Annotated in this window: 51 protein-coding genes and 1 tRNA gene (2 of these 52 running past the window's edge); 25 read left to right on the top strand and 27 right to left on the bottom strand. The window is 64.2% G+C overall.

The annotated features are described in order from the left end of the window. A protein-coding gene (locus FJ490_RS21105) for a 2-hydroxyacid dehydrogenase (RefSeq protein ID WP_140729535.1) crosses the window boundary here: on the top strand, positions 1-725 show its 3' portion. Its footprint begins 259 nt before the window's first position; only the last 725 of its 984 coding nucleotides appear in the window; its start codon lies off the left edge, out of view; its stop codon occupies positions 723-725. 86 nt (positions 726-811) lie between these two features. Further along, positions 812-1216, top strand: a complete 405-nt coding sequence (locus tag FJ490_RS21100) for a hypothetical protein (RefSeq protein WP_140729534.1) — start codon at positions 812-814, stop codon at positions 1214-1216. Here the strand turns inward: FJ490_RS21100 and FJ490_RS21095 are convergent, their stop codons facing one another. Then, positions 1217-2008 carry a gamma-glutamyl-gamma-aminobutyrate hydrolase family protein gene (locus FJ490_RS21095; protein WP_224647246.1) on the bottom strand — a complete coding sequence of 264 codons (792 nt, stop codon included), beginning with the start codon at positions 2006-2008 and terminating at the stop codon, positions 1217-1219. 243 nt (positions 2009-2251) lie between these two features. On the opposite strand from FJ490_RS21095, the gene FJ490_RS21090 reads away from it, so the two are divergent. After that, entirely contained in the window at positions 2252-3361 is a 1110-nt protein-coding gene (locus FJ490_RS21090) for a TRAP transporter substrate-binding protein (RefSeq protein WP_140525590.1), read from the top strand. A 146-nt stretch (positions 3362-3507) separates the two neighbouring features. Here FJ490_RS21090 and FJ490_RS21085 read toward each other — a convergent pair whose 3' ends face one another. The 4 genes from FJ490_RS21085 to FJ490_RS21070 form a co-directional block, all read right to left on the bottom strand. Continuing rightward, positions 3508-4536 (bottom strand): zinc-dependent alcohol dehydrogenase family protein, encoded by a 1029-nt coding sequence (locus tag FJ490_RS21085; protein WP_140729533.1) that lies wholly within the window; start codon positions 4534-4536, stop codon positions 3508-3510. A 19-nt stretch (positions 4537-4555) separates the two neighbouring features. Next, positions 4556-6352, bottom strand: a complete 1797-nt coding sequence (locus FJ490_RS21080; RefSeq protein WP_181165294.1) for a TRAP transporter large permease subunit — start codon at positions 6350-6352, stop codon at positions 4556-4558. Continuing rightward, complete coding sequence (locus FJ490_RS21075) at positions 6349-6933, bottom strand: TRAP transporter small permease subunit (protein WP_140729532.1); 585 nt, start codon at positions 6931-6933, stop codon at positions 6349-6351. The genes FJ490_RS21080 and FJ490_RS21075 overlap by 4 nt, the downstream gene beginning before the upstream one ends. Positions 6934-7224: 291 nt before the next feature. Continuing rightward, entirely contained in the window at positions 7225-8130 is a 906-nt protein-coding gene (locus tag FJ490_RS21070) for a branched-chain amino acid ABC transporter permease (protein ID WP_140501129.1), read from the bottom strand. A gap of 150 nt (positions 8131-8280) precedes the next feature. On the opposite strand from FJ490_RS21070, the gene FJ490_RS21065 reads away from it, so the two are divergent. From FJ490_RS21065 to FJ490_RS21020, 10 genes are all read left to right on the top strand, one after another. Next, on the top strand, positions 8281-8895 hold the full coding sequence (locus FJ490_RS21065) for a CGNR zinc finger domain-containing protein (protein ID WP_140501127.1): 615 nt from the start codon (positions 8281-8283) through the stop codon (positions 8893-8895). After that, a complete protein-coding gene (locus tag FJ490_RS21060; RefSeq protein WP_140501125.1) occupies positions 8870-9421 on the top strand; it encodes a hypothetical protein in 552 nt (183 codons plus the stop codon). Before FJ490_RS21065 ends, FJ490_RS21060 begins: the two co-directional genes overlap by 26 nt. A gap of 220 nt (positions 9422-9641) precedes the next feature. Continuing rightward, positions 9642-13118: an indolepyruvate ferredoxin oxidoreductase family protein gene (locus tag FJ490_RS21055; protein WP_140501123.1), complete on the top strand. Its 3477-nt coding sequence runs from the start codon at positions 9642-9644 to the stop codon at positions 13116-13118. Between the two features lie 136 nt (positions 13119-13254). Next, complete coding sequence (locus FJ490_RS21050) at positions 13255-15570, top strand: EAL domain-containing protein (protein WP_140525585.1); 2316 nt, start codon at positions 13255-13257, stop codon at positions 15568-15570. 339 nt (positions 15571-15909) lie between these two features. Further along, complete coding sequence (locus FJ490_RS21045) at positions 15910-16677, top strand: hypothetical protein (RefSeq protein ID WP_140501119.1); 768 nt, start codon at positions 15910-15912, stop codon at positions 16675-16677. Between the two features lie 114 nt (positions 16678-16791). Continuing rightward, complete coding sequence (locus tag FJ490_RS21040; protein ID WP_140501117.1) at positions 16792-16941, top strand: DUF3096 domain-containing protein; 150 nt, start codon at positions 16792-16794, stop codon at positions 16939-16941. A gap of 213 nt (positions 16942-17154) precedes the next feature. Beyond that, the gene (locus FJ490_RS21035) at positions 17155-17379 is read left to right on the top strand and encodes an aa3-type cytochrome c oxidase subunit IV (protein ID WP_140501115.1); all 225 of its coding nucleotides are present in this window, start codon (positions 17155-17157) and stop codon (positions 17377-17379) included. 87 nt (positions 17380-17466) lie between these two features. After that, positions 17467-18780, top strand: a complete 1314-nt coding sequence (locus tag FJ490_RS21030) for a Re/Si-specific NAD(P)(+) transhydrogenase subunit alpha (RefSeq protein ID WP_140736546.1) — start codon at positions 17467-17469, stop codon at positions 18778-18780. Further along, positions 18780-19205: an NAD(P) transhydrogenase subunit alpha gene (locus FJ490_RS21025; protein WP_140512858.1), complete on the top strand. Its 426-nt coding sequence runs from the start codon at positions 18780-18782 to the stop codon at positions 19203-19205. Before FJ490_RS21030 ends, FJ490_RS21025 begins: the two co-directional genes overlap by 1 nt. Position 19206: 1 nt before the next feature. Further along, a complete protein-coding gene (locus tag FJ490_RS21020) occupies positions 19207-20607 on the top strand; it encodes an NAD(P)(+) transhydrogenase (Re/Si-specific) subunit beta (RefSeq protein WP_140512860.1) in 1401 nt (466 codons plus the stop codon). 68 nt (positions 20608-20675) lie between these two features. On the opposite strand, the gene FJ490_RS21015 is transcribed toward FJ490_RS21020, so the two are convergent. The 3 genes from FJ490_RS21015 to FJ490_RS21005 all read right to left on the bottom strand — a co-directional run bounded on the left by FJ490_RS21015 (position 20676) and on the right by FJ490_RS21005 (position 25276). Then, positions 20676-21593: a hypothetical protein gene (locus tag FJ490_RS21015; protein WP_140497276.1), complete on the bottom strand. Its 918-nt coding sequence runs from the start codon at positions 21591-21593 to the stop codon at positions 20676-20678. A 227-nt stretch (positions 21594-21820) separates the two neighbouring features. Continuing rightward, the gene (gene gyrB / locus FJ490_RS21010) at positions 21821-24292 is read right to left on the bottom strand and encodes a DNA topoisomerase (ATP-hydrolyzing) subunit B (protein ID WP_140525837.1); all 2472 of its coding nucleotides are present in this window, start codon (positions 24290-24292) and stop codon (positions 21821-21823) included. Between the two features lie 414 nt (positions 24293-24706). Next, positions 24707-25276: an NADPH-dependent FMN reductase gene (locus FJ490_RS21005; protein WP_140497272.1), complete on the bottom strand. Its 570-nt coding sequence runs from the start codon at positions 25274-25276 to the stop codon at positions 24707-24709. A gap of 231 nt (positions 25277-25507) precedes the next feature. On the opposite strand from FJ490_RS21005, the gene FJ490_RS21000 reads away from it, so the two are divergent. Continuing rightward, positions 25508-26878 carry a cytochrome P450 gene (locus tag FJ490_RS21000; protein ID WP_140728808.1) on the top strand — a complete coding sequence of 457 codons (1371 nt, stop codon included), beginning with the start codon at positions 25508-25510 and terminating at the stop codon, positions 26876-26878. A 21-nt stretch (positions 26879-26899) separates the two neighbouring features. Here the strand turns inward: FJ490_RS21000 and FJ490_RS20995 are convergent, their stop codons facing one another. From FJ490_RS20995 to FJ490_RS20965, 7 genes are all read right to left on the bottom strand, one after another. Next, a complete protein-coding gene (locus FJ490_RS20995) occupies positions 26900-27874 on the bottom strand; it encodes a complex I NDUFA9 subunit family protein (RefSeq protein WP_140728809.1) in 975 nt (324 codons plus the stop codon). A gap of 244 nt (positions 27875-28118) precedes the next feature. Continuing rightward, positions 28119-28400, bottom strand: a complete 282-nt coding sequence (locus tag FJ490_RS20990; protein WP_140728810.1) for a hypothetical protein — start codon at positions 28398-28400, stop codon at positions 28119-28121. Between the two features lie 236 nt (positions 28401-28636). Then, positions 28637-29638: an Ldh family oxidoreductase gene (locus FJ490_RS20985; RefSeq protein WP_140728811.1), complete on the bottom strand. Its 1002-nt coding sequence runs from the start codon at positions 29636-29638 to the stop codon at positions 28637-28639. Positions 29639-29734: 96 nt separating this feature from the next. Next, positions 29735-30544 carry an ABC transporter permease gene (locus FJ490_RS20980; protein WP_140512871.1) on the bottom strand — a complete coding sequence of 270 codons (810 nt, stop codon included), beginning with the start codon at positions 30542-30544 and terminating at the stop codon, positions 29735-29737. Then, the gene (locus FJ490_RS20975) at positions 30544-31209 is read right to left on the bottom strand and encodes an ABC transporter permease (RefSeq protein ID WP_140728812.1); all 666 of its coding nucleotides are present in this window, start codon (positions 31207-31209) and stop codon (positions 30544-30546) included. The genes FJ490_RS20980 and FJ490_RS20975 overlap by 1 nt, the downstream gene beginning before the upstream one ends. Positions 31210-31469: 260 nt before the next feature. Further along, complete coding sequence (locus tag FJ490_RS20970) at positions 31470-32270, bottom strand: transporter substrate-binding domain-containing protein (RefSeq protein WP_140512875.1); 801 nt, start codon at positions 32268-32270, stop codon at positions 31470-31472. Positions 32271-32323: 53 nt separating this feature from the next. Next, entirely contained in the window at positions 32324-33139 is an 816-nt protein-coding gene (locus FJ490_RS20965) for an ABC transporter ATP-binding protein (protein ID WP_140497256.1), read from the bottom strand. Positions 33140-33350: 211 nt separating this feature from the next. On the opposite strand from FJ490_RS20965, the gene FJ490_RS20960 reads away from it, so the two are divergent. From FJ490_RS20960 to FJ490_RS20945, 4 genes are all read left to right on the top strand, one after another. Continuing rightward, entirely contained in the window at positions 33351-34223 is an 873-nt protein-coding gene (locus tag FJ490_RS20960) for a dimethylarginine dimethylaminohydrolase family protein (RefSeq protein WP_140525839.1), read from the top strand. After that, positions 34220-34864 (top strand): TetR family transcriptional regulator C-terminal domain-containing protein, encoded by a 645-nt coding sequence (locus FJ490_RS20955; RefSeq protein ID WP_246676718.1) that lies wholly within the window; start codon positions 34220-34222, stop codon positions 34862-34864. The genes FJ490_RS20960 and FJ490_RS20955 overlap by 4 nt, the downstream gene beginning before the upstream one ends. Further along, complete coding sequence (locus FJ490_RS20950; protein WP_140728814.1) at positions 34864-36444, top strand: 5-guanidino-2-oxopentanoate decarboxylase; 1581 nt, start codon at positions 34864-34866, stop codon at positions 36442-36444. The genes FJ490_RS20955 and FJ490_RS20950 overlap by 1 nt, the downstream gene beginning before the upstream one ends. Before the next feature lie 212 nt (positions 36445-36656). After that, on the top strand, positions 36657-37364 hold the full coding sequence (locus FJ490_RS20945; protein WP_140512879.1) for an SDR family NAD(P)-dependent oxidoreductase: 708 nt from the start codon (positions 36657-36659) through the stop codon (positions 37362-37364). Positions 37365-37475: 111 nt separating this feature from the next. Here the strand turns inward: FJ490_RS20945 and rpsA are convergent, their stop codons facing one another. The 3 genes from rpsA to aroA form a co-directional block, all read right to left on the bottom strand. Continuing rightward, a complete protein-coding gene (gene rpsA / locus FJ490_RS20940; protein ID WP_140497246.1) occupies positions 37476-39173 on the bottom strand; it encodes a 30S ribosomal protein S1 in 1698 nt (565 codons plus the stop codon). A gap of 205 nt (positions 39174-39378) precedes the next feature. Then, entirely contained in the window at positions 39379-40029 is a 651-nt protein-coding gene (gene cmk / locus FJ490_RS20935) for a (d)CMP kinase (protein WP_140512881.1), read from the bottom strand. 263 nt (positions 40030-40292) lie between these two features. Beyond that, positions 40293-41651 carry a 3-phosphoshikimate 1-carboxyvinyltransferase gene (aroA, locus tag FJ490_RS20930; RefSeq protein WP_140556906.1) on the bottom strand — a complete coding sequence of 453 codons (1359 nt, stop codon included), beginning with the start codon at positions 41649-41651 and terminating at the stop codon, positions 40293-40295. Between the two features lie 207 nt (positions 41652-41858). On the opposite strand from aroA, the gene FJ490_RS20925 reads away from it, so the two are divergent. From FJ490_RS20925 to FJ490_RS20915, 4 genes are all read left to right on the top strand, one after another. Next, positions 41859-42248 carry a TIGR02300 family protein gene (locus FJ490_RS20925; protein WP_140497238.1) on the top strand — a complete coding sequence of 130 codons (390 nt, stop codon included), beginning with the start codon at positions 41859-41861 and terminating at the stop codon, positions 42246-42248. 173 nt (positions 42249-42421) lie between these two features. Beyond that, a tRNA-Ala gene (locus FJ490_RS20920) sits at positions 42422-42497 on the top strand. 56 nt (positions 42498-42553) lie between these two features. Then, positions 42554-42709 (top strand): hypothetical protein, encoded by a 156-nt coding sequence (locus FJ490_RS32760; RefSeq protein ID WP_181165293.1) that lies wholly within the window; start codon positions 42554-42556, stop codon positions 42707-42709. Between the two features lie 37 nt (positions 42710-42746). Then, complete coding sequence (locus tag FJ490_RS20915; RefSeq protein ID WP_140523500.1) at positions 42747-43232, top strand: hypothetical protein; 486 nt, start codon at positions 42747-42749, stop codon at positions 43230-43232. Here FJ490_RS20915 and FJ490_RS20910 read toward each other — a convergent pair. From FJ490_RS20910 to FJ490_RS20890, 5 genes are all read right to left on the bottom strand, one after another. After that, on the bottom strand, positions 43222-43740 hold the full coding sequence (locus tag FJ490_RS20910; RefSeq protein ID WP_140523503.1) for a hypothetical protein: 519 nt from the start codon (positions 43738-43740) through the stop codon (positions 43222-43224). The genes FJ490_RS20915 and FJ490_RS20910 overlap by 11 nt on opposite strands. Beyond that, positions 43733-46612, bottom strand: a complete 2880-nt coding sequence (locus FJ490_RS20905; protein WP_140728815.1) for a sarcosine oxidase subunit alpha family protein — start codon at positions 46610-46612, stop codon at positions 43733-43735. Before FJ490_RS20905 ends, FJ490_RS20910 begins: the two co-directional genes overlap by 8 nt. Continuing rightward, on the bottom strand, positions 46609-46875 hold the full coding sequence (locus FJ490_RS20900; RefSeq protein ID WP_140564976.1) for a sarcosine oxidase subunit delta family protein: 267 nt from the start codon (positions 46873-46875) through the stop codon (positions 46609-46611). Before FJ490_RS20900 ends, FJ490_RS20905 begins: the two co-directional genes overlap by 4 nt. A gap of 71 nt (positions 46876-46946) precedes the next feature. Continuing rightward, on the bottom strand, positions 46947-48200 hold the full coding sequence (locus tag FJ490_RS20895) for a sarcosine oxidase subunit beta family protein (protein WP_140624908.1): 1254 nt from the start codon (positions 48198-48200) through the stop codon (positions 46947-46949). Positions 48201-48294: 94 nt separating this feature from the next. After that, positions 48295-48954, bottom strand: coding sequence for a TetR/AcrR family transcriptional regulator (locus tag FJ490_RS20890; protein WP_181165292.1), 660 nt, complete (start codon positions 48952-48954; stop codon positions 48295-48297). Between the two features lie 265 nt (positions 48955-49219). Here FJ490_RS20890 and FJ490_RS20885 point away from each other — a divergent pair, with 265 nt between their 5' ends. Both FJ490_RS20885 and FJ490_RS20880 read left to right on the top strand, forming a co-directional pair. After that, positions 49220-50659: an aldehyde dehydrogenase family protein gene (locus FJ490_RS20885; RefSeq protein ID WP_140556897.1), complete on the top strand. Its 1440-nt coding sequence runs from the start codon at positions 49220-49222 to the stop codon at positions 50657-50659. A 57-nt stretch (positions 50660-50716) separates the two neighbouring features. After that, the gene (locus tag FJ490_RS20880) at positions 50717-51298 is read left to right on the top strand and encodes a DUF1349 domain-containing protein (RefSeq protein WP_140556896.1); all 582 of its coding nucleotides are present in this window, start codon (positions 50717-50719) and stop codon (positions 51296-51298) included. Positions 51299-51329: 31 nt separating this feature from the next. Here FJ490_RS20880 and FJ490_RS20875 read toward each other — a convergent pair whose 3' ends face one another. The 4 genes from FJ490_RS20875 to FJ490_RS20860 all read right to left on the bottom strand — a co-directional run bounded on the left by FJ490_RS20875 (position 51330) and on the right by FJ490_RS20860 (position 56123). Next, the gene (locus FJ490_RS20875) at positions 51330-52859 is read right to left on the bottom strand and encodes a mercuric reductase (protein WP_140728816.1); all 1530 of its coding nucleotides are present in this window, start codon (positions 52857-52859) and stop codon (positions 51330-51332) included. Then, on the bottom strand, positions 52849-54192 hold the full coding sequence (locus tag FJ490_RS20870) for a glucoamylase family protein (protein WP_140728893.1): 1344 nt from the start codon (positions 54190-54192) through the stop codon (positions 52849-52851). Before FJ490_RS20870 ends, FJ490_RS20875 begins: the two co-directional genes overlap by 11 nt. 213 nt (positions 54193-54405) lie before the next feature. Beyond that, on the bottom strand, positions 54406-55158 hold the full coding sequence (locus tag FJ490_RS20865) for an SDR family NAD(P)-dependent oxidoreductase (RefSeq protein WP_140497219.1): 753 nt from the start codon (positions 55156-55158) through the stop codon (positions 54406-54408). 185 nt (positions 55159-55343) lie between these two features. Continuing rightward, positions 55344-56123, bottom strand: coding sequence for a helix-turn-helix transcriptional regulator (locus FJ490_RS20860; RefSeq protein ID WP_140728817.1), 780 nt, complete (start codon positions 56121-56123; stop codon positions 55344-55346). Between the two features lie 110 nt (positions 56124-56233). On the opposite strand from FJ490_RS20860, the gene FJ490_RS20855 reads away from it, so the two are divergent. After that, a protein-coding gene (locus FJ490_RS20855) for a hydantoinase/oxoprolinase family protein (protein ID WP_281405702.1) crosses the window boundary here: on the top strand, positions 56234-57671 show its 5' portion. 704 nt of this gene lie beyond the right edge of the window; only the first 1438 of its 2142 coding nucleotides appear in the window; it begins with the start codon at positions 56234-56236; its stop codon lies off the right edge, out of view.

Raw genomic sequence — 57671 nt, 5'->3', positions numbered from 1 at the left:
GCCACGCTGGCGATCACGGCATCATGGTCACCAACACGCCGGATGTGCTGACCGAGGAGGTCGCCGACACCGCCATCGGCCTGCTGATCAACACCGTGCGCGACCTGCCGCGCGCCGAAGCCTGGCTGCGCGACGGCAGCTGGCAGCGCAAGGGCAACTATCCCTTGAGCCGGCTTACCTTGCGCGGCCGCAGCGCCGGCATTTTCGGCATGGGCCGCATCGGGCTCGCCATTGCCCGCCGGCTGGAGGCGTTCGGATTGCCCGTCGCCTATCACAACCGGCGCCGGGTCGAGGGCCTGTCCTATCCCTATCATCCGACGCTGAAGGGCCTCGCCGAAGCAGTCGACACGCTGATTTCGGTGGTCCCGGGCGGCGCCTCGACGGAAAAGGCGGTCGATGCCGAGATACTGTCGGCGCTTGGCGCCAACGGCGTCTTCGTCAATATCGGGCGCGGCAGCACGGTCGACGAGGCGGCGCTTGCGACAGCCCTCGCCAAGGGCACTATCGCCGCCGCCGGGCTCGATGTCTTCGCCGACGAACCGAACGTGCCGCGGGCGCTGCTTGACGCGACCAATGCCAGTCTGTTGCCGCATGTCGGTTCGGCGTCGGAGCACACACGTCGCGCCATGGCGGATCTGTGCGCCGACAATCTGGTGTCCTGGTTCAGCGAGCGCCGGTCGATCACACCTGTGCCCGAGACCGCGCATGTGAAGGCGCGCTGCTGAGCGGTCGGGCTGCCATATTTATTAACGTCAGCTTAACCCTTTGAAATCATTCTTCATCCTGTCCGTACGCATGGATGAGGATCAGCATGAAAACGCTTTCCGTACTGATCGGAGCCGCCGCCCTGTTTGGCGGCGTTCAGCTGTTTCATGGCGGCAGTGGCGAAAGCGTCGCTGAAGAGGCCGCGCCGCCCGACACCTACAGGCTGGTCGCCAATGGTGATGAGGGGGTTTGCGCAATCAAACGCGGCGCCACCGTTTCGGACGGCCTGTCGCTTTTGACGGTGGCTCCGAACTGCCGCCGACTCATGCCAGGCATCGAGCGGGCGAAATTCTGGCGCGAGCAGGAGGACGGCACGGTCGCCTTCAGCGTCAACGGCGTCGATCCGATCGTCACCTTCGCGGTCGCCGATGGCGACGGATTCGAATCCTACGCTCCCGCACTGCCGCTGCTGTCGCTGGCGGCCGCCGGGGACCCGAGCACCGACGACTGATTACTCCGCCGCCGCGCGGGCGCCGGCTTTGGCAGCCGCATGCAGGCGAACCGCGTCGCCGAAGGCCCGGAAGATCTTGGCCGAGTTACTATCCGACTTGACCCAGTATTCGGGATGCCACTGGACGCCGACCGCGAAAGCGCGGGCATCCTTTACAGAGACCGCCTCGACGGTGCCGTCGTCGGCCACGGCTTCGATCTGCAGCTTCGAACCAAGCCGGCCGATTGCCTGGCGGTGCAACGAGTTGACCTTCATGTCGCCGGCCCCAAACACACCGGCCAGGCAACTGCCCGCCTTGATCGAAACGGTCTGGTGAATCGCGAAACGTTCGTCCTGATTGTCGCTCACCGGCGCGCGGTGGTCGAGCGAGCCTTCACGCTCCTGGATTTCGGTGCCCAGCGTGCCGCCCAGCGCCACGTTCATCTCCTGGATGCCGCGGCAGATGGCAAGCAGCGGCACGCCACGCTCGATCGCTTTGCGAATCAGCGGCAAGGTGGTGGCGTCGCGTGCCGGATCATACGGGCCGTTCGCCTCGCTGGCATCGCCGCCATAGAGCGAGGGGTCGACATTGGATTTCGAGCCGGTCAGCATGACGCCGTCGACCGACGACAGCAGCTCATCGAAATCGAGCCGCTCGCCGAACGAAGGCACCAGCACCGGAAACACGCCGGCGCCGGCTATCGCCGCCTCCAGATATTGCTGTGGGGCGGCATGCCAGGTGTAGTTGTCGAATTGACGGACGTCGGTCGATATGGCGACGAGCGGCTGCTGCATTTTGGCTTTGTTTTCCATCTGGGCCGGGGAATCCTGCCTTCAAAATAGGCGATCCCAGCACATTTTTCCATGACAAGTTTCGGTCCGTCGGATGGGCCACCAAACGGCCCGTTAGACTATAGTTGCAAGGCCCTGCGCACACGCCGTCAAATCAGGCCGCCACGCTGGACTCGACTCCTTGCCCGTGTATTGTTTCGCCCAGCCGTGCGGGCATCGAGCATGCGCCGCACGTCGGTTTGTTGATCCAAAAGGGAGGACTTCATGGATCGTCGTTCATTCATCCGCAAGGCCGGGACGACCGGCGTTGGCGCCGCTGTGGCCGCCGCCACGCTCGCCGCGCCGGCCATAGCCCAGTCCAATCCAAAGGTGACGTGGCGGCTGGCGTCGTCCTTTCCCAAATCGCTCGACACGATCTATGGCGGCGCCGAGGTCTTCTCAAAGATGCTTTCGGAAGCCACCGACGGCAACTTCCAGATACAGGTCTTCGCCGCTGGCGAACTGGTGCCCGGCCTTCAGGCGGCCGACGCCACGACCGCCGGCACGGTCGAGGCCTGCCACACGGTGGCATATTATTACTGGGGCAAGGATCCGACCTGGGCGCTGGGCGCGGCGGTTCCGTTCTCGCTCAACGCGCGCGGCATGAATGCCTGGCACTATCATGGCGGCGGCATCGACCTGTTCAACGAATTTCTCGCCACGCAAGGCTTGTTCGGCCTGCCTGGCGGCAATACCGGCGTGCAGATGGGCGGCTGGTTCCGCAAGGAGATCAACACGGTGGCCGACCTTTCCGGCCTCAAGATGCGCATCGGCGGCTTCGCCGGCAAGGTTGTGCAGAAGCTCGGCGTCGTGCCGCAGCAGATCGCCGGCGGCGACATCTACCCGGCGCTTGAAAAGGGCACCATTGACGCAGCCGAATGGGTCGGCCCCTATGACGACGAGAAGCTCGGCTTCTATAAGGTTGCGCCCTACTACTACTATCCAGGCTGGTGGGAAGGCGGCCCGACCGTCCACCTGATGTTCAACAAGGCGAAATACGAAGAACTTTCGCCGACTTACAAGTCGCTGCTGCATACCGCCGCGCAAGCCGCCGATGCCAACATGCTGCAGAAATACGACTATCTCAATCCTGCGGCGGTGAAGCGGCTGGTGGCCGGCGGCGCCAAACTGCGTCCGTTCAGCCAGGAGATCATGTCCGCCTGCTTCGAGAAGGCCAATGAGGTCTACGCCGAAATGGAAGCCTCGAACGCGCCGTTCAAGAAGATCTGGGACTCGATCAAGGGCTTCCGTAAGGAGCACTATCTCTGGGCGCAGGTGGCCGAGTACAATTACGACACCTTCATGATGGTCCAGCAGCGCAACGGCAAGCTGTAAGGTTTTCTGCCTCCTTTCGAAGACCCCGGACTCGGTAGTCCGGGGTTTATTCGTTGGGCGTCGGTGCTGGAAACATCGATAGTCGAAGGCGTCGAAACTTGCGCCGCAAGGCCGGGGGTCGAACGGGTTCGAAGCGACAGCGGCACTCAGCCTCGGTCCGGCACCACCACCACCTTGACCTCGCCGGCGGCAGGCGGGTTGGCGATTACCGCGGCGGCCTCTTCCAGCGGCACCTGCCTGGAGATCAGCCGGTCGATCTCGATCGCGCCCGAAGCGATCAGCTCGGCAGCGCGGCGGTGCGTGTAGGGATTGAGGAAGGAGCCGAGAACCTTCAACTCGCGAAACAGAAGATCGAAGGGCTCGAACGCCGCCTTCATGCCTTGCGGCACCACGCCGACAATGACGACCGTGCCGCCGGCCCTCGCCAGCCGCAGCGACTGCTCGACCGTTTCCTGGACACCGGCACATTCGAGCACCACGTCGACACCGCCGGGCACCAGTCCCGCTGGCCCGGAGATGGCGTCGATGACGTCGGCGGCGCTTGCGTCGACCGTTGCTGTCGCGCCGAGCTCTTCCGCCAGCGCGCGCCGCGAAGCCTGGCGCGTCGACAGGATGATGGTCGTCGCACCTGCAAGCCTCGCCAGTTGCACGGTGAGCAGGCCGATCACGCCGCCGCCAAGTATGGCGACCGAGGAGCCGGGCTTGATCTCGGCCAGATCCACGCCATGCAGGCAGCAGCCGAGAGGCTCGCAGAAGGCGCCGTGCGTCGGCTTCAAGTCCGCGGGCAGGATGAAGGCCTGTTTCTGCGGCAACACAACGTAGTCGGCGAAGCCGCCGTCGCGATGGATGCCGATGGCATTGAGATTGCTGCACAAATTGATGCGGCCGGCATGGCAATGGCGGCAGCGTCCGCAGGCGATGTTGGGATCGCCGGTGACGTGGTCGCCGATCGAGAAGCCGCTCACGGAATGTCCCATTGCCTCGACGATGCCGGAGAACTCATGTCCGGGTGTTACCGGCGGCCGGCAGGGAAACTCGCCGTGGAAGAGATGCCGGTCCGTGCCGCAGACGCCGCAGGCCTCGATGCGCACCAGCAGATCGTCAGGCCCGGGAACCGGCTCGGCGACCTCGCGCAGCGTGATGCTGCCAACCGCTTCCAGCCGTACCGCTTTCATGGTTTTGCGACCTCCGGCATCAGTTGAAATTCGGCGGCTGCGACAGATCCGGCTGTGGTGCCGCCGGTTTGGCGGGCGCCGTGTCGCCGAAGTTCGGCGGTTGCGACAGGTCGGGTGCGGCAGGCGCGGCGGGCGGCGCGGCGCCAGTGGCGGGTGCGGTTCCGGTACCGGCCGGCGGCGTGCCGAGCGGCGTCAGTCCCGGCACCTCCGGCACCGTATAGTCGATCGTGCCGGAATCGACCGCTGTGCCCTTGTAGTGCATCACCATTTGCGGGAAGGCGATGGTGAGCCCGATCATGGTCACCTGGATGCAGACGAACGGCACGGCGCCCCAATAGATCTGACCCGTGGTCACCGGCGCGATCTGCTTGCCGGTCAAGCGGTCGAGATAGGGCACCCGGGCGGCGACCGAGCGCAGGTAGAACAGCGCGAAGCCGAAGGGTGGATGCATGAAGCTGGTCTGCATGTTGACGCCCAGAAGCACGCCGAACCAGATCAGGTCGATGCCGAGCTTGTCGGCGGCCGGTGCCAGCAACGGTACGATGATGAAGGCCAGTTCGAAGAAATCGAGGAAGAAGGCAAGCACGAAGACCAGGATGTTGACGCCGATCAGGAAGCCGACCTCGCCGCCCGGCAGCGAGGTCAAGAGATGCTCGACCCAGATGTGGCCGTTGACGCCGTAGAAGGTGAGGGAGAAGACGCGCGCGCCGATCAGGATGAACAGCACGAAGGACGACAGCCTTGTCGTCGAAGCGAGCGCCTGCCTGACCACGTCGAGCGACAGCCGGCCTTTGATCGCCGCCATCGCCAGCGCGCCGACAGCGCCCATGGCGCCGCCCTCGGTTGGAGTGGCGATGCCAAGGAAAATGGTGCCCAGCACCAGGAAGATCAACGCCAATGGCGGGATCAGCACGATCACGACCTGCTGCGCCAGCCGCGACATCATGTTGATTTTCAGGCGCTGATCGGCGATCGCAACGATATAGATCACGGCCACGCCGATGCTGGCGCCGAGGATGTCGGCATTGTCGCCATGGGTCGGTGCGAGATAGCGGTAGGCCGCGTAGGAGATCGCCACCGCCGCCAGCAATGCCACCAGCAGCGACACGACGCCATGGCCGAGCGTGCGTGCTTCCAGCGGCAGCGCCGGCATCGAATTCGGCCGGACGATCGTCATGATCAGGATGTAGAGCATGTAGAGGCTGGTCAGCACGATGCCGGGGATCAGCGCGCCCGCATACATGTCGCCGACCGAGCGGCCGAGCTGGTCGGCGAGCACGATCAGCACCAACGACGGCGGGATGATCTGGGCGAGCGTTCCGGACGCGGCGATGACGCCGGACGCCAGCCGGCGGTCATAGCCGTAGCGCAGCATGATCGGCAGCGAGATCAGCCCCATGGCGATGACCGATGCCGCCACCACGCCGGTCGTCGCGGCCAGCAGCGCGCCGACGAAGATCACGGCATAGGCAAGCCCGCCGCGGATCGGCCCGAACAGCTGGCCGATCGTATCGAGCAGGTCTTCCGCCATCCCCGATCGCTCGAGCACGATGCCCATGAAGGTGAAGAAAGGGATCGCCAGCAGCGTGTCGTTCGACATCACCCGGCTGCCGTAGAAATTATCCGGCAACGCATGCAGCAGCGGCCAGGCGAGATTGATCGAGCCGCCCGAATAGGGTGAGACCAGCACGCCGATGAAAAAGAACAAAAGTCCGTTGGCGGCGAGCGAGAAGGCGACGGGATAGCCGATCAGCAGGAAGAGGACCAGCGAGGCGAACATGATCGGCGCCATGTTCTGGGCGATGAACTCGATCACGAGCGCACCTCGTCGGCCAGTGCCTTGGCTTCGAGTTCCGCCTGCTCGTGCGCCGATATGAACGGGGTCGGGTCGTCCATGTCGCCGCGCATGATGGCGATCTTCTTGATGATTTCGGAGAGGCCCTGCAGCGCCAGCAGGAAGAAGCCGACCAGCAGGATCGCCTTTGCCGGCCAGATGATCAGCCCGCCGGAATTGTTCGACATTTCACCGCTGCGGAACGAAAGCGACACGTAGGGGACGAAATAGATCACCATCAGCGTCACGAACGGCATCAGGAAAAAGACATGGCCGAAAAGGTCGATCCAGTGCTGCACGCGGCGCGGGAACAGGCCGTAGACGATGTCGATGCGGATATGGTCGTTCTGCTTCAGCGTATAGGCCGCCGCCAGCATGAAGGCGGCGCCGAACAGGTACCATTGCAGCTCCAGCCACGCATTCGACGAGGTGTCGAACACCTTGCGGATGGTCGCGTTAGCGGCGCTCACCAGGATTGCCAGCAGGATCAACCACGATATCCATTTGCCGATGAACTCGTTCACACGGTCGATCGTCCTGGATAGAGCGAGAAGCCCTGCCATGCATTCCTCCCTGTTGGCCGAGGCGCGACGGCTCCCCCTTGTTTTCCGCCGCGCCGCTGTGGCCTAACCGTATGCCGTGCGTGGCAGGACGGGTCAACACAGGAGCGGCGCTGTCAACGCGGTTGTGAGACGAGGAAGCCGACGAAGCGCAGGGCTGCGGCGCAGGGCTCGGAAAACCGGAACCGGCTTCCGGCAGGGTTCGTGGGCAAAATCAAAGCGTTAAGGAGATCGTTTCGTTGCCGAAACAGGCTCATCGGTGGCAGGCGTCATGCAACCAAAGTCTGATGCTGATCAAGCGATCTTGGTCTGGTCGCGGCCAGCGCCGATCAGCACCAGCATGGCGACGAGGAACAGGTACATCCATGCGTCGCGCCATTCCACCGGGAAATAGCCGGCCCACAGCGACTCGGCCATGCCGAAGGCGGCAGCGCCCAGGGCCGCCCGCGGCGGTGAGAGATAGCCGCCGACCGCCGTCACGAACAGGATCTTCAGCCCGTAGACGAGGCCGGAACCGAAACTGACATTGCCGTAATAGAGGCCGGCCATGACGCCGGCCAGCGCGGCGCAGAAACCGCCGAACAGCACTGCGTGGCGGAACACGGCGCGCACATCGACGCCGCACATGGCGGCCGCCTTGGGATCGTCGGAGACGGCGCGCCAGCGCCGGCCGAAATTCGAATGGGCAAAGGCCCATGCCGCAAGCGCCACCGCCGCCAGCACCACGGCGCAATCGAGCAGCTGGATCAGCGTCAATGTCGCCTTGAAGCGGGCATCCTGCGCGAAAACGACAGGCTGCGCCAGCATAGGCGGCAGCCACAGATCATGCGTGTCGGCGGCGATGCGGCTTGCTTCCGACAAAACCAGCAGGATGCCAAGCGTGGTCACCACGATCGCATTGGGCGAGCGGTCGGCCAGCGGTTCGAAGACGCTGCGCGACAGGACGCGGCTGATGAGCGCGGCGTAGAGGAAAGCCGCTGCGACGCCGAGCACCACCGCCGCCGTCAGCGTCAGCCACAGCACCTGGTAGCCGAAGGCGGCGGTCAGGATCATCGTCTGTCCGCAAAAGGCGAACAGCGCGCCATAGGCCAGGTTGGTGCGGTGCAGGATGCCGTTGGTCAGCACATAGCCGAACGCCAGCAGCGCATAGAGTGCGCCTGAATGCAGCCCGTTCAGGACCTGCTGGAACAGATACAGCATGCGAAAATCCTCGGGGCATGTCGCCCAAAGCGCATAGCGGTTTTGGGACGACGATACGCTCCAGACAGAGAGCGGCAATACCCGCTTCAGGGCAGACTTGCATCGTCGAATCTAACTTGTCAAATGCCATTTATCGGTTAGATTTCGGACATGACGGTATCCTGGACCCCGCACCGCTTCACCGGCGGCCTGCTCGCGCTCGACACGGCGAACACCGTCGTACTGCGTGCCGATCCCAAGAGGACCTTCGACCGTTTTGACGATCCGCGCGAGATCGCCCGCTTCGCGGACGCGGCGAGCGGCTTTCGCGCCGCCGAGCTTGGCGGCAGGCGGCTGGCGGTCTCCGCGCCGACTGCAATCGCGCCGGTCGTGCTGGCGATTCGCGAGGCGACGGACCGGTTGTTTCGCCACGCCGTGTTGAGGGGCGCCGTCGCCACCGATCATCTCTCAGGCTTGCTGGGGGCCTGCGCCGGCGGTCTTGCCGGCAGCCGGACCGAGATCGTAGCGCCCGGAAAGCCGTTCGGCGATCCGGCAACGCCGATCGCATTCGAAGCGGCACTGGCGGTTTCCGCCCTGTCGCTGCTGCGCAACGACACGGTCGCCAGGCTCAGGATCTGCCCCAACTGCACCTGGCTGTTCGTCGACCGCAGCCGCAATTCCAGCCGCCTGTGGTGCGACATGGCGGTCTGCGGCAACCGCCAGAAGGCAAGCCGCCACTATCGCCGCCGCAGGGCGGCCAATGAGGTCAACAATGTCCAGGATTAGCTCTCGTTCAGCCCTGCTCGGCATGGCGCTGATCGCGGCGATGGCGCTCGGCGCCTGCCGCGACACCGGCAAGGACGGTGAAGGCAAGTTGTTCGAGATTTCGGGCAAGATATTCGTCTTCAACTATCGTCTTGCCAGGGCGACCTATGTCGTGACGCTGCGGCCCCTGCGCCCGATGGGAGAGGGCCAGGTCGCGGTCGCCAGCTTCCAGGATCCGGCCGGCGGCGCGCCGTTGGTGGTCGAGCAGAAGGTCTGGCCCAAGCTCGACAAGGTGACGCTGGAGAGCCCGGCTTTGACCTGCGTCGTCAAGAACAAGCCTTATACGATCGCCATCGCCATCAAGGGCTCCGACGGCGCGGTCCTGCAGAAGATCGACACCACGCTGATGTCCACCGAAGACCAGTCCATCCTGCCCGATCGGCCGCTCGTCATTGACCAGCTCTACACCGCCAATCCCGATCTCGTCGGCCACCCCGACGGCAAGCTGCCGGGCGAGCCGAAGCCCGACTGCTCCAAGGGCACCTGACGCTCGCCGCCAAGCCGAAAGGCAAGCGAAATTTTCGTACGCCGGACATTGCTCGCGGGGCGATTTCATACCGGGCAAGGGATGACGGCGGATCGTTCGTTGCGCGTTGCCTGGCACGTCCGATTTCGTTTGACCTGTCTTGCAAGGGGAGAAAGGATGCGTCATCCGATCCCGACGCTGGCTGCCTGCCCCCGCGCGGCCTCCGCAGAGGAAATGCCTGATGACGCTGCACGACGTCGCGCTCGACGACAAGTTCGACCTGGGGAAGGAACGCATCTTCCTGTCCGGCGCCCAGGCGGTCATCCGCATGCTGCTGATGCAGCGCGAGCGCGACCGCCGCGCGGGCCTGGACACGGCCGGCTTCGTCTCCGGCTATCGCGGTTCGCCGCTGGGCGGCCTCGACATGCAGCTGTGGAAGGCAAAAAAACAGCTCGCCCAGGCCGACATCGTCTTCCAGCCCGGCCTTAACGAGGAACTCGCCGCTACCGCCTGCTGGGGATCGCAGCAGGCGGAACTGCTGGGCGAAGGCACCCATGACGGCGTTTTTTCGGTTTGGTACGGCAAGGGTCCGGGGGTCGACCGCTCCGGCGACGTCTTCCGCCACGCCAATCTGGCCGGCTCGTCGAAACATGGCGGTGCGCTCGCTTTGATGGGCGACGACCACATGGCCGAATCCTCGACCAACGCGCATGCCACCGAATTCCTGTTCGTCGACGCCATGGTGCCGATCCTCAACCCGGCCGGTGTCCAGGAGATAATCGATTACGGGCTCTACGGTTTTGCCATGTCGCGCTTCGCCGGCACATGGGCGGCCATCAAATGCGTCAAGGACAACATCGAATCGACGGCCTCGGTCGATGCCTCGATCGAGCGTCTGAACATCGTTAATCCCGAGTTCGACATGCCGCCCGGCGGCCTCAACATCCGCCACGAGATCGACATGCTCGGCCAGGAGGAGCGGCTGCATGAGTACAAGCGCGCCGCCGCGTCGGCCTTCATCCATGCCAACGGGCTGAACCGCGTCGTCTATTCGGGCGGCCGCAATCCCAGGATCGGCATCATCACCATCGGCAAAAGCTATCTCGACGTCCGCCAGGCGCTCGAGGATATCGGCATCGACGAGGCGGCCGCCGGCCGCATCGGCGTGCGGCTGTTCAAAGTCGGTTGCCCCTGGCCGCTCGATTTCCAGCACATTGCCGAGTTCGCGCGCGGCCTCGACACCATCGTCGTCGTCGAGGAGAAGCGTTCGCTGATCGAGGTGCAGCTTCGCGAGAGCCTCTACGGCACCGCCACGCAGCCCGTCATCGTCGGCAAGAGGGACGAGCGCGGCGACTGGCTGTTTCCGGCCAAGGGCGCGCTCGACCCAAACGAGATCGCCATTGCCCTTGGCGAAAGGATCGTGAAAACCATCGGTCCGTCGGAAGAGATTTCAGCGCGGGTGGCGAAGCTGCGCCAGTTCCAGGCCATGCTCGCAGACGCGTCGGACATCGGCTCCCGCACGCCCTTCTTCTGCTCCGGCTGCCCACACAATTCCTCGACCAAGGTGCCGGATGGCTCGATCGCCGCGGCCGGCATCGGCTGCCATTTCATGGCACTGTGGATGGACAGGAATACTGTCGGCTTCACCGCCATGGGTGGCGAGGGGGCGCAGTGGGTCGGCCAGGCGCCCTTTTCCAAGCGCGACCACATTTTCCAGAATCTCGGCGACGGCACCTACAACCACTCCGGCACGCTGGCGATCCGCTTCGCGCTGTCGTCGGGCGCCAACATCACCTACAAGATACTCTATAACGACGCGGTGGCCATGACCGGCGGCCAGCCGCATGAAGGCGGCCTGACGGTGGACATGATCGCCAGGCAGGTGCGAGCCGAAGGGATCGAGCGCATCGCCGTCGTCACCGACGAACCCGACAAATATGCCGGCAAGGTCGAGTTCCCGGCCGGCGCCACCATCCATCACCGCGACGATCTCGACCTCGTCCAGCGCGAGCTGCGCGGCGTCAGCGGGGTTTCGATCCTGCTCTACGACCAGACCTGTGCCGCCGAAAAGCGCCGCCGTCGCAAGCGCGGAACCTTTCCCGATCCCGACAAGCGGGTCTTCATCAACGAACTGGTCTGCGAGGGCTGCGGCGACTGCGGCGTCCAATCGAACTGCGTCTCCATCCAGCCGGTGGAGACCGAGTTCGGCCGCAAGCGCCGGATCGACCAGTCGAGCTGCAACAAGGATTTTTCCTGCGTCAATGGCTTCTGCCCGTCCTTCGTCACGGTGCATGGCGCCAAGATCCGCAAGGCCGAAGGCATCGCCGGCAAGACCGATCCGCTCGACGGCGTTCCAGCAGCCGCCGAATTCCCGCTCGGCGAACAGGGCTGGGCGGCGATCATCGACGGCGTCGGCGGCACCGGCGTCGTCACCGTCGGCGCCGTGCTCGGCATGGCGGCTCATCTCGAAGGCAAGGGCTGCGGCATGATCGACATGGCCGGGCTTGCCCAGAAGGGCGGTTCGGTGTTCACCCATGTCCGCATCGCCCGCACGCCCGATGACATCCATGCCATCCGTGTCTCGGCCGGCAAAGCCGATCTCGTGCTCGGCTGCGATCTCGTCGTGTCGGGCGCCAAGAAGGTGCTGGCCGCGGTGCGCGAGGGCCACACCATCTTCCTCGCCAACACTGCCGAGATCATGCCGGGCGAGTTTGCCCGCTCGGCCGATTTCTCGCTGCCCATCGAACGCTTGAAGAAGGCGATCCGCACTGCTGCCGGCGACGACAAGGCGCATTTCTTCGACGCCACCCGCACAGCCACCGCCCTGTTCGGCAATTCGCTGGGCGCCAACATGTTCATGCTCGGCTTCGCCTTCCAGCATGGCGGTCTGCCGCTGTCGGCGCAAGCCGTCGAAAAGGCGATCGAATTGAACGGCGAGGCGGTGGGGATGAACATCGCCGCCTTCCGCTGGGGCCGCCGCGCCGCGCATCAGCCGGATTTCGTGCGTGGCCTCGTCCAGCCGGGCAAGGACGGCCAACCCGCCACGATTGCCCAGACGCTGGACGAAATCATTGCCCGCCGGATCGCTTTCCTTTCCGCCTATCAGAACGCCGCCTATGGCAAGCGCTACGCCGGCAGGATCGCTGCCCTGCGCGCAGCCGAAGCCAAGGCCGCGCCCGGTTCGAGCGCCGTGACGGAAGCGGCGGCCAGGAACCTGTTCAAGCTGATGGCGATCAAGGACGAATACGAGGTGGCGCGGCTCTATACCGACGGCTCCTTCGCCGCCGAACTCGGCAAGCAGTTCCAGAGTTACGAAAAACTCGAATTCCACCTGGCGCCGCCGATCCTGGGCCGTCGCGGCAATGACGGCAAACCGAGGAAATCGAGCTTTGGTCCCTGGATGATGAAAGGGTTCCGCATGCTGGCGGCGCTGAAGGGCCTGCGCGGGACAGCATTCGACCTGTTCGGCTACACCGCCGAGCGGCGCATGGAGCGGCAATTGCTGGCGCAATATGAGGCCGACCTGCAACGCGTCGCCAACTCGCTGGCGCCGGACACCATCGAGGCCGCCACGGCCCTCGTCTCGGTGCCGGCACTCATCCGCGGTTACGGCCATGTTCGGCAAGCCAGCGCTCAAAAGGCGGCCGGCGAGCGCCAAAGACTGCTCGAGCGCCTGTCCGGCACGTCAGCGAGGGTGGAACTCCAGGCCGCCGAGTGATGGCCTTGTTTACCTAAAGCCCAATTCTCCCAGTCTGTCCTGCTTTGCGCGCCTTCGGCAAGCCGCCCAAAACCGCTGTTCTAAGCCTTTCTTAAGGCGGATGTGAGATGACGAGGCCTAGCGTTGGGCCGACGACATGGGCAGAACAAAGACCGAAAACATCCCAGCGGATGTTTATATCCAGTTTGTGCGGTCGTTGTTCGACAACGCCCACATGCTGGTGATCGGTGGCGTGTGCTACTGGATCCTCGGACTAATGATCTACTTGCGCACGAACAATCCGTTGTTCCTGGCTTTCTCTTTTGTTCTGCTGTCCATCTGCCTTTACCGCTATTTCGGCATTCGCGCCTTCCGGAAGGCAGGCGGTGTAATAGCCGACGTCCAGGAGGCGCATCGGTGGGAGCGCAACTACATCCTCAAGGGCAGCGTGCAGGGCCTCACGTTGGGCGCACTGTGCTTCATATCGATCTATGTCTATCCCGATCCCTTTGCCGAACTGGCCGCGACGTCGCTGGCCATCGCGACCTTGGTGACGGTTGTTGGCCGGAACTACGGCTCTCCCATTATGGTGCGGGTTTTTTCCGTGACCTTCATTGGTCCGGCAGCACTTGCACTTTTGCTGCGCATGGATGTGCCTTCGGTCATTCTCGGGCTGATGATCATCCCGTTGACTTTCGTCACGATCAACAGCGCCGACCACGTCCGCGATGTGCTTTTCTCGGCCGTCATCGGCCACAAGGAAGCGAGGAAGCTCGCGCTCAGATTCGATCGCGCGCTCAATACCATGTCGCATGGTCTCGTCATGCTTGGCCCGGACGGTCGGGTGGCGGTCGCCAATGCCGAGGCCGCGCATCTGATGTCGCTCAAATCGGCCGATGCGCTGCTTGGGCGGTCAATCCATGGTCTCTTGATGCGCGGCGTCGTGGGCGGCATGCTGGCCCCAAAGGACTGCCGCTACATCGAAGCCCAGCTGACGCGTGCATTGCGCGAGGGCCGCGACCGTAAGGTCCTGGTTTCGCTCGCCAATGGCCAACATTACGAATTCTCCGCCCGCGAAGGCAGCCAGGAACTCGGAGTCATCACCTTCGAGGACGTGACGGCGCGCGTCGAGGCGGAAGACAAGATCCGCTTCATGGCCCGCTATGACAATCTCACCGGCCTGCCCAATCGCGCCTATTTCCACGAACTGATCGGCGAGGCGATGGCGTCAGGCGACCGTGACCGCCTCTGCGGCCTTGCCGTGCTCGACCTCGACGATTTCAAGAGCGTCAACGACACGCTCGGGCATCCGATCGGCGATGGATTGATCTACGCGGTGGCCGAGCGTCTTGCCGCCATTGCGGGACAAGGCATCACCGTCAGCCGCTTCGGCGGCGACGAATTCATGGTTTTCTTCGACCGTATAGAGGATGAAAGCCATCTGACCCTTCAGATCGACGAGATCTTTGCAGCGTTGCAAGGGGAGGTGGACGTCGCCGGCCACGGGCTGCGCATCCAGGCCAGCGCCGGCGCCGTGCTGTCGCGGGTCAGGGATACCGACGTCGACGCCATGATCGTCAAGGCGGACCTGGCGCTCTATAAGGCCAAGGAGCTCGGCAAGAACGGCTGGCGGCTGTTCGAGGCCGCCATGGACGCTGCGTTCCGCAACCGCCAGCTGATGAAGGCGGATCTGCGCAGCGCGGTGGAAGGCAAGGCCCTGCGCGTCGTCTACCAGCCGATCGTGGCGATGAGCACGATGCGCATCGCCAGCTGCGAGGCGCTGTGCCGATGGGACCATCCCGACCTCGGGCCGATTTCGCCCGGCATCTTCATTCCGCTGGCGGAGGAAATGGGCATCATTTCCGAGATTAGCACCTTCGTGCTGCAGGCAGCCTGCACCGAATGCGCCAAATGGCCGGACCACACCAGCGTCTCGGTCAATCTCTCCGCCAAGGATTTCCGCAACCGGGACGTCATCCAGAAGGTTCGCGACGCTCTGGTCAGCTCCGGCCTTGCCGCCGGCCGGCTGGAGATCGAGGTCACCGAAACTGCGCTGCTCGATGACAAGTCGCTGACACGTCAATATATCGAGGAACTGAAGCAGATCGGTGTGCGCATCGCACTTGACGATTTCGGTACCGGCTATTCGAGCCTGAGCTATCTGCATAAGCTGCCGCTCGACAAGATCAAGATCGATCGCTCCTTCCTGATGGACGTCACCCAGAGCAAGCGTTCGCTGGAGCTACTGAAGGGCATTGTCAATCTGTCGCGGCCGCTTGGACTTTCGGTGACTGTCGAAGGCGTCGAGACCTTTGAGCAGCTCAAGATCCTGGCCTTGCAAGTGAAACCGGATCTCGTGCAGGGCTTCCTGTTCGGTGCCGCGCTCAGTGCGTCGGGTATCGAGACGATGTCGAATGTCACCTGGCCATTTGCCGCTGACCTGCGTCGCACCGGTAAACGGACGGTCCGTTAGCGCCGTAATTTTCGACTTCGCTCGATTGGATTCCCCGCGCGTTGCGAATCGCAGACGCTCTTTGATGTCGAACTCGTTCAGTGTCGGGATACGGTTCCGCCGCGATTTTGCCTTTGCGCAATGCAGCTGAAAGGGTCCTCCTCAGAGTATGCAGATGTATTCGGAGGCATGATCCACGTCCTCTCAGCGGCAATCGCTCGGACGATTGCTCAGTAAGATATTCTCGGGCGACTCCCGGCCATTAAGGTTAACGGAATGTAAATCAACAAGATCTAAATTTCGGCTTGTGTCTCATTTCAACTCGAATAGCCTATCCTAGGTCGAATTCGAGGACAGACGATGGATGCTGCAACAGCTACAAGGAATGCGTCTGGCGGGGTAAGCACAGCCGGGGATTCGGTGCTGAATCGATCGATGATGCAACTGCTTGAGCATGTCGATTATCGCCTCATTACCGGGGGCGAGGATTTGGAAGCGATTTACCGGCTTCGCTATAAGTCCTATCTGCGCTCCGGCATGTGCGGCCCGCTCGCCAGCGGCATGTTCGAGGATCGCTGGGACAATCTACCCAATTCCTACCGATTCGGTGTCTATTGCTACGGCGAATTGGTGAGCACAATCCGCTTCCATTACATTTCCATCGAGCACCCGAATTCGCCCTCCGTTGATGCCTATCCGGAAATACTGATCGAGCGGCTTGCCCGCGGAGAAACCTTCATCGACGGAACCCGCTTCGCAACCGATCCTGACGCCGCGCCGGCACCCGGAGTGCTGCCGTTTCTGACACTCAGGCTTGCCATGGTGGCCTCGCTCTATTTTGGCCAGAACTCTGTGCTGACGCCGGTCAAGGTCGAGCATTCCAATTTTTATTCTCGTTACTTCAATGCCGTGCAGAGGACCGAGGCTAAGGAGTTTCCGGGCGTTCTTACCCGGATCGCCCTGTTCGAAATCCCCGCCGGCGAAAATATGCGCCTGACGCTCGAACGTTTCCCATTCTTCAGGTCGACGCCCATGGAACAGCGGTTGATGTTCGCCAATCCGGCCATCAATCGGCTGACGCCCTTGTCTATCGTGCCGACGGCGAAATATTATCGTGAGGCCGCCTGAGGCCCCTGATTTTGCAAAGCTCCGGAGCTTTCCGGCCAGATCCGCGTTTTGATGACGGCGGCGCGTTGACGCTCCGCGTCTTCATTTCGACGTATCTGCCAAAAGGACGCCGACATGCATATTTCCCAGCTCGCGCTCACGCCGCTTATCTCGCTGATCGCCGGGGTGCTGATCCTGGTCATGCCACGGCTGCTGAACTACATCGTCGCGCTCTACCTGATCATAGCCGGCCTGCTTGGATTGTTTCCGCACCTCGCCGGCTAAAGACGGACAGCGCGGTTGACGCGCCAGCCGGCTTCGTCCGGGATTGCGCGAAAACAAGCAGCCGGAGCGGTTCGGCGATTCTGCCGAACGCAGGGGCGCTTTGCTTCAAATTTCCCTTGAGGCAGTTGTCGGCTGCGATGCGGCAATAGCGCCATTGCTCTCGGCGCGGCTTTTCGCTATGTGCCTGAAAGATGTCTTCGAAGGGGTATTCCTATGGCTGAGCACACGCCGACCGGTCCTGTCGAACTGGGCGCGAAGATGGACTATGCCGAGCACGACCGCACCTATGCGGGCTTCCTCATGCTGGCCAAATACGGATCACTCTTCTGCGGCGCCATACTTCTGGCGATGGCTTTCGGTTTCTTCGCGGGCGGCTTCTTCTCGGCGACTATCCTGTTCGTCCTGATCATGGCCGTCGGCGCCTTCATTCTGCGATAGTCTTTCCAAAACCCCATTGCCTTTGACGTCGCCGGACGCCCCGGCCGACACTTTGCGCAAACAGGTTCCAGCCGAAAGGATCATGCGGTGGGACAGACGGTTTTCATCCCTCGTGAGCTCGATGCGAACGAGCCGCGCGTCGCGGCTTCGCCCGATACGGTGAAACGGCTGGCCGGCCTGGGTCTTGAAGTGGTTGTGGAGGCCGGTGCCGGCACACGGTCGCGCATTCCCGATGAGGAGTTCGCCAAGGCGGGCGCTTCGATCGGCAAGGCCGGCGATGTGGCCAAGGCCGACGTGGTGCTGAAGGTGCGCCGGCCGACTGATGCGGAGCTGAAAAGCTACAAGTCAGGCGCTGCGGTCATCGCCATCATGGATCCCTATGGCAACGATGCCGCCGTCGCGGCACTGGCCAAGGCCGGGGTGACCGCCTTTGCGATGGAATTCATGCCGCGCATCACGCGCGCCCAGTCGATGGACGTCTTGTCCTCGCAGGCTAACCTTGCCGGCTACCAGGCGGTGATCGACGGCGCTGCCGAATATGACCGGGCGCTGCCGATGATGATGACGGCGGCCGGCACTGTTCCTGCCGCCAAGGTGTTCATCATGGGCGTCGGCGTTGCCGGCCTGCAGGCGATCGCCACAGCGCGCCGGCTCGGCGCAGTCGTCACCGCGACCGATGTGCGCCCCGCCGCCAAGGAACAGGTCGCCTCGCTTGGCGCAAAGTTCCTCGCCGTCGAGGACGAAGAGTTCAAGGCGGCCGAGACCGCCGGCGGCTACGCCAAGGAGATGTCCAGGGATTACCAGGCCAAGCAGGCGGCGCTGACCGCCGAGCACATCGCCAAGCAGGACATCGTCATCACCACGGCGCTGATCCCCGGCCGCCCGGCGCCGAGGCTGGTGTCGGCTGACATGGTCGCCTCGATGAAGCCCGGTTCGGTGATCGTCGATCTTGCTGTGGAGCGCGGCGGCAATGTCGAGGGCGCCGAGGCGGGCAAGATTGTGACGACGGCCAACGGCGTCAAGATCGTCGGCCATCTCAACGTGCCGGGCCGCGTCGCGGCCTCCGCTTCGCTGCTCTACGCCAGGAACCTTTTTGCTTTCCTCGAGACCCTGGTCGACAAGGCGACGAAGACGCTTGCCATCAACCGCGACGACGACCTGGTCAAGGCGACCATGCTGACCGACGGCGGCAAGATCGTCCATCCGGCCTTCGCCAAGGCCGACCAGCAGCCGCCAAAGGGCCAATATATCGAACCGCCGGCGATCCCGGCCAGCACAATGGTCGCCGATGCTTCGGCGCCCAAGAAAGCCGCGCCCAGGAAAGCTGCCGCATCCAAGCACTCGCCGCCAAAGTCGCCCTCGCCAAAGTCGCCCTCGCCCAAGCCGAAAGGGACCGCGTGATGGATCAGACCTTGCAGAAAGCCCTCGACCAGCTCGACCAGGCAAGTGCCGCCGTCCGGCTGGCGGTGCAGAACCTGGCAAATGCTCCCGGCGGCGCTGAGGCGGCCGGCGACGCCGCGCACGCGCTGTCGGGCGGCGCCATCGATCCCTTCGTCTTCCGCCTGGCCATCTTCGTGCTGGCGATCTTCGTCGGCTATTACGTCGTCTGGTCGGTGACGCCTGCGCTGCACACGCCGCTGATGGCCGTCACCAACGCCATCTCCTCGGTCATTGTCGTCGGCGCGCTGCTTGCCGTCGGCATCGCCGCCTCCGGCGTCGCCGCGGGCTTCGGCTTCGTCGCGCTGATGCTGGTGTCGGTCAACATCTTCGGCGGCTTCCTCGTCACCCAGCGCATGCTGGCAATGTACAAGAAGAAGGACAAGTGACGTGACCGTCAATCTCGCCTCCTTCCTCTATCTGGTTTCCGGCATCCTGTTCATCCTGGCGCTGCGCGGCCTGTCGCACCCGACCACCAGCCGGCAAGGCAATCTCTACGGCATGATCGGCATGGGCATCGCCATTGCCACCACGCTGGCGCTGGCCACGCCATCGGCCGGACGCTTCGGCCTGATCGTGCTCGGCCTTGCCATTGGCGGCGGCGTCGGCGCCGTCACGGCCAGGCGCATCGCCATGACCTCGATGCCGCAACTGGTCGCCGCCTTCCACTCGCTCGTCGGCCTTGCCGCCGTGATGGTGGCGGCGGCCGCCATCTATGCGCCGGAAAGCTTCGGCATCGGCACGGCGGGCGACATCCACGCACAGGCGCTGGTCGAAATGAGCCTGGGTGTGGCCATCGGCGCCATCACCTTCACCGGCTCGGTCATCGCCTTCCTGAAGCTTGACGGGCGCATGTCCGGCAAGCCGATCATGATCGGCGGCCGCCATTTCATCAACATCGCGCTTGGCATCGCCTTGGTCGTGCTGATCGTGCTTTTGGTCACCACCGAATCGAAGCTCGTCTTCTGGCTCATCGTTGCCGCATCGCTGGTGCTGGGCGTGCTGCTCATCATCCCCATCGGCGGCGCCGACATGCCGGTGGTGGTGTCGATGCTCAACTCCTATTCGGGTTGGGCGGCCGCGGCTCTGGGCTTCACGCTCGGCAATCTGGCGCTGATCATCACCGGCGCCCTGGTCGGCTCGTCGGGCGCCATCCTGTCCTACATCATGTGCAAGGGCATGAACCGCTCCTTCATCTCCGTCATCCTCGGCGGCTTCGGTGGTGAGACCGCAGCCGCGGGCGCTGATGATGGGATCGAGCGCACGGTCAAGCAGGGCTCGGCCGACGATGCCGCCTATCTGATGATGAACGCACAGAAGGTCATCATCGTGCCGGGCTACGGCATGGCGGTCGCGCAGGCGCAGCATGCGCTGCGCGAGATGGCCGACAAGCTCAAGGCCAATGGCGTCGACGTCAAATACGCCATCCACCCCGTGGCCGGCCGCATGCCGGGCCACATGAACGTGCTCTTGGCCGAAGCCAACGTGCCTTACGACGAAGTGTTCGAGCTCGAGGACATCAATTCCGAATTCGCGCAGGCCGACGTCGCCTATGTCATCGGCGCCAACGACGTCACCAACCCGTCCGCGCGGGACGACAAGTCCTCACCTATTTACGGTATGCCGATCCTCGACGTCGACAAGGCGCGCACCTGCCTGTTCGTCAAACGCTCGCTCGGCTCCGGCTATGCCGGCATCGACAACACGCTGTTCTACAAGGACGGCACCATGATGCTGCTCGGCGACGCCAAGAAGATGACCGAGGAAATCGTCAAGGCCATGGATCACTGACCCGGTCACATCGTCCGCATGAAGAAGCCCGGCTCGCCGGGCTTCTTCATGCGGATTTCAGACGATGTTCAACGGCTGGTCAGGAACACAGCCTCCTCGTCGTCGCGCTGCCTGCCGCCGAGGGCGGCCGCGGCGCTGGCGATGAAGGCGCCGATGACCAGCGACAGGGCGCCGAGGAGCGCAAATGTGGCGCTCGCCTTCCTGGCGGTATCGGCCGCCTGCTGGGCCTTGGCCTTGGCGTCCTGCGCCTTTGCCAGCAGCGTATCGACACGCGTCTTGGCGTCTGCTTCCGACAGGCCGGTGCGTGCCGCGACCAGCTGCGACAGGTATGTCTTGTCCTCGGGCGAAACCTCGCCAGCCGCAGCGCTGGCGACCAGGATGCGCGATGCCTGCGCCGCCGCCGCCGCGTCGTTTTGCGGATTGGCTGCCGCCAGTCTCGCCGCGTCCGCCGGCCTGAACAACGAGTCCACCAGATAGGATGTGGCATTGTCCGTCGATGCCCCGCCTGCATTGGCCGATGCACCGGCCGAAGCGCCCTGGGCGGCGCCGGCGGCCACGCTGGATACAGCCTGGACGCCGGAACCCACAGCCGCCGACAGCGCCGAGCCGAGTACGCCGACGACCAGCAGCGTCGCCAGCGCCCATGCCAGGAAGCCATGAGCCGTATCCCGGAAATAAACCTCGTCGGTATGCACGCCCACCCATTTGGTGCGCAGCCGGCCGGCAAGATAGCCACCGAGGCCGGATGACAGCCATTGCACGACGATCAGCCAGACCGCGGTCGAAACCGCGAAGCTGGTGATAGAGGCGCTTGAGCCCGACCATGGCGAGACCATGCTCAACCCCAGGCCGGAGCCGAGCAGCATCAGGATGAAGGTCAATGTCGAGGCGGCGAAGGCACCGGCGATGATCGGACCCCAGCTGATAGCGGTGGCGGACGATTCCACCGCGCCGGGATCATCCGTGATCGACAGGGTGGACTGCATGACAGCCCCCTATCGCGCGAAAAGCATGATGAGAAGGATGATCGGGATTGGAACCCCGAGTAACCAGAGCAAGATGCCGCGTCCCATGGGAGCCTCCTTCGCCAGGAATTGTGATCGATACTGTCACAATGCTGGAAAGAAGCTTCCGTTCCGGCGGTTCGAATGAATCTCGCAACGGAAACACTGGCGCGACCGACGCGCGCCAATGGTCCCGGGATGACTCCGGATTAAATGTCCAGATTGGCCACCGACAGCGCGTTGTCCTGGATGAACTCGCGCCGCGGCTCGACCTCGTCGCCCATCAGCCGCGAGAACAGGCTGTCGGCGTCGGTGGCGTCGTTTACCTTGACCTGCAGCAGCGAACGCACGTTCGGATCGAGCGTGGTTTCCCAAAGCTGCTCGGCGTTCATCTCGCCCAGGCCCTTGTAGCGCTGCATGGTCAGGCCCTTGCGGCCGGTCGCGAACACCGCGTTGAGCAGTGCCAACGGTCCCGAGATGGGTTCCGAGACATCCTTGCGGCGCAGCACGGGCGGCGCTCCATAGACGTCGCTGAGCCGCTGCGCGTAGCGGTCGAGCTGTCGCGCATCGGCTGAATTGATCAACGCCATATCGAGATGGGCGTATTCCTTGACGCTGCGCACCGTGCGTTCGAACACATAACCGCCGATACCCTCATTCGAAGTCGACATCCGGCCGGTCCAGCCGCGCTCGGTGTCCTCGGCAATGATGTCGAGACGTTGCGCGATCCGCTCCGCCATCGCATTGGCGCGGCCAAGATCGGCGACGACGTCGGCATTGAGCCCGCCGGCGATCGCCGCCTGCTCCACGACGCCTCTGTTGTAGCGCGTGTGCAGGCCGTTGATCAGCTGGCGCACCGCGAGCGCATCGTCGATCGCCGCCCGCAGGTCCTGTCCGGCGCGAACCTCGCCGGAGCCGAGCGTGAGCGAGGCTTCTTCCAGTCCCGAGCCGATCAGGAATTCCTCGAACGCGCTTTCGTTCTTGATGTATTGCGAGCTCTTGCCGCGCGTCACCTTATAAAGCGGCGGCTGGGCGATATAGAGATGGCCGCGTTCGATCAATTCCGGCATTTGCCGGAAGAAGAAGGTGAGCAGCAACGTCCTGATATGCGCGCCGTCGACATCGGCGTCGGTCATCAGGATGATCTTGTGGTAGCGCAGCTTGTCGGCGTTGAATTCGTCCTTGCCGATCGACGTGCCGAGCGCGGTGATCAGCGTGCCGATCATGTCGGAACTGAGCATGCGGTCGAAGCGGGCGCGCTCGACATTGAGGATCTTGCCGCGCAGCGGCAGGATGGCCTGGTTCTGGCGCGAGCGGCCGCCCTTGGCGGAGCCGCCGGCCGAGTCGCCCTCGACGATGAAGATCTCGGACTTCGCCGGATCGCGTTCCTGACAGTCGGCAAGCTTGCCGGGCAGCGAGGTGACGCCCAGCGAGGTCTTGCGGGTGATGTCGCGCGCCTTGCGCGCGGCCTCGCGCGCCGCCGCGGCTTGGATCACCTTCTCGACCACGACCTTGCCTTCGCTCGGATGTTCTTCGAGCCAGGTGCCGAGCGCCTCGTTGACCAGCCCTTCGACCACGGGCCGGACTTCCGAGGAGACCAGCTTGTCCTTGGTCTGCGAGGAGAATTTTGGGTCGGGAACCTTGACCGACAGTACTGCCGTCAGCCCCTCGCGGCAATCGTCGCCGATCAGCGAGACCTTTTCCTTCTTGGTCAGGCCCGAGGAATCGCCATAGCCGGTGATCTGACGCGTCAGGGCGCCGCGAAAACCGGCGAGATGGGTGCCGCCGTCGCGCTGCGGGATGTTGTTGGTGAAGGCCAGCACATTCTCGTGGTAGCTGTCGTTCCACCACATGGCCACTTCGACGGTGATGCCGTCGCGCTCGGCCCTGATGGCGATTGGTTTGTCGATCAGCGGTTTCTTGACCCGGTCGAGATATTTGACGAATTCCTCCAGGCCGCCATCATAGTGCAGCTCATGCCGCACGACGTCGGCGTGGCGGGCGTCGGTTAGCACGATGCGCACGCCCGAATTCAGGAACGCAAGCTCGCGCAGCCGATGCTCCAGCGTGCCGAAATCGAATTCGACCATCGTGAAGGTCTCGGACGACGGAAAGAAGGTGATCTCGCTGCCGCTGCGGCCTTCATAGGTGCCGGGCTGCTTGTCCTGTTCGTAGGTGCCGGTAACGCTCAGCGGCGCGTCGGCATTGCCGTGTGTGAAGCTCATCTCGAAGATCTTGCCATTGCGGCGGATCTTGAGCTTCAGCCAGGCCGACAGGGCGTTGACCACAGAGACGCCGACGCCGTGCAGGCCGCCGGACACTTTGTAGGAGTTCTGGTCGAACTTGCCGCCGGCATGCAGCTGCGTCATGATCACTTCGGCTGCCGAAATGCCTTCGCTGGGATGGATATCGGTGGGAATGCCGCGCCCATTGTCGATGACGGTGACCGAACCGTCGGGATTGAGCGTCACCGTGACGAGATCGGCATGACCGGCCAGTGCCTCGTCGATGGCGTTGTCGACGACCTCATAGACCATGTGATGCAGGCCCGAACCGTCATCGGTGTCGCCGATATACATGCCGGGCCGTTTGCGGACGGCATCCAAGCCCTTCAAAACCTTGATGGAATCTGCGCCGTATTCGGCTTCGGCGCCGTTGGCGTTCTCAGTCTGGTCGCTCATGAAAACCTGTTGTCTAGAGGCGGCTGGTGGAGCGCGAAAAATCGCCCCCGAATCGCGCTTTCAATATTGCCTAGATATAGGCGTTAAAGGTGGTTTTTCCAAGGTTTGCAGGCATTTCCGGGCGGAAAAGCGCACCGTTGGCCAGCTATTGGCGAGAGGCTTTGACCTTAGCCAGCCGGTCGCGCAGGAATTTTGATCGTGAACTTCTATCTTGGCGCCGGCTGCCCCTTCTGCCCGCTCGGCATTGGCAGGGTCGCCAGCCGCCAGAGCTTGCGCAAGTGCCTTCCGCCGCCGCGACGACGGCGATCAAAAAGCACCGGCAGCAAAGCGCATGGCAAACGCAGGCCGAACCGCCCACGGTTCGGTCGTTTGCCGACATTCCGCCTGTCTACGGCGCGGGCGAGCCGGCTTGCATCAGCCGGCGCGCATCGGCTTCAGCGCCTCGCTCCAGCGCAGCAGCTCCTCCAGCATGGTTCTTGCCCCGCCCTGCACCTGCTCGCTCGCTTCGAAGGAGCCGTCGGTCCCCAGCAGCTTCTGGTACAGCGGCAGCGCGATGCCTTCCGGAACCGGCATGACGCCGACGGAGGTCAGCAGCGGCTTGAGCGCCTGTGCTGCGCGCAGGCCACCGGAAACGCCGCCATAGCTGAAGATGGCGGCGGGCTTGTATTTCCATTCGCGCGAGAGATAGTCGATCGCGTTCACGATGGCCGGTGCGACGAAGTAATTATATTCCGGTGCCACGAAGACGAAAGCGTCGGCGGCATCGACGGCCTTCGACCAGGCCTTGGTATGATCGTTCAGGTAGTTGCCGAGCCTGGGATGGTGCGGCTCGTCCAGCACCGGCAGATCGAAGGCGGCGATGTCGGTCAGCACCGGTTCGAACTTGCCGTGCTCGCGCGCGAACCGCTCCAGCCAGTGGGCGAAAACCGGCCCGGCCCGGCCCGGCCGGGTGCTGCCGATGATGATGTTCAACTGGTGCTTCAAGGCGGGCTCCTTCGATTGACGGTATCTGTTGGTGACTGTGACCTACGGCAGAGCGCCGTCATGGACAAGACCGCGCCGTTTGGCGAGCGGTCACAATCGGATGATGGGAGCATCGCTCCGTCCCGTCCGGGCACGGGCTTTTACCGTCAGGCCACATGGACGCGCCGTGCGTCAGTCACTACATTGAACGGAGGCAAGGACTAGCGCGACGCGCTTGCCAGCGGAGCAGCCATGGACACTCAGCCCGCCCCCTTCGTTCCGCCGGCGCCGAGGCCGCGCACATCGCCGCCCTCGACGCTGGAGATGATGCGCATCGTCTACCGCAACCCGCTCGAGCTGTGGGGAGAGCCGACCTACAACGAGCCCTGGATCTCGGTGAACGGCGTCGGCGGACCGCTGGTCATCGCCAACGACCCGGGCCTCATTCGCCATGTCCTGGTCGACAATGCCAGGAACTACAAGATGGCGACGGTGCGCCAGCTCATCCTGCGGCCGATCCTGCGCGACGGCTTGCTGACGGCCGAAGGCGAGGTCTGGAAGCGTTCGCGCAAGGCGATGGCGCCGGTGTTCACGCCGCGTCACATCTTTGGTTTCGCGGGGCCGATGCTCAAGCGCACGCTTGAATTCGCCTCCCGTTACGAGGATGGCGGCACCTCCGACATTGCCCACGACATGACGCTGCTGACCTACGACATCCTGGCCGAGACGCTGTTCTCCGGGGAAATCGCGGGGGAGCCGGGCAGTTTCGCCAAGGAGATCGACCGGCTGTTCGAGACCATGGGCCGCGTCGATCCGCTAGACCTGCTGCGCGCGCCCGAATGGCTGCCGCGGCTTACCCGCATCCGCGGCCGCAAGACCATGGCCTATTTCCGCAAGATCGTCAGCAATACGGTCAAGATACGCGAACAGAAACTCAGGCGCGATGCCGATGCCGTGCCGCAGGATTTCCTGACCCTCCTGCTCAAGGCCGAGGGGCCGGACGGGCTGACACGCTCGGAAGTCGAGGACAACATCATCACCTTCATCGGTGCCGGCCATGAGACCACGGCGCGAGCCTTGGGCTGGACGCTCTATTGCCTGGCCGAGGCGCCATGGGAGCGGGAAAAGATCGAGCGCGAGATCGATGCCGTGCTGGCGCGCGAGCCCGATCCGACCAGATGGCTGGACGCCATGCCGCTCACCCGCGCCGCCTTCGACGAGGCGCTCAGGCTCTATCCGCCGGCGCCGTCGATCAACCGCGAGCCGATCGAGCCGGAGAACTGGAGGGATCTCCACATCCCGAGGCGCGCGGCCGTGCTGGTCATGCCTTGGGTCGTCCACCGTCACAGGAAGCTGTGGGACAGGCCGGATGCGTTCATGCCGCAGCGGTTCCATCCGGGAAACCGCGAAAAGATCGACCGCTTTCAGTATCTGCCGTTCGGCGCCGGGCCGCGCGTCTGCATCGGCGCCAGCTTCGCCATGCAGGAAGCGATCATCGGGCTCGCCGTCCTGCTGTCGCGTTTCCGCTTCGATTCCATCGCGCAAACCAGGCCGTGGCCGGTCCAGAAGCTGACCACCCAGCCGCAAGGCGGGCTGCCCATGCGGATCACTTCGCGCCTGTAATCGCCCGCCGTCGGCCTATGTTCAGACCGCCGGTTTGCGCTGGAACTGGCCGGCCGCGCGAAAACGCCAGAGATAGCTTGGCAGGATCGTGCCGAGCGCCTGCGGCTGGATGCCGAGGCCGGCAAGCGTGCGGTTGGCCCTGGCGGCCTCCTCCGACACGACATTGTGCTCGCGCAATTGCAGCACCTGGTCCTTGGTCAGCAGCGGGTTGGGCAAGAGGCCCAGGATCGACGCCTGCAGGTTCGCCACCCACCACGGCACCGGAACCAGTAGGCGCTTGCGCTCGATCACCGCGAGCATTTCCTGCATGCTTTCCTTGAAAGTAAGCACCTGCGGGCCGCCAAGCTCGTAGATCTGACCGCCCTTGATCTTGCCATCGACCGAGCGCGCCACCGCTTCGGCGACGTCGCCGACATAGACCAGCTGGAACTTGGTATGGCCGCCGCCGATCAGCGGCAGTGCCGGCGAATAACGCGCCATGTTGGCGAAGCGGTTGAAGAAACTATCTTCCGGTCCGAAATTGATCGACGGCCGCAGGATCACGGCGTCCTTGATCGTCTCCAGAACGGCCTTTTCACCAAGCGCCTTGGTGCGTGCATAGTTGGATGCGGCTTCCAGGTCGGCGCCCAGGGCCGAAATATGGGTCAGGCCGGCGCCCGCTGCGCGTGCCGCTTCGGCCACGGCGCGAGCGCCGAATTCGTGCACGGCCGTGAATTTCTGCCGCCCGCTCTCATGCAGAACGGCAACCAGGTTGACGACATGATCGGCGCCCTGCACGGCGCGATCGACCGACCAGCGCACGCGCACATTGGCCTGCACGGGCTGGATCTGGCCGACATTGCCGAGCGGCTGCAAATGGCCGGCGAGATCGGGCCGGCGGCAGGCGACCCTGATGCGATAGCCGCGCTTGGCCAAGGCCCGCACCACGTGGCGGCCGACAAAGCCCGACCCGCCGAAAATGACGACGAGCTTGGGGGTCTGCAGGATTTCGGTCATGGCTGGCTCCGGCGCTCGAAAGCTTGGCTGAAGCCGTTTCATAATCCGTTTCGCGTCAAACGCAAAGGGTGACGCGTCGTCGCTGTGAAGCGGCTTTCCCAGGAGAAACAGCTTGGGAATTGCGTCAGGACAAAAGCGCTTCAGAACGCCTTGCCTGACGCAGAAAACCCCGCCGAGGCGGGGTTTTCCGGATGACATCCATGCGAAGCCAGGGGCCAACGGAGCGGCCGGACCTGAGACGGTATCAGGAGGGCGTGAAGCAAGTACGCCCACCCCAGCCCTGGACATCCGACATGGTGCCACCGACCTTCTTGCAGGCCGCGACGAAATCGGCGCTGCAACTGGCGAATTTCGCGTGACCGTTCTTGCAATAGTGGTCCTCGGTAGCGCCGCCGCCCGGCGCGGCAATGACGCCTGGACTGGACGGCTTGACCGGCGCGGCCTTCAGGTTGGCCGCCTGGGTCGCGCCCATGAACGAGCCGAGGAGAAGGACGGCGGTCAGAATGGTGGTCTTGGTGCTGGTCATGATGGTTCCTTTTCACTGAGGTTGGTTTCTCCGGGACGCGAAGGCCATGCCTTGGCGTGGAGCAGATTTCGATGTGACGTGCTGTTCCCCGGTCTGGATCGGCAAGCTCATCCTGCCCTGGACAAGCATTGGTCGCCCCGACGCTCGAAAAGGTTCAGACCGCGCGCGAAAAAAACACGCATGGCCATGCCGCGGGCAGGCGCCGGCGGCTAATGAGCTGAAAAGAAGAATTTATTTCAGGCCGAATAGCGCTCGGCGAATTCGGAAATGCGCTGCACCACGGCCTTGGAGACCTTGATGCCCCGTGCCGCGGCCTTCTCCGCCGCCTCGGCCCGGGAGCGGCCCGGTATGTGCACGCCGTAGCGCCGGCGCAGCCGATCGAGTTGATCCTTCATCCGCTGCTCGAAATCCGGATCGAGCAGCTTGGGCTCGACGGCCAGCACGAACAGGCCAGTGCCGGGATTGTCCGGGCCGCCGGTGAACCAGGGCGCATCGAGCGACCAGTTTGCCCCCGATAGACCCGCCGCCAGCACCTCGACCATCAGCGCGATGTTGGCGCCGCGCTGGCCACCGAAGGCGAGCATGGCGCCCTTCATGGCTGCGGCCGGATCTGTAGTGGGATTGCCGCTGGCATCGAGCGCCCAGCCTTCGGGGATCTTCTTGCCGTCCTCGGCCGCCTTGCGGATATTGACGAAGGCGGTGGCGCTCGATGACTGGTCGATGACCAGCGGCGGGCCGTCGGCGGCGGGTGCGGCGAAGGACATCGGGTTGGTGCAATAGACCGGCTTGACCGAGCCCGAACCGGCAAGCACGGCGGGACCGTTGGTTGCGGCGAAGGAGACCAGCCCCTGCGCTGCCAGCCTTCCGGTAAAGTAGCCGAGGGCGCCGCATGTATAGGCATTCTTCTGCGAAAAGATGGCGACGCCGAACAGTCTTGCCGCCTTGGCGAGCTCGTCGAGCGTGCGGTCGAAGCCGGTATGCGCCAGCCCGCCTTGCGCATCGGAAAGATAGACTGCTAGCGCCGGCCGGGTGATCACGGGATCGGCATTGCCGTCGATGCGGCCGGCCTCCAGCGCTTCGAGATAGTCGATGAAATGCGACAATCCGACGGTCGAGAGTCCTTCCGCCTCGGCCGATATGATCGAGGCGGTGAGCGATTGCGCCGCTTCCTCGTTGGCGCCCGCACCCAGCGCCGCCATGCGGCACAGCCCGGTTGCCTGTTCGAGACTGAGTTGCATGGCGACTGCCTTTAGTGAGTGGTGAGTAGTGAGTAGTCAGCAATGGGTGGTGGCGACTAGCCACTTCCTACTCACCAATCCCTACTCACTAGGTCCCTAGCCGATCTTGTTCGGAATCCGCGCCTCGATCCTGCCGAAGGCGAAGACCAGAATGCCGGTGATCGCCATATAGATCAAGGCAAGCAGCAGCAAGGGCTCATAGGTGAGGTAAGTGTCCTGTCTGACCTTCGACGAAACGGCGAAGATGTCGATGACGCTGATGGTCGCCACCAGCGGCGTCGATTTCAGCTGCAGCACGGTTTCCCCCGTCAGCGTCGGCAGCGCCCGGTAGAAGGCCTGCGGCAGCCAGATACGCCGGAAGATCTTCCAGCGGCTCATGCCGAACGCACGTGCGGCTTCGAGCTGCCCCTTCGGCACGCCGGCAAAGGCGCCGCGCATCACTTCGCCCTCGTAACCCGCGAACGAGAGCGTCAGCGCCAGGACGGCGTAAGGCCATGCCTGCCTGAGATAGGGCCACATCCAGGATTCCCGGATCCACGGATATTGCGGAAACAACGAACCCAGCCCGTAGTAAAGCAGCCACAGCTGTAACAGCAGCGGCGTTCCCCTGATGATGGTGCAGAAGATCTTCGCCGGCGCCGCGAACCAGATCGGGCCGCCAGCCTGTGCCAATCCGACCGGCACGGCGATCAGGAAGCCCAACAGGCAGGTAACGGCCAGGATCCACAGCGCGCGCCAGATGCCGAGCAGGGCCAGGCCGTAATATTGCGGCAGCCAGTCCCAGCGCATGAAGAAGGCCGCGGACAGCACCAGCCCGAGCGCAATCAGGATCAGCACGATACGATGCGGCTGCAGCCAGAGCGAGGCGCGAGCCGCGCTGTTGATGATGGCCGCTTCGCTCGCCATCAGCGCGCCTCCTTGATCGACGGCATGCCGCGCCGCGCCCATTTCTCGACGCTACCAAGGACGAGGTTCGAAAACAGCGTCACGGCCAGATAGAGCATGCCGGCCGCGAGATAGAATATCAGGTAGGCCTTGGTGACGCCCGCCGCCTGCCGCGTCGCCAACGTCAGTTCGAAGAAACCGACCACGGCCAGCAGCGCCGTATCCTTGGTGGCGATCAGCCAGAGATTGGCGAGACCCGGAATGGCGAAGGGCAGCATTGCCGGCAACGTGATGCGCCGCAAGAGAAGGCCGGGAGACATGCCGTAAGCGCGGGCGGCTTCGATCTGGCCTTGCGGGACGGCAAGGATGGCGCCGCGTATGACCTCGGTCGAGTAGGCGCCCTGGACGAAACCGAGCACCGCGATGCCGGCCACCAGCCCGCTGATGTCGACCCGCTGATAGCCCATGGCGGTCAGCATCTGGTTTATCAGGTCGGTACCGGCGTAGTAGAGGAGCAGGATCAGCACCAGTTCCGGTACCGCGCGCACGATGGTCGTGTAGACCGCCAGCAGGTCGCGCACCACGGGGCCGCCATAAAGCTTGCCATAGGCACCGCCGGTTCCGATCAACAGTCCGACGATCGTGGCGCCGACGGCAATCTCAAGCGAATGCAGCAGCCCGAGCATGAGCGTCCCGCCCCAGCCGACGGGCGCGGGCGACAGGAGTTCGATGATGCCGGCCGCCGAGGCCGGAAGAAATGAATCGATCAGCTTCGCCCCCGGATTGCTGGCTCAATCCGCCGGCGCAAGCCGCCGGCGGCAAGGGTGCGTGGGAAAGGTCGGGTTGGAGGACTTGGCGTCAGCGCCTTGTCTTCCAGCCCATGCGAAGGTCGTCAGTCCGACTGCGTGGCATCGCCACGTCAGTTCGACTGCGTGGCATCGCCACGTCAGTTCGACTGGGCGCCGCTGCCGCCATATATGTCGAAATCGAAGTATTTCTTCGAGATCTCGTCATACTTGCCATTGGCGCGGATCGCCTTGATGCCGGCGTTGATTTTTTCCTTCAGCTCGGTGTCTTCCTTGCGCACGCCGGCGCCGACGCCCGGTCCGAGCACTTCGTCGTCCGGAGCCACCATGCCCTTCAGGTCGCAGCAGGCCTTACCCTGGTCGGTCTTGAGGAACTCGCCAAGCGCGATGGAATCGGCCTGCACCGCATCGAGGCGGCCGGCGGCGAGGTCGTTGTTGGCCTCGTCCTGCGTCTGGTATTCCTTGATCTCGGATGCCGTGGCGCCGAAATGCTTCTTGGCGTAGACGGCATGCACGGTCGACACCTGGACACCCAGGATCTTGCCCTTGAGGTCGTCCGGCGCGGAGCCGAATTTCTGGTCCTTCGGTCCGATGATCGCCGTCGGCGTGTTGTAGTACTTATCCGAGAAGTCGATCGTCTTCTTGCGTTCGTCGGTGATCGACATCGAAGAGACGATAAGGTCGATCTTCTTGGTGGTCAGCGCCGGGATGATGCCGTCCCAGGCGACGGGCGTGATGACGCAGTCGAGCTTCTCCTCGGCGCAGACGGCGTCGATGAACTCGATTTCCCAGCCGACCCATTTGCCCGAAGCATCCGGCGAGGTGAACGGCGGATACGGCTCGGCGGCGATGCCGATCTTGACCGGATCGGCCTTGGCTACGCCCATGGCGGCGACGCCGAGCAGCAGCGCTGCGGCGAACGTCTTCAGAACAGTCTTCATTTCACGACTCCCAGTTTGTTGTTGGTTCCCGGTTTTCTTCCGCCCTCGGTTTGCTAGCCGATGTTGCGAATGAATTGCTTGAGCCTTTCGGATCTGGGCGCGCCGAAGATCTGCTCCGGCGGGCCTTCCTCCTCGACCAGTCCATTGTAGAGATAGACGACATGCGTCGCGACCTCGCGCGCGAACTTCATCTCGTGGGTGACCAGCACCATGGTGCGGCCTTCGCGCGCCAGATCGCCGATCACTCTAAGCACCTCGCCGACCAGTTCGGGGTCGAGCGCCGAGGTCGGTTCGTCGAACAGCATGACGCGCGGATTGATCGCCAATGCGCGAGCGATCGCGGCGCGCTGCTGCTGGCCGCCCGACAGGTAGGCCGGATAGACATCCCGCTTTTCGGCGAGGCCGACGCGGACGAGCAGTTTTTCGGCCTGGGCGATCGCCGCGTCGCGCTTGACGCCCAGCACATGCACGGGAACCTCGATGACGTTCTCGATCAGCGTCATGTGGCTCCACAGATTGAAATTCTGGAACACCATGCCGAGCTTGGAGCGGATGCGTTCGATCTGCCTGCGGTCGGCCGGCACGGTATGGCCGTGGCTGTCCGCCTTCAGCTTGATCTCCTCGCCATTGACGCGAATGATGCCGCTGGTCGGATTCTCCAGGCAGTTGATGCAGCGCAACAGCGTCGATTTGCCTGAGCCCGAGCCGCCGATGATGGCGATGACCTCGCCGTCGCGCGCCGACAGCGAGACGCCCTTCAGCACATGCAGCTCACCGAATTTCTTGTGCAGGTTCTCGACGTGGATGGCTTCGGCGGCGCCATTTTGCGCCTCACCGGATGGGGCTGCGGCAACTCCCGCCGTGCTCAACAGGTGACCTCCGTGCAGTCGATGGCAGCTCGTCGAACGTCTACCCGGCTAATCAACATACGCTGTACTGCCCCGCTCCAGACTTCAGCATGGACCCAACAGCGCGAGCCCGTCAATCCCGCTCATTACGGCACTTGCGGCCTTGTTGTGCAAGTGTATAAATAGCCTTTCATGAAATTTTCTCGATTTTTTTCAGCTAAAAAGGGCACCGATGAGCGCTTTCGGATCACAGTCCATGGCGGCGACGCTGCGACGCGTGCTGATGCGGTCGGCGGCCAACGCCATGCGCGACGCCGACAGATCTGCCTGGCACTATGGCCCGGGGTTCAATCCGGCGAAAGCTGCCTCGCAGCACGCGGCCCTTGCTGAGTTGGTAGCGGCTTCCGGCGCTGAAATCGAATGGATCGAAGACAAGGCCGACGGACTTTCGGATTCGGTGTTCACGCACGACCCATCGCTGATGACCGGTCGCGGCGCGCTGATCCTGTCCATGGGTAAGCCACTACGCGCCAGGGAGCCCTCGCTGCATGAGGAAACCTACACAAGGCTGGGCATTCCGATCCTCGGCCGCGTCGAGGCTCCTGGTCAGGTCGAAGGCGGTGATTGTGTCTGGGTGGACGCCCGCACGCTGGCGATCGGGCGCGGTGTCCGCTCCAACCAGGAAGGCATCCAGCAGGTTTCCAACCTGCTGACGCCGCTGGGCGTTTCCGTCTACGGCTTTGATCTGCCGCTGTGGCAGGGCGAAGAGGCGTGTCTGCACCTGATGTCGGTGATCAGCCCGTTGGCCGACGACCTCGCGCTGGTTTATTCGCCGCTTTTGCCGGCCCCGTTCTATCAAATGCTGAAGGCACGCGGCATCCGGCTGGTCGAAGGCGATGCCGAGGAGTTCGCTGCTTCCAACGGCCTCAGCCTTAACGTACTGCCGACTAGCCCGCTCAAGGTCATTGCCGTTGCAGGCTTTCCCAAGACCAAGGCCGCGATGGAGGCCGCGGGCTGCATGGTTGAAGTCTTCGAGGCGGATGCGCTCTGCATCGCCTGCGAAGGTGGGCCGACATGCCTGACGCGGCCGATCCTGCGCCAATGAATGCGCCATCCCGCCGCAAGTTTCGTCGCGAGGGCGAGGAGCGGCGGCGGCAGGATCTGATCGAGGCGACTCTGGACAGCGTGGCCGAACATGGGCTGCAGGGCGCCACCTTGCGCACCATCGCATTGCGTGCCGGCGTCACCGCGGGGCTGATCCGGCACTATTTCCCCGGCAAGGAAGAACTGCTGCAGGAGGCCTATACGGCACTGGTCGGGCGCATTACCGAGCAGGCGAAAGCAGCATTGGTCATGGAAGATGCCTCGCCGCGGCAACGCCTTGCGGCTTTCGTCACCGCCAACCTCAACGCGCCGATCATCGACGCGCGGGTTTTTTCGCTCTGGGCAACCTTCATCGGCCGCGCCGGTGCGGATCCGACCCTGGCCCGTGCCCACCGCGAAGGCTATCTCGGCTTTCGCAACGAGGTGGAGGCGGTTGTGGCCGAAGTGCTCGCCGCCGAACAGTGCAAGCCGGACGCAAGCCAGTTGCGCCACCATGCCATCGCGATCAACGCGATCATCGACGGACTCTGGATCGAAGGCTGCCTGGCCGGCGAGATGTTCTCGCCCGGCGAATTGGCGGCGATTGGGATCAAGGCTGTCGAAGCCGAGCTCGGCCTCGAGCCGGAAAGGGGAGAACACTAATGACCACCATTGGCGAAGCGTTGATTTCACTGCTCGAGGCGCATGGCGTCGACACCGTGTTCGGTATTCCCGGCGTCCACACGGTCGAGCTTTATCGCGGGTTGGCGCGTTCGAGGATCCGCCATGTCACGCCGCGCCACGAGCAGGGCGCGGGCTTCATGGCCGACGGCTATGCGCGCGCCGGCGGCCGGCCGGGGGTCGCCTTCGTCATCACCGGCCCGGGGCTGACCAACACCATCACCGCCATGGGGCAGGCGCGCGCCGATTCGGTGCCGATGCTGGTGATCTCGGGCGTCAACGCCACGCCGACGCTAGGCAAGGGCCTGGGCTTCCTGCACGAACTGCCGGACCAGCGCGGCATGATGGAAAAGGTGGCGCTGTTTTCGCAACGCATCACCGAGGCCGGCGAACTGCCCGGCGCGCTCGCCCGTGCCTTCGCGCTGTTTTCCTCATCGCGACCGGGCCCGGTGCATATCGAGATTCCGACCGACGTCATGGTCAAGCCTGCCGATGGGATCGCGGCGGTGCTGAGCAACGCCGCGCCACCGGCTGCCGGGGCGACGGCCATCGCCGCGGCGGCCAACCTTTGTGCGGCGGCTAGGCTCCCGCTCATCCTGGCCGGCGGCGGCGCCAAGCGTGCCGAGGATGCGCTGCGGCGCCTGGCCGAAAGGCTGGACGCGCCGGTCGTCGAGACGACCAATGCGCGCGGCCTGCTCCACCGCCATCCGCTCTGCGTACCGGCCAGTCCCAGCCTGAAAGCCGTCCGCGCGCTGATGGGCGAGGCCGATCTGGTCATTGCCGCCGGCACCGAGTTCGGCCCGACCGATTATGACGGCTATGGCGATGGCGGATTTGTCCTGCCGGCCAATCTGATCCGCATCGACATCGGCGCCGATCAGCTGGCGCGCCGTACGGCGACGGTGGCCATCCAGGCCGACTGCGCCGAGGCGATCGAAGCCTTGCTTGCCGCGCTCGGCTGGGTCGACGCGGGCAGGCAGGACGGGAAGAACCGCGCCGCGGCGGCGCGAAAGGCGGCTCGCGCCGAACTGACCCCCGTCCATGCGGCGCAGGTCCATGCGGTGGAAGCCATCCGCGACGCCCTGCCGGGCGCGATCATCGTCGGCGACTCCACCCAGCCCGTCTACGCCGCCAACCTTTATTACGATCACGACCGGCCGGGCGGCTGGTTCAACGCCGCCACCGGCTTCGGCGCGCTGGGCTACGGCCCGCCGGCGGCGGTGGGCGCGGCGCTCGCCATGCCCGACGCGCCGATCGTCTGCCTCACCGGCGACGGTGGCTTCCAGTTCACCTTACCCGAGCTCGGCGCGGCGCTCGATGCCGCGGCACCCGTTATCTTCGTCGTCTGGAATAACAGGGGCTATCGCGAGATCGAGACTTCGATGCTCGACGTCGGCGTGGAACCCGTCGGCGTGTCCCCGGCACCGCCGGATTTCTGCAAACTGGCCGAGGCCTATGGCATCGGCGCCGAACGGATCGTCGATACCGGCGCCTTACCACTCGCGCTGAAGCGCGCCCGGGCAACGGGGTTGCCGCGCGTCATCGAAATCACGGTCGAGTGAAGCTTCACGCCGGCGTCGATTTTCCTACCTGCATCGTGGTCATTCGCCGGCTTGGCTTTTGCGCAGCAACAATCGCCGCTGCCCGACACATGCAAAGACGCGACGGCTGCCATGTCGAGATATCAATTGAGTGATCGCACGAAAGGCGCGACGCTTCGCGTCGGCGCGGCGAAACAAGCGACATAATCAAAAAAAGACAGGAGCGGTCCAGGATGACGGAAACACTTCAGGGCAGGCATATCGTTGTGACCGGTGGAACCGGTGCGCTCGGCGGCGCGGTCGTCGGCAAGCTGCTGGGCGAGGGCGCGGTCTGCCATGTGCCGAACGCCCATGCCGCGGCACCTTCGCATTTCCCTTTCACCACGCACGAGAACGTCAGGCTGGCGCACAATGTCGACCTCTCCGACTCCGCCAAGGTCGAAGCCTTCTATGCCCAGGTTCCCGCCTTGTGGGGATCGATCCATCTGGCAGGCGGCTTTGCCATGGCGCCGGTGGAGAAGATCGAATCCGCCTCCTTTGCCGAGATGATGGACACCAATGCCCGCACCGCGTTCCTGTGCAGCCGTGCGGCGGTGCGCTCCATGCTGGCGGCGGGCACCGCCGGCCGCGTCGTCAATGTCACGGCACGCGCCGGGCTTGATCCGCGCCGCGGCTCGGGCATGGTCGCCTATGCCGCCTCCAAAGCAGCGGTCGCGGCGATGACGGTGGCCATGGCGGAAGAGCTGAAGCACCAGGGCATCCTGGTCAATGCGGTGGCCCCCTCGACGCTCGACACGCCGGCCAACCGTGCCGACATGCCGGATGCCGATTTCAGCAAATGGGTCAGCCTCGAAGCGGCGGCCGAGGCCATCGCCTACCTTGCCTCGCCCGCCAACCAGGCGATGAGCGGCACGCTGGTGCCGCTCTACGGTCGCGCATAAGGCGCATAGTTGATTCTGACGACCCTCGGGCTGCGTCCGAGTTTCCGACAAAGAAAAACCCCGCCGGATCGCTCCGGCGGGGTTTTGTTTCGGGCGTGTGCGAAAGGGCGATTAGCTGCCCTGCTTCTTCAGCGCGGCGCCCAGGATGTCGCCCAGCGAGGCGCCGGAGTCGGTCGAGCCGTACTGGGCGACCGCTTCCTTCTCCTCGGCGATTTCCAGCGCCTTGATCGAGACCTGCAGCTTGCGGGTCTTCTTGTCGAAGGCGATGACGCGGGCGTCGACCTTCTGGCCGACGGTGAAGCGCTCGGGGCGCTGCTCGTCGCGGTCACGGGAAAGGTCGGAGCGCTTGATGAAGGTCTCGATGCCGCTTTCCACCAGCCGCACTTCCAGACCGCCATCCTTGACGCCGATGACCTCACAGGTGACGACGGCGTTCTTGCGCAGTTCGCCTGAAGTCGCCGCTTCGCCAACCGTGTCGCGGGCCAGCTGCTTGATGCCGAGCGAGATGCGCTCCTTCTCGATGTCGACGTCGAGCACCTGCGCCTTGACCATGTCGCCGCGATTGTACTCCTCTATCACCTGCTCGCCCGGACGGGTCCAGTCGAGGTCGGAAAGGTGCACCATGCCGTCCACGTCGCCTTCCAGGCCGATGAACAGGCCGAACTCGGTCTTGTTCTTGACCTCGCCCTCGACCTGGCTGCCGACCGGATGGCTGCGAGCGAAAGCCTCCCACGGGTTCTCCAGCGTCTGCTTGAGACCGAGCGAGATGCGGCGCTTGGCCGGATCGACTTCGAGCACCACGACATCGACTTCCTGCGTCGTCGACAGGATCTTGCCGGGATGCACGTTCTTCTTGGTCCACGACATTTCCGAAACGTGGATAAGGCCTTCGATGCCCGGCTCCAGCTCGACGAACGCGCCGTAGTCGGTGATGTTGGTGACGGTGCCTTTGATCTTCTTGCCGATCGGGAACTTGGTGCCGATCTCCGACCACGGATCGCTCTCGAGCTGCTTCATGCCGAGCGAGATACGATGCGTTTCCTGGTTGATGCGGATGATCTGCACCTTGACCGTCTGGCCGATGTTGAGGATCTCGGTCGGATGGTTGACGCGGCGCCATGCCATGTCGGTGACATGCAGCAGGCCGTCGATGCCGCCGAGGTCGACGAACGCACCGTAGTCGGTGATGTTCTTGACCACGCCTTCGACAACCTGTCCCTCTTCGAGGTTCTGCACGATTTCCGAACGCTGTTCGGCGCGGCTCTCCTCGAGCACGGTGCGGCGCGACACCACGATGTTGCCGCGGCGGCGATCCATCTTGAGGATCTCGAAAGGCTGCGGGTTGTGCATCAGCGGCGAGACGTCGCGGATCGGGCGGATGTCGACCTGGCTGCGCGGCAGGAACGCCACGGCGCCGTCGAGGTCGACGGTAAAGCCACCCTTGACCTGGTTGAAGATGACGCCTTCGACGCGCTCACCCTTGGTGAACTTCTCTTCGAGACGCACCCAGCTCTCTTCGCGGCGAGCCTTCTCGCGCGACAGCATGGCTTCGCCAAGCGCGTTCTCGATACGCTCGACATAGACTTCGACCGTGTCGCCGACCTTGAGGGTGGATTCTTTGCCCTTGGCGCCGAATTCCTTCAGCGGCACGCGGCCTTCGACCTTGAGGCCGACGTCGATGATGGCCATGTCCTTTTCGATCGCGGTGATCGTGCCCCGGACAACCTGGCCCTCGCCGGAATGGCCGGCGGTGAATGATTCTTCGAGCATGCTCGCGAAATCATCGCGAGAGGGATTTGCTACAGACATTGTTTCTCCTGGAATGCCCCGCATCTTTTTAGCGGAGCGTGCGCCGTGGGTTAGCGTTGCGTTGGCCTGCCGGCGTTCCGGGCAAAGAGCCCTTGGCCGCTTAAGGCGGCAAGTCCGGCGCATGAAGAATGCTGGCAGGCTGGTTCGTGCCCGATATGGGTATTTCCTTTGCCTCCAGCAACGGAAACTCGAGGGAAAACCCGGATCAGGCCTTGTTTCCCTTGGACAGCACGTCGTCGATGACAGTTCTGGCCGCGAGAAACGCGGCTTCTATAGCCATTTCGCTGGTATCAAGCAAGTGCGCGTCGGGGGCAGGCTTCAAGGGCGAGTCGGCGCGGCCCATGTCACGCTCGTCGCGGCGCCGGATATCGGCGAGGATTTCGGTGAAATCAGCCGTGCCGCCGATGCTCTCGATCTCCGCCAGCCGGCGCCTTGCCCGCACCTCGGCGCTCGCGGTCACATAGAGTTTGATGTCGGCATCGGGGCACACCACGGTGCCGATGTCGCGACCGTCGAGCACGGCACCCGGAGGGGATTTGGCAAACTCGCGCTGTTTCTCCACCAGGATGCGCCGCACCGTTGGAAACACCGCGACCTTCGAAGCCGCTTCGCCAACAGCATGCGCCGACAAGACGGCCCGGTCGAGCTTCGCCAGGTCGACTTGGCGCGCGGCCGTCTCGGCCGCCGAGACATTGTCGAGCGGCAAGCCAAGCCGCAGCAAGGCATGGGCGACGGCACGGTAGGTGAGGCCGGTGTCGAGCAGGTTCAGTCGGTAGTGATCGGCCAGACGCCGGGCGAGGGTGCCCTTGCCGGCTCCGGCCGGACCGTCGATGGCGATGGTGAAGACGTGTGTCATTGGCAGGCCAGCATACCTGAAACCGAACAGCGTAGCGGTCCGGAGAGAGCTTGCGATCCGTCGCGCCCCCCTCTGTCCTGCCGGACATCTCCCCCACAAGGGGGGAGATTGGCAGTTCCGACGCCTCGCTCACTTCTGCAACGCGGGCGATTTGCGAAGGCCGCTATGACGGCTGATCTCCCCCCTTGTGGGGGAGATGTCCGGCAGGACAGAGGGGGGCGCTGTCCTGCCGGCATTTCAGTTTGGCCCCAACCCATCAACTCTCACCCAATCTCCGCGCCCAGCCCTGTCATCAGGCTCATGAACTCCGGGAAACTTGTCGCGATCATGTTGGCGTCGTCGATGGTCACCGGCTTCTCGGTCGCCAGCCCCATGATCAGGAAGCTCATGGCGATGCGGTGGTCGAGATGGGTCTGCACGGTCGTGTCCGGGCCATTGGGGTGGCCGCCGAGCCCCTTGCCGCCGGGCTTTCCGCGCACCGCGAGCGATGCCTCACCCTCTGTGCAGTCGACGCCGTTGAGCTTGAGCCCATTGGCTACCGCCGACAGCCGGTCGGATTCCTTTACCCTGAGTTCCTCCAGCCCCTGCATCAGCGTCTCGCCCTCGGCGAAGCTGGCGGCAACCGCCAGCACCGGATATTCGTCGATCATCGACGGCGCCCGTTCGGCCGGCACGGTGACGCCCTTGAGTTCGGAGTAATGCACGCGCAGGTCCGCGACATCCTCACCGCCGGCGTTACGCGGGTTCAAGATCTCGATCTGCCCGCCCATCTCCTGCAAAGTCAAAAGCAACCCGGTGCGGGTCGGGTTCATCAGCACGTTTTCGATCACGATCTCGGAACCCGGCACGATCAGCGCGGCCACCAGCGGGAAGCCGGCCGAGGATGGGTCGCCCGGCACAGCGATCGTCTGGCCGGTGAGCTTGCCCTGGCCCTCGATGAAGATATGGCGCACGCCGCGCTCGTCGGTCTCGACCGACAAATTGGCGCCAAAGCCTTTCAGCATCTTTTCGGTGTGGTCGCGCGTCATGACAGGCTCGATGACGGTGGTGATGCCCGGCGTGTTGAGGCCGGCGAGAAGCACCGCCGATTTCACCTGCGCGGAGGCCATCGGCACGCGATAGGTGATCGGGGCGGCATGCTTTGGTCCATGCAGCGTGATCGGCATGCGGTCGCCGGGCGTTGCCTTCAGCACCTGCACGCCCATCTGGCGCAGCGGCTCCAGCACGCGGCCCATCGGCCGGCCTGACAAGGAAGCATCGCCGATGAAGGTCGTTTCCATGTCATATGTGCCGACCAGCCCCATGGTCAGCCGCGAGCCGGTACCGGCGTTGCCGAAGTCGAGCGGCCCTTCCGGCTGCAGCAGCGCGCCGTTGCCGGTGCCGCGGATCACCCATTCGTCGCCGCGCTTCTCGATATGTGCGCCCATCGCCTTCATGGCGGCGCCGGTGCGCATCACGTCCTCGCCTTCGAGCAGGCCGGTGATGCGGGTCTCGCCGGAGGCGAGCCCGCCGAACATGAAGGAGCGGTGCGAGATCGACTTGTCGCCCGGCACGCGCGCCGTACCGGAAAGCGCTTGACATTTGCGGGCGGTGGCCGGCTTGGAAGCGGCGGCGTGAGACATGGAATTTCCCTGGACGGAATGCCGGCGGGCCGGCGCTTTTCATTTGTTGCGGCGGTCTCGTATCACGGTGGGCCGAAATGGTCATCCCCCATGGTCGTCACTTGATGCTAGGCCTTTCAACGCATGGTTTTGTGACGCCGGCTTTTGGCTTTGACAGCGCTGCAAACAGTGGTTAAGGGGACCACTCTTTTATCGACGAGGCTTGCCGTGGCAAAAACCGAACTTGGCACAAAGCGTATCGACCCTGAAACGGGTCGAAAATTCTACGACCTGAACAAGGACCCGATCGTCTCGCCCTATACCGGCAAGACCTATCCGCGTTCCTATTTCGAGGAAGGCAAGATCGCCGCCCTCGAGGAGGAAGAGGAAGTGGCCGAGAAGGAAGTGGACGCCGAGGACGAGGAGGGCGTTGAAGTCGTCTCGCTCGAAGAGGCTGACGAAGACGTCAAGGGCGACGATCTGCCCGATCTCGGCGACGACGAGGATGATGTCGACCTGGGCGACGACGAGGACGATACGTTCCTCGCCGACGAAGAGGAAGAGGACGACGATGTCGCCGACATGATCGGCGTCGGCGACGACGACGACGAGGTCTGACAAGGCCGGGAACGCAAGCGTTTGCCGGCTTTCGCAGCTTGTGAAGAAAAAGCCGCTGATGAAGGCTTGATATTGACGAAGGGCGGGGTTAGAAGCCGCCTGCACTAACGGCGCGGTCTCCAACCCGCGCCGGATCTCTTCGCCGGAAACGGCGCCGGTTGACTGCCGGAAGTGGGGCCATAGCTCAGTTGGGAGAGCGCTTGAATGGCATTCAAGAGGTCGTCGGTTCGATTCCGATTGGCTCCACCAAACAGTCACTTTTCCAAATTTCGGGGTTGTAGAAACCGGATTCAGCTTCGGAATTGTTGGACATCGCTGCCCGCCGCAGCCTGAAGCGCGCCGGTCAGGCGGTCGACGCGGCGGTTTCGTTCTGGCCGCCCGCTCCACTGATGCTGGGCTGCCTGCCGATTTCGCTGCCGTCGGGCGCGCCGGTGCTTACGCAATATGCGGCCATTGACTAAAACGGTTCCTGTTTGATTCGCTTTGAACGGGACCGTCATGAGCAAAGCCCTCACGTCCTTCGCCCTGGTCGCGGTGCTGACAGCGCTGCTCATGGCCTTGAGCCTGGTGGTGGCCAGGCACGGCTACCCCTACGGTGCGATCGGCGTCAGGCGCCTCGACGGCATTGCCGATGCCGGGATGTTCATACCACTCGCCGCCGTCTATTTCTTCAGCGCGCTGCTGATGATGATCCTGCCGATCAGAGCCGCCAGCATCGTGCTCACCCATGCAGCCGATGCCATCTTCTGGACCGTGATCGTGCTCCTTGCCTCCATCGTAGGCTGTCTCGTCGCCAGATGGGCATTCAGCCAGCGCGACGCCCTATGGGCGCTGCTGAACTGGCGGTTCCTGTTTGCGGCGGCTATCGTCGGTTGCCACTTCGTCATGAACGAGCTTCGCCGCAACGTGCTCTTGCGCAGTCTGTTTTTCGTCGTCTTCGCGGCGGCCACGCTGGCCTGCCTGTTCTGGTCGTTCACGCTCTGAGAGCCGTTTCCATCCACGTCCACAGGTAGGATGCCAGGCCGCGATCGACATGGATGCGCAGCCTGTCCCGGTGGCGGTAGACGATGGCACTGACGCCGGCGAAGGAAAGTGCGGCACTGGCGCTTTCCTTGTTTGGGTCGAGCGTTGATCCGCGCGCGATGAAAGCGTCGATGGCCGAGCCTTTGACCTCGAACACATGAAGTCCAGCGCTGATCGCCGTCACCGCGAAACCTTCCGCGTGCCAACCCGCGGCGATGGCGAGCGGTGTGCTCGACACGACGAGCAGGCGGTCGCGCGCCAGACGCGCCGCATAGCGGTCACCTTGCGCGCTGCCAAAGGCGCCCACGCCGTTGCCGTCCATGCCGGATATCCGCGCCCAGGCGTCGAGATCGCCGCTGACCAGCAATTGGTGAAGGCCGGGGATCGTGCGCGCCTCGAGACCCGGTGCACCGATGGTTGCCGACTGCCAGTCCGGCGCTACCGGCCATTTTTGGGCGAGATCACGCATTGAACCGGTCTCCTGCCGGGTCGAAGGCGCAAGGAGCGGCGATCGTCGCCGTCATCGCCTTGCCGAGATGTTGGATTTCGATCGTTTCGCCGTGGCGGGCCGCACCGCGCTCGATCAGGCCGAGCGCAACCGGCCGGCCAAGCGTAGGGCTCCGGTAGCTCGATGTGACAAAGCCCTGGCTGCGCAGCTTGCCGCCGCTGCGTTTGATGCCATGCGCGCCAGTTGGCAGCGGCGCTTCGCCGGACGGGACCGCCAGCCCGACCAGCTGCATGCGGTCGCCGCGCGAAGCCTCTTCGGTGAACAGCGAGCGGCGGCCGACGAATTCGGTCTGGCGCTTTGCCCGCGGGCCCTCGACGCCGAGGTCGTGCGGCAGCGTGGTGCCGTCGGTGTCCTTGCCGATCACGATGAAGCCTTTCTCGGCGCGCAGGATCATCAGCGCCTCGAGGCCGATGACAACCGCATCGAACGCCTGCCCGGCGTCGCGCAGGCGCGCCCACAAGGACTCCGCGCGATCGGCCCGGATGGAGATCTCGTAGCTTCTGTCGCCGGTGAAGCTGACGCGGGTGATGCGCACCTCGTCGCCGTCATAGCTGCCCTGGCCGACCGCCATGTGCGGCAGCTCGCCATCCTCGAGCGAAAGGCCGAGATCAACCGTCTCGAGCAGTTTCCGGGCGTTCGGTCCCGAAACGGTCAGGGTCGCCATTTCCGCGGTGGCGTTGTGGATGTAGACCGCGCCGCGCCCGAACCGGTCCTGGCGCCACTCCTCCAGCCGCGCATGCACGGCGGCCACGTGCGAGGACGAGCACGACACGACGAAGCGATGCTCGTCTAGCCGCACCAGCACGCCGTCATCGAAGACCACGCCATTCTCGGACAACATGAAGCCGTAGCGGCAGCGGCCCGGCTTCAGCGTCGACATCGTGTTGTAATAGACGAAATCGACGAACGCGGCCGCCTTGGGTCCGATCACCTCGATCTTGCCCAGCGTCGAGCCATCGAACAATGCGACGGACTGGCGGGCGCGACGGGCCTCGTCCTGGATCGTGCGATCCGCATCGCCGCCCCCATAATAGGCCGGGCGCAGCCAGCCGCCATACTCCTGGAACACGGCGCCGCTGGCACGATGCACGCTCTCCAGCGGCAGCCGCCGCACCGGCGCCATCAGTTCGCCGCTGCGCGCGCCGGCGAAGCTCGCCAGCGGAACCGGCGTGAACGGCGGACGATAGGTCGTGGTGCCGACTTCCGGCACCGTGCGGCCGGTGATCCCGGCCATCAGCGCCAGGCCCGGCAGGTTGGAGGTCTTGCCCTGGTCGGTCGCCATGCCGAGCGTCGTGTAGCGCTTCAGATGTTCGACCGAGACGAAATTTTCGCGCGCCGCCAGCTCTATGTCCTTCACCGTCACGTCGTTCTGGTAATCGATCCAGATGCGTCCCTTCGAACCCGGCGTTGGCCATGCCGCTACTATCCCGCTGGTCGCCTCCGTTCCGCTGCTGCGCGGCACTGCTGCCTTCGTCGAACCGAGCGACGCGACGGCTTTCAGCGAACCGGCGAATACCTCCGACAAGGAAACCGCGCCGGCGGCAGCTCCGGCCACCGCTATGCCCTCGACCGGATCGCCCGGCAGGAAGGCCGCGTGCGCCTCGCTCCAGGCGAGATTGCCCTTGGCCTGGCCGAAGAGATGGATGGTCGGTGTCCAGCCGCCCGACACCAGCACGCAATCGGCGTCGAGCCTGGTGCCGTCGTCCAGCATCACACCCTCGACGCGCAGCTTGCCGGCCGCGGCGGTGAGCGCGCGGCCCTTGAGCATCCGCACCTTGGCGGGCGCGGCGGGCATACCGTCGCGCCTGATGTCGACAAGCGTGACGTCGGCGCCAGCCTCGGCGGCCGCCTCCGCCACTTCACAGGCGCTGTCATTGTTTGCGGCGACGACGATATGGCGGCCGGCCAGCACCGCATGGCGCCTGAGATAGCTGAGCGCTGCGTCCGCCGAGAGAATGCCCGGCAGGTCATTGTTGGCGAATGGCAGGGGCCGCTCGATGGCGCCCGTCGCCAGCACGATCCGGCGCGGCCTGACCCGCCACAGCGTGTCCGGCCGGCCGTCGAAATGGCGTTGGTTGAGCCCGACCAGATTATGGTCGTAGATACCGAATGCGGTGGTCGAAGGCAGGACCAGGTGACCGCCGGCGGAAAGCCCCGCAACAGTCTCCTCGACCCAGATGGCGGCCGGTTTGCCGTCGATCTCGCCAGCTCGGTGACCGAGCGATCCGCCGGGCTTTTGCTGGTCGTCGACCAGCATGACGGACCGGCCTGCGCCGGCCGCCAGCCTTGCCGCTGCCAGCCCGGCCGGTCCGGCGCCGATCACCAGCACGTCGCAATGGTGGTTGATCTGGTCGGCCGGGCCGGGCGACGTCCAGTCCTTGTCTACCTGACCCAGTCCCGCCATGGCGCGAATGCGTGGCTCGAACATGTGCCAGTCCGGCCACATGAAGGTCTTGTAGTAGAAGGCGGCCGGAATGAAGCGGGAAAAGCGGTCGAGGAAGGCGTTGCGGTCGGCCAGCGCATTGGGTGTCGCGTTGACGCTTTTGGCGACCAGCCCGTCGCGCGCCGGCTCGGTCGTCGCGCGCGTGTTCGGCGTCGTCTGCGGGCCGCTGATATCCACCAGCGCGTTCGGCTCTTCGACGCCCGCGCCCCAGATGCCGCGCGGCCGGTGGTATTTGAAGCTGCGGCCGACGACCGCGACATCGGCGGCCAGCAGCGCGGAGGCGATGGTGTCGCCTGTGAATCCCTGCACGGTGGCGCCGTCGAAGCTGAAGCGGATCGGGCGCGAGCGGTCGATGGCGCTGCCACCCGTGCTAAGGCGCGAGGCGGTCACGCCGCGTGCTCCCAGCCCAGGGCAGCCGAAGACAGCACCTTGTGCGTAACCGTGTCCCGCTCCATGACGAAGAATTCGCCGCAGTTCATATGCACCCATATCTCGCGCGCCGCGCCTTTCGGGTTGGAGCGCAGATAGAGATAGTTGGCCCAATGCTCGATCGGCACCTCGGCGCCATCAGGCCTGACATTGCCGGCATCGCCGCCATAGTGGAATTCGGTCTCGTCGCGCGGGCCGCAGAACGGGCAAGGGAAAAGCTGCATGGCAAACCTCAGTCTTCGTCTTTATGCATGTCGTTGCCCTAAGGCCGCTCGGCGCTTTTGCGCGACATGCATCAATGCGCGATGCCGGAACCAGCCGCTTCGTCGATCAGCCGCCCGCTGGCGAAGCGGTCGAGATCGAAGGGGCGGCTGATGTCGTTGTGCCCGCCCGTTGCCAAAAGGTTCGCCAGAAGCGTGCCGCCGGCGGGGATCGCCTTGAAGCCGCCCGTGCCCCAGCCGCAATTGAGGAACAGATTGGGCAGTGGCGATTGACCGATGATCGGCGAGGAGTCGGGCACGACGTCGACGATCCCGGCCCATTGCCGCATCAGCTTCAACTGGCCGAAGATCGGGAACATTTCCAACAGCCCCGCGATCACCCCCTCCAGCGTCGGCAGGTTACCGCGCTGGGCATAGGAGGGAGTGCGGTCGAGCCCGCCGCCGATGACGATCTCGCCCTTGTCGGATTGGCTGACATAGACGCCCGTGCCGGGCGACAGCACCACCGTGTCGAGGATCGGCTTGACCGGTTCGGTTACGCAGGCCTGCAGCGCATAGGAATTGATCGGCAGCCGAAAGCCGGCCTTGGCCGCCAGCACCGAGGAATGTCCTGCCACGGCCATGCCGATGCGGTCCGCGCGGATGGCGCCACGCGTCGTCTGGACGCCGCGGCAGCGCCCGCCCTCGACGATGAAGTCGGTGATTTCGCAGTTCTGGATGATGTCGACGCCGAGTCGGCTCGCGGCCCGTGCATAACCCCAGGCGACCGCGTCGTGGCGCGCGGTGCCGGCCCGGCTTTGCCAGATGCCGCCGAACACGGGAAAGCGCGCATTGGCCGTGAAATTGTAGATCGGCGCCACCCGGCGCACATCCTGGGGCGAAAACAGCTCCGCATCGATGCCGTTGATCTGCATGGCATTGACTGTGCGTGCCCCGATCTCCATTTCGGCGGTCGAGTGGCACAGGCTGACCATGCCGCGCTGCGACAGCATGACGTTGTAGTTGAGGTCCTTCGACAGTCCCTCATAGAGCCGGTGCGCCAGCCCATAGAGCTCGACGCTCTGCGGATAGTAATAGTTGGAGCGCACCACGGTCGTGTTGCGGCCGGTATTGCCGCCGCCGATCCAGCCCTTTTCCAAAACCGCTACTCTGGCGATGCCGTGATTCTTTGCCAGGTAATAGGCCGTCGCCAGCCCGTGACCGCCGCCGCCGATGACGATCGCGTCGTAGGACGGCTTCGGCTCGGGCGAGCGCCAGGCCGGCTCCCAGCCGGTCTGGCCGGCGAGGCCTTCCCTCAAGAGCGACAAAGCGGAATAGCGTCTGGTCATGGCGTGCTTGAAGAGGTTGGTTCAATGACTGAGGCGTAACGCCATTGTACATGTATGTCTAGTTCTTGCCGCGGTGTGAAAGCGGCGGCTGTTGCTAACGGCTGCGCGAAAGCGTTTCCTCGACATAGCGTGAAAAATCCTCGACATCCTGCGCCGTGGGCTCCTGGCCGGTGAAGCTGCGCAGATAAGACGCGACGTGCGGCAGGCGGCTGCTCATCGGTTCGTCGAGCTCGAGCGAGTAGTAGCCGATCTGCATGAAATAGAGCACGCGGGCGCGCACGAAGGCGTCTTCCTCGTCATAGCCGTGGCGCCTGAACATGTCGCGAATGGCGTCGACGCGCTCCTCGTCGGCCTCGTCGAGAGCCCGCCTGATGGCGGGCGATCGCCGGGCCCACGCCCTGATCGCGAAATCCAGCTGCGGATCGAACAGCTTCTCGTCCACCCAGCACTCGAAGATGCTCATCACCCCGCGGATGACGGTCGCGGAAGGCCGCGCGGCGCGTTCGACGATGAACCTTGTATTGGTCTGCCGCCAATAATCCAGCAGTTGGTCGAGCAGGTCCTGGCGGCTCTTGAAGTACCAATAGAAACTGGAACGCGACACATCGAGCTTCTGGCCGAGCGTCTGCACACGGACGCTTTCGACGCCGTCCGAAATCAACGTTTCAAGCGCGAGCTTGAGCCAGTCTTCCCGGGTGACCTTGATGTTGCCGGTGGCGCCGGCGCGCTGGGTTGTCGTGTCGGTGGCTTCCATCGGCACGACGCATGACACGCCGCCCCGGGCAAATCAAGACTATGGACATACATGTACAGACCCGTTTCGCGGTGATTGGAACGATGTGTCGCCGAACCTGTTGGGCCAAGGACGATGCGACGCGGGCAGCAGGTCGCGCGGGGCCGCGAACCGAGAGACTTTGTCGCGGCCGTCCGCGCAAAGCGTGCTTTCCCGCAGCGCAATTGTCTGGCAAATACAATCACACAGATGCCGCCGCGCGGCGAACCAGCAGGAAAGACACGACATGGCACCGCTTCGACAGAACCTCATCGACGGCGAGTGGGTCGGCGATGCCGGCTCCCGCAACATCAACCCGTCCGATACCGGCGACATCGTCGGCGAATACGCTTCCGCAGGTGTCGAACATGCGGCACAGGCGATCGCCGCGGCCAAAGCGGCCTTTCCCGCCTGGTCGCGCTCGGGTCTGCTGGTCCGTCACGCGGTGCTGAAGAAGACGTCGGACGAGATCCTGGCGCGCAAGGACGAGATCGGCCGCAACCTTGCGCGCGAGGAAGGCAAGACGCTGGCCGAAGGCATTGGCGAGACCATTCGAGCCGCCCAGATCTTCGATTTCTTCGCCGGTGAGACACTGCGCCTCTCGGGCGAAGTCGTGCCTAGCGTGCGGCCGGGCGTCGGTGTCGAGATCACGCGCGAAGCGGTCGGCGTGGTTGGCATCATCACCCCCTGGAACTTCCCGATCGCCATTCCCGCCTGGAAGATCGCTCCGGCGCTTGCCCACGGCAACACCATCGTCTTCAAGCCGGCGGATCTCGTTCCCGAGAGCGCCTGGACCATCGTCGACATACTGCACCGTGCCGGCCTGCCCAAGGGCGTGCTCAACCTCGTCATGGGCAAGGGCTCGGTGGTCGGCCAGGCGATGCTTGACAGCCCGGACATCAACGCCATCACCTTCACCGGCTCGGTTGGCACCGGCAAGCGCGTCGCCGCGGCGAGTGTCGAGCACATGCGCAAGTTCCAGCTCGAAATGGGCGGCAAGAACCCGCTGGTGGTGCTCGATGATGCCGACCTCGCTACGGCTGTCGATTGCGCGATCAACGGCGCTTTCTTCTCGACCGGCCAGCGCTGCACGGCTTCGTCCCGGCTGATCGTGACGAACGGCATTCATGACCGTTTCGTCGAAGCGCTCAAGGAACGGATGGACAAACTGGTCGTCGGAGATGCGCTCGACGCGCAGACCCAGATCGGTCCCGTTGTCGATGCGACGCAGCTCAAGCAGGACGAAGACTATATCGCCATCGGCGTCAGGGAAGGCGCCACGCTCGCCTTCGGCGGCGAGCGGCTCGACCGCAAGACGCCGGGCTTCTTCCTGCGGCCGGCGCTGCTGACCGATGCCACCAACGCCATGCGCAGCTCGCGCGAGGAGATTTTCGGGCCTGTTGCCAGCGTCATCCGCGTCAAGGACTACGACGAGGCGCTCGCCGTCGCCAACGATACGCCATTCGGGCTGACGTCCGGCATCTGCACGTCCAGCCTCAAGCACGCCACGCATTTCAAGCGCAATTCGGAGGCCGGCATGGTGATGGTCAACCTGCCGACGGCGGGTGTCGATTTCCATGTTCCCTTCGGTGGCCGCAAGGGCTCGAGCTACGGTCCGCGCGAACAGGGCCGATACGCCATGGAATTCTACACCACCGTGAAGACCGCCTACACGTTTGCAGGCTGATCGGGGCGCCGGCTGACCGGGCCGGCGAAGCCTTCGCGTGCACCAAGAGACAAGGCGATGACAGTTCAAGACAAGGATCTGACCTGGCTCAATCCGCCGCCGCATCATTCCATCGACGGCGATGCGGTTCATGTGCGCACCGGCAAGGAGACGGACTTCTGGCGCGAGACCTTTTACGGTTTCTGGCGCGACAACGGCCATTTCCTCTACAAGCGCGTAGAGGGCGATTTCACCGCGGAAGTCACCGTCAACGGACGCTATGAGGTGCTCTACGACCAGGCGGGGCTGATGCTCCGCCTCAGCGAAACGCATTGGATCAAGGCCGGCATCGAATACACCGACGGCGTCATGTATTTTTCGGTCGTCGTCACCAACGATGCCTCGGACTGGTCGTTGGCCACCATTCCGGCCGGTCCGGATGGCGTTGCGATCCGGTTGACCCGCCATGCCGAGACCATCCGCGTCCAGTACCTGGATGTCTCCGACGGTCACTGGAAGCCGGTGCGGCTCGCCTACTTCCCGGTCTCGAAGGCGGTCGATGTCGGCATGATGTGCTGTTCGCCGCAGCGCGAAGGCTTCGAGGTCACCTTCACCGGCTTTTCGGTCGGCCCGCCGATTTCGCGGGACCTGCACGGCTGAAGCCCGCGCCAACGCCGACGGGACACAAGTGTCATCGCCTGGACCACGCCAGCCAGCGTGCCGCCAGATGCCTCCACAAAGGGGTGAACCGCGTTCGCCGGTAAGCGTCGCCGGCCATTTTGATGCCTTGCGCCTGTGTCGGGAAGGGATGGATGACGTCGGCCAGCGCGTGCAATCCCATGCCCGACCTGATGGCGAGCGACACCCCGTTGATCATCTCGCCGGCATGGGCGGCGACCACGGTCGCACCGAGGATGCGGTCTGATCCTTCCCTGACATGGATTTTGACGAAACCCTCTTCCTCGCCGTCCATCACCGCGCGGGCGACATCGTGCATCAGCACCGTATAGGTCTTGACCGGAATGCCGTCGTGGCGCGCCTCCACCGGATAGAGGCCGACATGGGCGATTTCCGGATCGGTGTAGGTGCACCACGGAACCACCAATTCGCTCAGCCTCTTGCGCCCGAGAAACAGGGCGTTCTGCACGACCATGCGGGCTGTTGCTTCAGCGGTATGCGTGAATTTGTAGTCGAGGCAGACATCGCCCGCCGCATAGATGCGCGGGTTTGAGGTCCTGAGATAGTCGTCCACCTTGATGCCTTTGGCATCGTGGGCAACCCCCGCCTCGTCGAGGCCAAGACCGTCGACATTGGGCGAGCGGCCTATGCCGGTGATGATCTCGTCGACGGAAATGGTCGTCGTGTCGCCGTCCCGCACCAGGTCGGCGAGCTTCTTGTCGCCTTCCCTGCGCACCGCCACCACTTCGGTGTTCAGTCGGACCTCGACCCCCTCGCGCGCCAGCGCTTCCGAAAGGATCTGCGCGGCGTCGCGTTCCTCGCCGGGCAGGAACATCGGATCGCTCTGCGCCAGGATGACCTTCGCGCCGAGCAGGCAGAAGGCCTGCGCTGTCTCGCAGCCAAGCGGCCCGCCGCCGATGACCAGCAGCCGCTTCGGGCAGTCGATAAGGTCGAACATCGTCTCATTGCTGAGATAGCCGGCCTCGACCAGGCCGGGAATGGATGGAAACTCCGGCCTCGCGCCTGTCGCGATCAGCGCCTTGCGGAAGCGCAGCGTCGTTCCCGCGACGGTCACGCGATCGCTTCCGTCGAACCGGGCTTCGCCGAAATGAACGTCGATGCCCAGCGCAGCAAGCGCCTCTGCGCTGTCGGCATGGCTGATCCGTTGCCGGATGCGCCGCATCCTGGTCATCGCGCGCTGGAAATCGACGCGAAGATGGTCCGGCGCATCGGCTCCGAAATTCTCGGCATCGCGCATGTCGGCATAGAGCCTGGATGTGCGGATGATCGACTTGGACGGGATGCAGCCGGTGTTGATGCAGGTGCCGCCGATCAACCCGCGTTCGATCAGCGCCACTTTCGCGCCGAGGCTTGCCGCTTCGCTCGCCGCCGTCAGGCCGGCCGGCCCGGCGCCGACGACGACGAGATTGTATGGTCCGGTGGGCGGCGGGTTTCGCCAATGCGGCGGATGGGCGCCCCTGACCAGCTCGACATCATTGTGGTCGGCCGGAAAACCGGCAGCTTTCGTCCTTTCAAGCGACATCGCGGCCATCCGGGCTTGCCGACTGCGACAGCCATCCGCCTGTGAACCCCGCCTTGTTCAGGCCGCGGCGGATGTACTGGTTGGAACGCATCAGCTCCCACACCAGGCGCGAGCGGTGGTTCTCGATCATCATCACCACGATGCCTTGGTCGAGGCCGAAATGGCCTTCCGACACCCAGCCGTCGCGGCCAAATTTTCGCCGGTTGGCCAGTGTCGGGTTGAAGCCGCTCGGCAGCCGGAAATTGTCGATCACCTGGGGGTAGCGATCCGCGAGATGGCGCAGCGCCGCCATGCAGATATCAGGCGCAAAAGGCAGCGACGCCGGATAGGACCACGGCGCGATCGTGCCGTCGTCCGGCCCGAAGGGCGCACCGCGCGCGACGTAGCCGGAAAACCGGCGCCGCCGCCGTTGTATGCTGCTGCGAAAGCCACCCGGTCCGTCCCCGGCCGAAAGCCCCCAGAGGTTCTCTCCGTATCCATCATAGCCATGGGGGTTGTGCCGAGCATAGTCGCGGTGCAGGTAGGTCGAGCGGCGGCTGTTTTCGAAATAGTCCGAATTCTTCTCGCGCATGAAAGCGTCGCGGATGCCGGCGAAATCGATCCAGGCATGAGAGAACTGGTGCATGAACAATGGACCGCCATAAAGCACGTCGTAGCCGTAGATGTTTTCCCACTGATAGGTCGCCGTCCAGCCCGCGTAGCTGTCGTCGGACGTCGGGCTGTCGGGCGAGGCCATCGACAGGACATAGAGGATCGTCGCCTCATTGTAGCCTTCCCAGCCATAGTGGAGAAAGCCGCTCTTCGGTTTCCAGCCCTGTCGCAACGTCGGACTGCTGCCTTGCGCCCATCGCCAGTCGACGCGCCGGTAGAGCGCCTCGGCCAGCCGGCGGATTTCGGCTTCCTCGTCATCGTCGCCCCGGAAATAAGCGCCTGCCACGAGAATGCCGGCCATCAGCAATGCCGTATCCACCATCGACAGTTCGCAGCGCCACACCCGAAGTCCGGTGCGAATGTCGAGGAAATGATAGTAAAAACCCTTGTGGCCGGTGACGTCAGCGCCACTGCCTTGCGTGCTGGTCCAGAAGAAACGCAGCGCGGCGAGCGTCAGCTCCACCGCTGCTTCCCGCGCCATCCAGCCGCGCTCGACCCCGATCGGATAGCAGGAGAGCGCAAAGCCTACGACCGCGATGCTGGCCGGTGAATTCGGCCGCGACGTGTCGGCGACCAGCCCGTTTTCGGGGTTCACGTTTTCCAGAAAATAGCCGAAGGCCGCGCGCTGGAAACGATCCAGAAGGTCGTCGTCCGACAGGATGGCAGGCGCGACCTTAAGCAAATGCGGCAAGCTCCGGTCCGGTCGTCGCGATTGTCGGAGAAAGGTGCAGGAATTGCGCGCGGGCCGAACTGTCACGCCTGGTCATGTCTTCGCCCTCATTGTTGCCGTTGCCGGGTTCCGGCTTCGGCCACTGTACGCTTGTCCAGCTCCGTTGGTTGCTTCCTCACGCGCAATTGTAGTGGCTTGCCGCCAGCCGGAAAGCGCCGCACCACATCAGTAGGTGGCGCGGCCGCCGGAGACGTCGAAGACGGCAGCCGTCGTGAACGAACATTCCTCCGAGGCGATCCAGCAAATCAGCGCCGCCACCTCGTCGAGCTCGCCAAAGCGCGCCATCGGTATCTTGGAGAGCATGAAATCGATATGCTCCTGGCTCATCTGCTTGAAGATCGCCGTGCGCACCGCCGCCGGCGTGACGCAGTTCACGGTTATGCCGGTCTTGGCCAGTTCCTTGCCGAGCGATTTGGTCAGGCCGATCACCGCGGCCTTGGATGTGCTGTAGGCGGAAGCGTTGGGATTGCCTTCCTTGCCGGCGATCGAGGCGATGTTGACGATGCGGCCGTAATTGCGCTCCAGCATGTGCGGGACGAGCGCCTTGTTGCAGTAGAAGACACCGTTGATGTTGATGTCGATGACCAGACGCCAGTCCTCCACCGGATAGTCCCAGGCGGTCATGTTGGGACCGGTGATGGCGGCGCTGGTGATCAGGATGTCGACCCCGCCATGCGCCTCGATCGTCGACCGCGCCGCCCGATCCACCGCCGCCGGGTCGGCGACATCGACGGTCTGGCCATGCAGCGCCGGGATCGAAGCCCTGGCCGCTTCGATCTGGGCGGGATCGCGGTCCCAAACCGAAACGCGCCCGCCTTCTTGGACCAGCCTCTGTGCGACGGCGAGGCCGATGCCGGATGCGCCGCCCGTAATCACCGCCGAGCGTCCGGCAAACCGTTCCGCGAAAATCGTCGGCATCTCATTTTCCCCTGTCCTGGCGCAAATCGGCTCCGCTCGGCGAAACCATGTTCGGGGGTGACTGTGAGGTCGCCGCCGGCCAAGTTCAAGCCGGCATGCACCTCGATCGTCTGGGCCAATCCCTGAGGCGCGTTATGCCGGGCTCCCCTCGATCTGCCTGTCCAGCGCTTGCACCAGCGCCAGGCCTATTTGTCCGAGCGGTACAGGAAGAACTGCAGGAACAATTCCCGCTCGGTGGTGATGTCGAGTTTCTCATAGATGCGCCGGCGATGGTTCTTGACCGTGCCGACGGTGATGCCGAGCCGCTCGGCAATGTTGGCGGTCGGATGGCCGGCCAGGATCAATTGCACGAGCTCTCTTTCCCTGAGCGACAGTTCCGGCCATAGGCTCGCCGGGATTGTGGGTTGCTGGCGCGGTGAGGCGCCGGGGCTGGACGGCGCCGAGCTGCGCGAGAAATCGCTTCCGCGCGTCTTGATGTCGAGCGCGTGCAGCGCCTCGAACACCGGCAGCCGCTCGGTCAGCAGGGCGATCTCGTTGTCCTTGAACGCTGTGGTCGAACGATCGAGGAAAATGCCGAGGCACCAGTCGCCGCCATCGGCCAGCATGATGCCGACTTCATCGCAGATCTCCGATTGCGCGAGGAAGCCGGCTATGTACTGGCCGCGTTTGGCCTCGTCGTCGGCCAGCCGCTTGAGCGGCATGATGCCCAGCCGGCGCTCGCGCCGCCAGGAAGCGTAGAAGGGGTCGAATACGTAATAATTATCAAGGTAGCGCCGCACCATCTCGTCGGAGAAGCGCCGGTGCTTGACGAATTGCGGCGTCTGCGTCGCCGAATAGCGCGTCACCGTCACCAGGTCATGCGCGATGTCGGCGCCGATCAGGTCGATCAGGCAGTCGACATGCCTGTCGGTGCCGGTGGCAGCGATCGCCATGGCGAGCGGCGCCCAGATGTTGCCCATGCGCATGCCTCTTTTTCGGCGACGAGCTCCCGCCCGTCATTGTGCCTTTAGGCATATGGCGCGATCCGGTCCCGCGAATCTAGCCTGTGGTCATGCTCGGCAAGGGAAGGCGACCCGTGGACCATATCTCTACCAATCCCATCGTCATCGGCATCGACGCCGGCGGCACCATGACCGACACCATCCTTGTCGATCAGGACGGCCGCTTCAAGATCGGCAAGTCGGCAACGACGCCGAAGAACGAGGCCGAGGGGTTCCTCGCCTCGGCCGAGGACGCGGCGGACGCCTGGGGCATCTCGCTCGAGGCCCTGTTTTCGGGCGTCAATGTGGTGCTCTATTCCGGCACCGGCATGCTCAACACGCTGCTGTCGCGCACCGGCAGGAAACTCGGCCTGATCACCACCAAGGGCCTTGAGGACATGATCCTGATGGGTCGCGGCCTGCAGGCCTGGGCCGACTATTCCTATGCCGACCGGCTGCACGCTGTGACGCATCATCATCCCGATCCGCTGGTGCCGCGCCGACGCACTCACGGCGTCACCGAGCGCATCGACCAGTTCGGCGACATCATCCTGCCGCTCTACGAACATGAGGTCCGTGCCGCGGCGAAAAAACTGATCGCCGACAAGGTCGAGGCGGTCTGCATCATGACGATCTTCTCGCATGTCAATCCGGTGCATGAGAAGCGCATCGCCGAGATCTGCCGCGAGGAGATCGCCGCCGCCGAAGCCGACATCCTCGTCTACAGCAGCCATGAGGTGCGCCCGGTCATCCGCGAGCAGTCGCGGCTGAACTCGGTGCTGATCGAGGCCTACGCCACCTCGCGCGGCCGCAAGCAGCTCAAGGGGATCGAGGACGTCTCGAAGAAATACGGCTTCAGATATGGCGTGCAAACGCTGCTCTCCTTCGGCGGCCTCACCTCGATCAATCATCCGCGCCTGCACGAAACCATGATCTCGGGTCCGATCGGCGGCATTCTGGGCGCGGCTTATGTCGGCAAGCTGATCGGCAATGACTCGCTGATCTGCTCCGATATGGGCGGCACCTCCTTCGACATGGGCGTCATCACGCGCGGCCAGACACGGATCGAGAACGAGCCGCTGATGGACCGGTTCAAGCTGAACGTGCCGACGCTGCATCTCGACACGATCGGCGCCGGCGCCGGCATGATCCTCAAAGTCGATCCGCTGACGAAGAAAGTTTCGCTCGGGCCGGAAAGCGCCGGTGCCGATCCCGGCCCGATCTGCTTCGCCAGGGGCGGCACCGAGCCGACCATCGCCGATTGCGACGCCATCCTCGGTCGGCTGAACCCGCATTATTTCCTCGGCGGCAAGGTCGTGCTGCAGGTCGAGAAGGCGCGCAAGGCCTTCGAGGAGAAGTGCTCCCGTCTGCTCGGCGTCGGCGTGGAGGAAGCCGCCGAAGGCATGATCGACATGCTGGAAGCAGACGCCAACAACGCGCTGCGCCGCGTCATCTCCGGCCAGGGGATCCATCCTTCGGAGTTCACATTGCTTTCCTATGGCGGCTCGGGGCCGTTGCATCTGGCCGGCTGCT

The organism is Mesorhizobium sp. B2-5-11 (assembly GCF_006440835.1).
Taxonomy (GTDB): domain Bacteria; phylum Pseudomonadota; class Alphaproteobacteria; order Rhizobiales; family Rhizobiaceae; genus Mesorhizobium.
This window is presented reverse-complemented; position numbering and strand designations above follow the sequence as displayed.

Excerpts from the sequence above, each read along its gene's own strand:
- aroA (WP_140556906.1), bottom strand. The coding sequence starts at position 41,651 with ATGTCTCACGCCGCCGCTTCCAAGCCGGCCACCGCCCGCAAATGTCAA.
- FJ490_RS20915 (WP_140523500.1), top strand. The coding sequence starts at position 42,747 with ATGAGCAAAGCCCTCACGTCCTTCGCCCTGGTCGCGGTGCTGACAGCG.
- FJ490_RS21070 (WP_140501129.1), bottom strand. The coding sequence starts at position 8,130 with ATGCTGTATCTGTTCCAGCAGGTCCTGAACGGGCTGCATTCAGGCGCA.
- FJ490_RS21085 (WP_140729533.1), bottom strand. The coding sequence starts at position 4,536 with ATGAAAGCGGTACGGCTGGAAGCGGTTGGCAGCATCACGCTGCGCGAG.
- gyrB (WP_140525837.1), bottom strand. The coding sequence starts at position 24,292 with ATGAGCGACCAGACTGAGAACGCCAACGGCGCCGAAGCCGAATACGGC.
- FJ490_RS21035 (WP_140501115.1), top strand. The coding sequence starts at position 17,155 with ATGGCTGAGCACACGCCGACCGGTCCTGTCGAACTGGGCGCGAAGATG.
- FJ490_RS21060 (WP_140501125.1), top strand. The coding sequence starts at position 8,870 with ATGAGGTCAACAATGTCCAGGATTAGCTCTCGTTCAGCCCTGCTCGGC.
- FJ490_RS20910 (WP_140523503.1), bottom strand. The coding sequence starts at position 43,740 with ATGCGTGATCTCGCCCAAAAATGGCCGGTAGCGCCGGACTGGCAGTCG.
- FJ490_RS20970 (WP_140512875.1), bottom strand. The coding sequence starts at position 32,270 with ATGAAGACTGTTCTGAAGACGTTCGCCGCAGCGCTGCTGCTCGGCGTC.
- FJ490_RS20900 (WP_140564976.1), bottom strand. The coding sequence starts at position 46,875 with ATGCAGCTTTTCCCTTGCCCGTTCTGCGGCCCGCGCGACGAGACCGAA.
- FJ490_RS21000 (WP_140728808.1), top strand. The coding sequence starts at position 25,508 with ATGGACACTCAGCCCGCCCCCTTCGTTCCGCCGGCGCCGAGGCCGCGC.
- FJ490_RS21075 (WP_140729532.1), bottom strand. The coding sequence starts at position 6,933 with ATGGCAGGGCTTCTCGCTCTATCCAGGACGATCGACCGTGTGAACGAG.
- FJ490_RS20885 (WP_140556897.1), top strand. The coding sequence starts at position 49,220 with ATGGCACCGCTTCGACAGAACCTCATCGACGGCGAGTGGGTCGGCGAT.
- FJ490_RS20890 (WP_181165292.1), bottom strand. The coding sequence starts at position 48,954 with ATGGAAGCCACCGACACGACAACCCAGCGCGCCGGCGCCACCGGCAAC.
- FJ490_RS20980 (WP_140512871.1), bottom strand. The coding sequence starts at position 30,544 with ATGGCGAGCGAAGCGGCCATCATCAACAGCGCGGCTCGCGCCTCGCTC.
- FJ490_RS20865 (WP_140497219.1), bottom strand. The coding sequence starts at position 55,158 with ATGCCGACGATTTTCGCGGAACGGTTTGCCGGACGCTCGGCGGTGATT.
- FJ490_RS20960 (WP_140525839.1), top strand. The coding sequence starts at position 33,351 with ATGAGCGCTTTCGGATCACAGTCCATGGCGGCGACGCTGCGACGCGTG.
- FJ490_RS20945 (WP_140512879.1), top strand. The coding sequence starts at position 36,657 with ATGACGGAAACACTTCAGGGCAGGCATATCGTTGTGACCGGTGGAACC.
- FJ490_RS21050 (WP_140525585.1), top strand. The coding sequence starts at position 13,255 with ATGGGCAGAACAAAGACCGAAAACATCCCAGCGGATGTTTATATCCAG.
- FJ490_RS20895 (WP_140624908.1), bottom strand. The coding sequence starts at position 48,200 with ATGACCAGACGCTATTCCGCTTTGTCGCTCTTGAGGGAAGGCCTCGCC.
- FJ490_RS20985 (WP_140728811.1), bottom strand. The coding sequence starts at position 29,638 with ATGCAACTCAGTCTCGAACAGGCAACCGGGCTGTGCCGCATGGCGGCG.
- FJ490_RS20880 (WP_140556896.1), top strand. The coding sequence starts at position 50,717 with ATGACAGTTCAAGACAAGGATCTGACCTGGCTCAATCCGCCGCCGCAT.
- FJ490_RS21045 (WP_140501119.1), top strand. The coding sequence starts at position 15,910 with ATGGATGCTGCAACAGCTACAAGGAATGCGTCTGGCGGGGTAAGCACA.
- FJ490_RS20955 (WP_246676718.1), top strand. The coding sequence starts at position 34,220 with ATGAATGCGCCATCCCGCCGCAAGTTTCGTCGCGAGGGCGAGGAGCGG.
- FJ490_RS20995 (WP_140728809.1), bottom strand. The coding sequence starts at position 27,874 with ATGACCGAAATCCTGCAGACCCCCAAGCTCGTCGTCATTTTCGGCGGG.
- FJ490_RS21025 (WP_140512858.1), top strand. The coding sequence starts at position 18,780 with ATGGATCAGACCTTGCAGAAAGCCCTCGACCAGCTCGACCAGGCAAGT.
- FJ490_RS20860 (WP_140728817.1), bottom strand. The coding sequence starts at position 56,123 with ATGCGCATGGGCAACATCTGGGCGCCGCTCGCCATGGCGATCGCTGCC.
- FJ490_RS20875 (WP_140728816.1), bottom strand. The coding sequence starts at position 52,859 with ATGTCGCTTGAAAGGACGAAAGCTGCCGGTTTTCCGGCCGACCACAAT.
- FJ490_RS20950 (WP_140728814.1), top strand. The coding sequence starts at position 34,864 with ATGACCACCATTGGCGAAGCGTTGATTTCACTGCTCGAGGCGCATGGC.
- FJ490_RS21095 (WP_224647246.1), bottom strand. The coding sequence starts at position 2,008 with ATGGAAAACAAAGCCAAAATGCAGCAGCCGCTCGTCGCCATATCGACC.
- FJ490_RS21055 (WP_140501123.1), top strand. The coding sequence starts at position 9,642 with ATGACGCTGCACGACGTCGCGCTCGACGACAAGTTCGACCTGGGGAAG.
- FJ490_RS20990 (WP_140728810.1), bottom strand. The coding sequence starts at position 28,400 with ATGACCAGCACCAAGACCACCATTCTGACCGCCGTCCTTCTCCTCGGC.
- FJ490_RS20975 (WP_140728812.1), bottom strand. The coding sequence starts at position 31,209 with ATGCTCGGGCTGCTGCATTCGCTTGAGATTGCCGTCGGCGCCACGATC.
- FJ490_RS21040 (WP_140501117.1), top strand. The coding sequence starts at position 16,792 with ATGCATATTTCCCAGCTCGCGCTCACGCCGCTTATCTCGCTGATCGCC.
- rpsA (WP_140497246.1), bottom strand. The coding sequence starts at position 39,173 with ATGTCTGTAGCAAATCCCTCTCGCGATGATTTCGCGAGCATGCTCGAA.
- FJ490_RS21065 (WP_140501127.1), top strand. The coding sequence starts at position 8,281 with ATGACGGTATCCTGGACCCCGCACCGCTTCACCGGCGGCCTGCTCGCG.
- FJ490_RS21015 (WP_140497276.1), bottom strand. The coding sequence starts at position 21,593 with ATGCAGTCCACCCTGTCGATCACGGATGATCCCGGCGCGGTGGAATCG.
- cmk (WP_140512881.1), bottom strand. The coding sequence starts at position 40,029 with ATGACACACGTCTTCACCATCGCCATCGACGGTCCGGCCGGAGCCGGC.
- FJ490_RS21100 (WP_140729534.1), top strand. The coding sequence starts at position 812 with ATGAAAACGCTTTCCGTACTGATCGGAGCCGCCGCCCTGTTTGGCGGC.
- FJ490_RS21090 (WP_140525590.1), top strand. The coding sequence starts at position 2,252 with ATGGATCGTCGTTCATTCATCCGCAAGGCCGGGACGACCGGCGTTGGC.